Raw genomic sequence first — 40,506 nt, 5'->3', positions numbered from 1 at the left:
CGAATCCAAAGTTACATCCCTGATATCTCTATCATCTATCTTAATACTCCCTTTATTCACCTCATATAGTCTTGGGATCAGGTTAGTTATCGTAGTTTTCCCTACACCACTTGAGCCCACCAAGGCAACCATAGTTCCTGGATTTACTGAAAAATTTATATCCTCTAGAACTTTAACTTTACTATTATAGGAGAAATGCACCTTATCAAAATCAACCTTACCTTTAATGACTCCCAACACAGTGGCGTTGGGCTTATTTTCTATCTCCTGTTTTTGATCTAAATAATCAAAAATTCTTTGAAATAAGGCTAAAGATCGGGTGATATCTATGTGGATATTAGATAGTTGCGAGACGGGTAGATAAAGCCTCCCCAACAATGCTACAAAAGCAATGATGCTCCCAATTGAAATCTCACCCTTGATAAATAAATATCCACCATAAAAGTAAATGAGCATAGGTCCAATAGCAATAAAGGTAGTAATAGTCATCCTAAACCATCGGCCAACAAGGGATTCTTTTATTTGTAAGCCTATAACTTCGTTGTTAATTTGTTCAAATTTGGCTAACTCATCATTTTCCTTGGAAAAAATTTTTGTGAGTAGCGCGCCGCTAATACTAAAGGTTTCTTGAACGATCTGGTTAAGATCACTGATTTTCTCTTGACTCTTAGTTGCAATTTTCCATTTTAGCTTCCCTACTTTTCTTGTAGGGATGATAAAGGTTGGAAGTATAATCATGCCAACCATAGCAAGCTTCCAGTTCATTGATATTAAGACAATTGCCGTCGAAATTAACACTACAAAGCTGGTTAGAGCATTCACGACAGTTGTGTTGAATATTTCCTGAATTCCATCAATATCACTCGTAATTCTTGTAATGATCTCTCCGGGTTTAGCAGCTGTGTAAAAACTCAAAGACATATTCTGTAAATGTTTATACATTTGGTTTTTCATATTTAAGACTATATGCTTAGAGATCCAAATACTAAGATAGGACTGTGCTACTTGCAAAAGCCCTAAGATCACAGTAATTACAACTGAAATCAAGATTAATAAACTTAACATTACTAGATCTTTTTGTGGTAAAGCAGTGTCGATAATAGTTTTGATAAGTACCGGAGGGACAAGCCCTAGTATAGAAATAACTATGATGATCCCAATTACCAAAACCATTTTTGTCCAATATGGACTAAAATAGCTCATTATTCTTGCAAGCATCTTTCTGGTAACCTTTGGCATCTGTATATCGTCACTTGCAAATCTCAATCTGCCGATCCCTTGTTTCAAACTATCAACTCCTACGCTTGACAAGCTAACCCCTTTATCATTATAGCATAGTTGTATCCTTTAGGAGTTAAGGCCAACCGCAGCGTCTCATACCATAATGTTATTTTGAAATTATTTTCAGACTTTTCAGTTTTATTTTTTGGGACAACGTTTAATTTAAGGATAGAACCTAATAAATAACATAAACTACAACACAAACCGAATTAACAAAACTTAGCTGCGGAGGAGGACCTTCGATGTATAAGTCTGAGAAGAAAAACATGTCAATAGCCGTCCACCCCGGACTACGACGGATCTTATTAACAACCCCAACTCAGGAATCTTTGAGTACGATTATTGAATACCAACTCTTTGAGCAACCCGATCCACCCCTAGCAGAGGACATTCTTTGCCTATTGCCCTCTTGGGAACAACAAGCCTTAGCGGGAAACGAAGTACTGCCCACCCTCATTCAACACATTTACAAGCACTCGTTTAATATTAAAAATGAGAAAATGATTGAGGCTAACCTCTTACGCATACGTATTTTAGCCTCAACGCCCGGAATGATATCTTTTCCAGCACTTGAAATTCAAGAACACCTTGTTCGATTCTTGCAAACATCCGACAGTTTGGCAGACCTTCCTGAACTAGAGGTAGTGTCTTTTTCTGAGAAAGAAATTCAGCCCCTCTCCTCTGATTTAACTCGTTTCCGACTAACTCCGCACAGCCGCCGTTATATCCAAAACCTATTTCACCCTGAACGACGAGAAGCCATACTATCTGTTTTAGCGTATATTGTTAAGAATTACCCCCTGCTATCCACCTGCCGTCAAGCCTATGCCCTTATGCTATCTCTCGATAACCCTGACATCTGGGGGAACCATCCCTTTTGCGTTCGACTAATCGCCAATCGCTTTTGGGATAGTAAGCTAAGGAAGACCAAAGAAGCATAAGCCTTCTGGCAATGATTTTAGCGCAAAACTATGCCTTCTGCCTGAAACTAAAATTTTTTATTCATTAGTGATTTCCCCCAAGCGGCATGGGAGTCTGATTGGTTAAAAATTTGTTCACTTTAAATATATAAACCGTTCCATACTTGGAATATAGGGGGACCATTCATCGTCTGGGTGGTCCTCTTTTGCTTGCTCAAATTGATAAAGTTCGGCATCCATAGCATCTGCGTAGTGAATCACTAAAGCTTCCATTAACTTTGGCCTCTTAGGAGATTGCCATTCATATTTACCATGGTGACTCGTAAGAATATGCACTAACTTTGAACGGAGTTCGCGTGGAAAACTTGGAATCTTGGCGATCTCCTCGGTTAAGAGTTCGATCCCTAAGATAATGTGCCCCAGTAAACGGCCTTCCGTTGTAAACTTAATCCCGCGCTCATAGGAATACTCGCGAATCTTACCGATATCATGCAAAAGAGCACCCGTCACGACCAAATCGCGATTTATCTGTGAGTAATTGCTTGAAATTCCATCCGCAAGCTCCGCCACTCTAACACTGTGCTCCCAAAGTCCACGAAGATAGGCTTGATGAATTTTTATGGCTGCTGGGGCCTTCCGATAAGCAGATCCCCATTCTGGATGGCGGAAAATCTGCTCAAGCAGGGCTTTAAGCTCTGGTCGGACTATCTTCTTCATAAGAAAATATAAACGTCTTTCTAACTCATCTGCTGCAACGGGGGAACTTGGCAACAAATCTGATAAATCTACCTCTTCTTTCCGAACCATTTCGATTGTTTCAACCGTTAGATCAAGAGAGCCACGGTACTCAGATGCAACACCCTTAATGCGAAAAATATCCTCATCTTTTAGCCACACAAGAACTTGCGGGTTGTAGCTCCACATTTTTCCTTGCATCATTCCTGACCGATCTTGGCAAGACAAGGAGAGATAGGCACCGGGTTTTTGCCTAAAAGGGACTTCTTTCCATTCATTAATCAATAAGAGCCCTTCAAAGCGTTCTCCCGCTTTACAATCTTTTAACATATTAATCATCCTTTCTTTTCAAAACCTTATATAAATAGTTTAACAGTCTACCTAGACTTTTTTGTATTTTGGAAATGAAAGTTGACCTTTCGGGAATATTAACTATAGCATGGGGACTTGTTCCTATAAACTGAACATATGGAACACCCACTTCAAAGAAGTGGGTGTAGATAGTCCTAGAAAAAAGCGAGGGGTTAAAAAATGGAAGTAATCAAAGACCTTTTGATTGTAATTGGAAGAATTTTCACGATTATTCCTTTATTATTAGTTGTCACTATGTATATGGGGAAACGCGCCATAGGCGAACTTCCCGTTTTCGACTTTCTAGTTATCATTACCTTAGGAGCAATAACAGGAGCAGATCTTGCCGATCCAGAGATCTCTCACATACATACTGCTGTGGCGATCATTATAATTGGATTGTTCCACAAAGTTACAACTACCCTAATTATTAAGCATCGTAAATTTGGACACTTAATTACCTTTGACCCCACAATCGTTATTCAAGATGGCCAGTTTATCGTAAATAATCTTAAACGAATTCGTTATTCCATCGACAACGTTCTTCACATGCTTCGGGAAAAGGACATTTTTGATGTTAAAGACGTACGATTAGGTATTATTGAAGCAAATGGAAAGTTATCAGTCTTGAAACAAGACCTTAAACTCTCTGTAACCTTAGAGGATATGAACCTAACAAAGAAGAGTTCTTCATTATCTTACCCAGTAATCGTCGATGGAGAAATCTATGGAAATGTATTGCAAAAATTAGAGCTTTCGGATGACTGGCTCCAGCAACAGTTATTAAACCTTAATATCAAAGCTATCCGGGAGGTTTTCTTTGCCTCCGTCAATAATAAAAAGGAACTTCATGTTTCTCTTAAAAACTACGAGGAAGACAAACAAAACCTCGCCCCTTTATCAAATTAGTCCATGGGTCTCATTTGACGAGCTTTGAAGGGTATGCACCCATGGTCCTGTGGCGATTAATATCCTCCAATCCCTTGCAACCAAAAACAGACATGATAGAATAGGATATGGACGTTAAGGAGGTGAATCCACTGTCGGATCCTAACCTTACAACGAGTATGAGTATGACTATAAACATTACACAAAAGGCACTGAAATTCCTCCAGAAAGCCAAAAAAAAGAAGCTTTACATAAAACGCCTGGTAGTCACTCAATGCTGTATTCCGATCTCTACTCCACCGACCGTACGCAAAGGAAGTCCTCGTAAACTTGATGATTATTATCAGTTTAATGTAAACGGAATTACCGTGTATTATGATCGCAACTTGATTCGAAAGCCGGAATTAACCATTGATACTCAAGGGCTGGGTTTTTACGAACGATTAGTGGTTTCGGATTGGGTCATCAGATACTGAAGTCGGCCTTTTAGGCCGACTTTTAAATATTAGAATAACTTGTCTGAATACTTTCAAGGGTATTGCCTGCCGATTACTTCAAGACTTGTAAACTCATTTTGTAATAATAAATTAACTCATTAAACTCCTCTGGTAACCCGTTTTCTCGAATTAACTTTTGAGCTTTTTTTAACAAATGCTTATGTACTTCTCCCCGGCTAATTAGAAACTTAATCATTTTTTTCATGTTTAAATCATTTGTCATTTCTAAATGTTGCTCATATAGTCGGCCCACTCTTGTTTCCGTCTGTATATCCACCTGTAGCATGTTAAGAACATCAAGACTCTGGTCGATATGCTCGACTCCCCAGGGAACCCCTTGTGCATTAGCCAAGGTTAGCGGTGGTCCTCCCAGCTTTTTAATGGCTACTGAAATCAATTCCATATGCCCTAATTCTTCAGCAGCGATTATACCCAGTAGTTCTCGAACATGTCGGTTTGAGATGTTCGACCGCTGATTAAAGTATTGTATCGCTGATGATAATTCACTATCGATCCCTGCATAATGTTCTATTAACACGTTCGCAAACTCTGGATCTTGACGTTCAACATGGATCGGATAAAACAAACGCTTGTGGTAATTGAACACTTTCATCCCACCCTCTATTTAAAGAATCCTGCTCTCTATTATATGGTGGCAGAATCCGCTACGTTCAAAAGTTACTGAACTTATAGTTGAGCATTGAGATTTCAGAAATGTACAGGTTGTAACACTTCCCTCCCCTCATTCATAGACTACTTTGGAGGGAGGGAAGGATAAGTGTTATTATGTTGTCCTAATTGTCAGAGCATGGATCACTTAAGCAAGTGGATTCAATATACTGCTCAAACTCTACAAATGAACATAATCCCAGCGGCAAAGAATCCAGTCTATATCTGCCCAAAATGTTTGAATAGTTCTCCTAGTATAACTTTACCCCGGATTAACCATTAGCTCCAACTTAAATACCTTACAACCTTCATTTCAGACGGGGGGTAACGAAACTTTAGTTTCATTACCCCCCGTTTTTTGCCCAATCGTAAGACTTCCACTTCAAGGCGAAACACTATTACATAGCTGCCTTTATATTAGGAACATTGTAGTATCTCCCAATGATAGATAAAAAAAAACCCTCATATTCAAATGAGGGGTAAAAGAAAGAAGGGGAGAAAAATGAGAAGAATATTTATGTCAACCGCCAAAAGTACGGGGAATCCTTTGTTGGTTATATTATAGAACAAGAGTGTTACATTCCCATGAACTTTGTGTGAAGAATATGTTAAACCTTATAATGGTAGTTCCTATTCAGGTAGGCCTTTCAACCCAATATCTCGACGAAAATGCGCCTTGGGAAAGTCAATTTGATCCACAAGAACATAAGCCTTTTCCCGAGCCTCTTGAAGTGTTCGTCCTCCAGCGGTTATCCCCAACACCCGACCCCCAGTACTTACAAGTTGTCCCTCGCTAATTCCAGTTCCGGCATGAAAGATGACCGCATCCAGATCTCTCTCCACAGGTAACCGAATCGGAACCCCCTTTGTGTAAGCTGAGGGATAACCCTGAGCAGCCATGACAACACAAACTGCGACCTCTTCTTTCCAGTTCAACTGGATCTCAGATAGGCTTTCTTCCGTGCACGCCCATAGAATTGGCAACAGATCTGATTCCAATCGTTTCATCACGACTTGGGTTTCGGGGTCCCCAAACCGAACATTGTATTCCAATAATTTGGGGCCTTGCTTCGTTAACATCAAACCTAGAAAAAGCACTCCTATAAAGGGGGTCCCCCGTTCTTGCATAACCTGCAAAGTAGGATTGACCAGTTCGCGCATAACAGTATTCTCAAGTTCGGGCGTCCAAATTGGTGGAGGGCTATAAGTACCCATGCCTCCAGTGTTGAGCCCGAGGTCTCCCTCTAAGGCCCGCTTATGGTCTTGAACAGGAACCATCGGCAAGGCTGTTGCCCCATCTGAAAAGCACAACAAGCTAACTTCTTGTCCTTCTAAGAATTCTTCAACAAGCAACTTTTTACCAGCTAAACCAAAGTTGCTGCCTTCCATAATTTCATCTACAGCTTGGAGGGCAGTTTCCTTATCCATCGCTACAATAACACCTTTGCCCGCCGCTAGACCGTCTGCCTTCAAAACACAAGGAGCTCCAATGGTGTGAATGAATTTTTTGGCCTGCTCAGAGTCTTCAAAGACTTGCCACTTTGCTGTTGGGATCTTAGCACGTTCCATAATCAACTTAGCGAAGGATTTACTCCCCTCTAATTGAGCTGCTGCCTGAGTCGGCCCGAAGATCCTCAGACCCGCCTCCAGAAAGGCATCAACAATCCCTAAGCTCAAAGGGTCTTCCGGCCCAACTACGGTTAAATCAATCTTCTCCCTGCATGCAAACTCCACTAATCCAGCGATATCCTCGGCAGAAATAGGGACATTCCACATCGCGGTCCCAGCATTTCCCGGTGCCACAAATAATCGTTCTAGTTCTGGGCTTTGAGCCAGTTTCCAGGCCAAAGCATGCTCCCGCCCGCCGTTTCCTACTACTAATACTCGGTGTTTACTCATTGTTTCACCTCGTTTCGCAATTTCACATGAGATCAACGCGATCCGTAAACGGACTTTCATCAAGTCTCAATAGCTGAACAAATTCCTTAATGCTGGAAATGTCGGCGATGCGTGAAAACCATGATGATGTTTAAGCGATTGGCCGCTTCGATAACCGAGGCATCTTTAAGAGATCCTCCTGGTTGAACAATCCCTCGGATCCCGGCCTTGGCAGCCTCTTCAATCGAGTCAGGGAAGGGAAAGAAAGCATCCGAAGCTAAATATGCACCTTTAGCGTTGCCACCCGCTTGTTCTAGAGCTATCTTAACGGACCCTACTCGATTCATTTGCCCGGCTCCAACACCCAGTGTACGTCTATGGTTGGTAACTACAATGGCATTTGATTTAACATGCTTCACAATCCGCCAGGCAAAATCAAGGGCCTCTAGATCCTCTTCCGAAGGTTTTTGTTCGGTCACGACATCCCATTCGCTAACTAGCGTTGTCCCTTGATCCACTTCTTGAATGAGATATCCGCCTTCAATACTTCGGGAAACCCAGCCAGGTTTAGATTTACCTAATTCCCCTCTTCCTACCACAAAGAGCCGAAGATTTGCTTTAACACTTAGAATCTCTCGAGCTTCTGGACTGAATTCCGGAGCAACAATAACTTCATAGAATCGATCTTTAAGTACTTCTGCACATGACAGATCTACCACACGGTTAAAGGCAATAATTCCACCAAAAGCAGAAACTGGATCTGAGGCAAAGGCTAATTCATATGCTTCGAGGGGGGTCTGGCCCTTTGCGACTCCACAAGGATTGGTGTGCTTAATAATGGCCGCTGCACAGGATTCAAACTCACGCACAAGCTTCCAGGCGGCATTCATGTCAATCCAATTATTGTAAGAAAGTTCTTTCCCTTGGAGTTGCTTACCATTAGCCAGGGTTCCCACCCCGGCTTCTGAATTGATATAAAAGGCGGCCTTTTGCTGGGGATTCTCTCCATAGCGTAACTCTTGAACTTTTTGAGCAGTTATACGCAGTGTCTCAGGAAAACTGCTGGTAGGCTCAAGCTGCCGTTCTAAATACCCAGCAATTAAACGATCATATTCAGCAGTATGCGCGAAGGCTTCTGCTGCTAGCCGCTTTCGCATACCCGCGGGTACATTTCCCATTTCGCGAAGTACGCTAATAACTTCTTCATATGATTCTGGGTTGACCAATACCACAACCCGCCCGTGATTCTTAGCTGCGGCGCGAACCATCGTCGGTCCCCCAACGTCAATATTCTCTATAGCTTCTTCAAAGCTTACACCAGGCTTGGCAATTGTCTCCCGAAAAGGATAAAGATTAACCACAACTAAGTCAATATAGCGAATCCCATTTCTCTCCATTTGCTCCATATGTTCGACACTATCCCGCGCCAAAATTCCACCATGAATTAATGGATGAAGCGTCTTAACCCGCCCATCTAAAACTTCTGGGAAACCCGTGACCTCGCTCACATATTTCACTGGGACATTGGCTTCATCCAACGCTTTGTATGTACCACCCGTCGAAATCAATTCAAAGCCTAAATCCACAAGCTCACGTGCAAAAGCAACAATTCCTGTCTTATCCGAAACACTTATTATAGCTCTTCGCTTCATCCCAATCACTCCTATTGCAAAATCTTTACTTGACGCCCAGTCCGCTCTACCTTCCCCAAAGCCAACAAGCGTACAGCCTCCGTATAGAGGCGATGTTCTACCGCTAAGATTCTATGGGATATACTTTCTACCGTATCCTCTGGTAATACCGGTACTGCTTCCTGTAAAATAATCGGGCCGCTATCTAATCCTTCATCGACAAAATGAACAGTGCATCCACTGACTTTGACCCCGTACTCAAGCGCCTGGCGCTGAGCATGAAGACCGGGAAAAGCAGGGAGTAAAGAGGGATGGATATTAAGGATAGGGATATGCACTTGACGCATAAACTGGGGACCTAAAACCTTCATATATCCAGCAAGAAGTAATAACTCCACTTGGTTTTCTTTCAGCCAACTCAAGATATCTTCCTCCTGCCCTTGACGATTGGGGTAATGGTTGGTTTGAAAAACACGAGTTGGAATTCCTGATTCCTCTGCTCGCTTAAGTGCCCCAGCCCTTAATTGGTCTGACCCGACAGCTACAATCTCAATAGGAAGAGCCCCACTTTGATGAGCATCAATTAACGCTTGGAGATTACTCCCTCGACCTGATGCCAAAATTGCTGTCCTCATAAGCCACCCCTTCTCCCCTTACCACACTTCCGATAATAAAGCTTTTTTCGCCCAGCTCATCAAGTTTACTGCACACACAATCCTTATCCTCCTCGCGTACAATAAGCACGAAACCAATCCCCATATTGAAGGTTCGATACATTTCTGACCAATCAACATCTCCTAATCGTTGAAGCAATTCAAAGATTGGAGGGCGTTCCCAGGCAGACGGATCAATTCGCACGCCCAATCCGTCGGGTAATATCCGTGGAACGTTATCCGTTAACCCTCCCCCGGTAATATGAGCCATGCCAAGAATTTGCCCACCGGGAAGAAGAGACAATATTGACTTAACATAAATACGGGTTGGGCGAAGCAGTGCCTCCCCGAGGGGTTCACCTAACTCCGGGAATAGCTCATCTAAGGAATATGTAGCAAAGATCTTACGGGCTAGGGAATAGCCATTGCTATGAAGCCCCGAGGATGGCAACCCAATAAGTAGATCTCCAACCCGTATCTTTGAGCCGTCGATTAACTGGTCTTGATTCACCACTCCTACGGAAAAACCTGCAATATCATACTCATCTTCGCCATAAAATCCAGGCATTTCTGCTGTTTCTCCCCCGATTAGAGCACACCCCGCCATTTCACACCCTCTGGCAACTCCACCTACGACCTCTGCCAGCCGTTTTGGTTCTACCTTGCCAACTGCTAAGTAATCGAGAAAATACAAAGGTTCTGCCCCTTGAACTAATATATCATTAACACACATAGCCACAGCATCTTGTCCAATGCTATCATGACGATTCATTTGAAAGGCTAGGCGCAGCTTAGTACCGACACCATCAGTTCCAGAAACAAGAACTGGGTTTGGATACCTGGTCAAATCCAATTTAAATAGTCCGCCAAACCCCCCGAGTCCACCGAGTACCTCTGGTCGAAGAGTCCGAGCAACCGCTGGCTTGATGCGTTCTACCACTTCATTCCCTGCCTGAATGTCAACACCCGCGTCTCGGTATGAGTATCCCAACGTTGGTTCCTCCTTAGATTTCAAAATTGTTCTTACCTCGGTTTAAACTCGAAACTGAAATAGGATAGGCCCCGTTAAAGCAAGCCAAGCAAACATCCTCCGTACCCAGCGCCCGAAGCAATCCCTCTTCTGAAATATAGTGTAAGGAATCTGCCCCAACATACTTCCGAATTCCTTCAACATCCAACCGATTGGCGATAAGCTTTTCCCGTTCTGCGGTGTCAATTCCATAGAAACAGGGATAGGCCACGGGAGGAGAACTGATTAAGAAATGGACCTCCTTGGCGCCGGCCTTCTTGACCATTTCAACAAGTTTGGAACTAGTTGTTCCTCGGACGATGGAATCATCGATCATCACAACACGTTTGTCTTTCAGAACACTTGTATTCGCATTGAGCTTAAGCCTAACGGCGACTTCTCTCATAGCCTGGGTTGGTTGAATAAAGGTTCTTCCAACATAACGATTCTTGATAAGTCCTTCTCCAAAGGGTATTCCTAGTGCAGTAGCATACCCTAAGGCCGAAGCAGTTCCAGAGTCTGGAACTGCAATCACAAGATCAGCATCAATCGGACATTCTCGTGCCAGTTCGATACCCATCTGCCGACGACTTTCAGCGATATTCAACTGATCCATTGTACTATCTGGCCGCGCAAAATAGATGTATTCGAAAGCGCAAGCTGCTCGCTTCATTTGGTTGAGCCCTCGACGTGAATGTAGTCCCTCTTCATCGATCACAACAATTTCACCAGGTTCTACATCTCTTACAAACTCTGCTCCGATAGTATCCAAGGCACAACTTTCGGAGGCTAGACAATAACAACCACCCAGCCTCCCAATACATAAGGGGCGAACACCATGTGGATCCCGAATTCCGAAGAGCTTATCTTCTGCTAAGATTACCAGGGCATATGCACCACGGAGGTCCATCATAGTCTTGACCAGTGCGTCTTCAAATGAATCCCGGCGATACCGAGAAATAAGGTTAATAATTGCTTCCGTATCAACCGTCGTTTGAAAGACCGCCCCTTTCTTCCCCAACTCTTCTCGAAGGTCAGAAGCATTGGTCAAGTTTCCGTTATGAGCCAAGGCCATCATGCCTTTTTGATAGTGTACCACTAAAGGTTGGGCATTTGCTAGTAGGCTTGATCCTGTTGTAGAGTAACGAACATGCCCAATCGCCATTTTCCCCTTCAAGCCCTCCACAATACTATCGGAAAACACTTCTGACACTAATCCCATTCCTTTATGCAAGTCAATGCTTCGACCATCTGAGACCGCAATCCCAGCGCTTTCCTGCCCACGGTGCTGTAAAGCATAAAGTCCGTAGTAAGTTAGACGGGCGACCTCCTGATCGGGAGCATAAATCCCAAAGACTCCACATTCCTCTTTTGGTTTGTCATCTCCGTATTCGAACATTTGCGGTCCCTCTTTCTACCTTAGTTCCGAGCTTATTTCTCAACCTATGAAAGGACCGCTTTAACTCTACGATAAACCTCTTGATACGCTTCTTCAACCTTTCCTAGATCCCGTCGGAATCGATCCTTATCCAGCTTCTCTCGTGTTTCAATATCCCAGTAACGACAGGTGTCTGGAGAGATTTCATCGCCAAGATAAACCTTTCCATCACAAAGACCAAACTCTAGTTTAAAGTCAATCAGCTCAATCCCTGCCTTTACTAAGATGTCTTGAAGTAAAGCATTCACTTTTAAGCCCATAACCTGTATTTCTCGAGCAACATCCACACTTGCCCAGCCCATCGCATCAACATGAGATTCATTAACCAACGGGTCTCCTAGTTCATCGTCTTTATAATACAATTCCACAACTGGTTTGGAGAGCACAAAGCCTTCCTCGACTCCTAAGCGCTTGGAAAGACTCCCAGCCACAATATTACGAACAACGACTTCTAGGGGAATCATGTCTAGACGTCTTACTACCATATCCCGATCGCTTAACAGTCGAACGAAGTGGGTTGGAATACCCCCTTTTTCTAACTCCTCAAAGAAGAGTGCTGATAACTGGTTGTTAACGAGTCCTTTATCTACAATTTGTCCCTTCTTCTCACCATTAAAGGCTGTGGCATCATCTTTGTAGGCTACCCAGAAATACTCATCTTGATCAGTGTCATAAACCCTCTTAGCTTTGCCCTCATACCGTAATTCTAACTTTTCCATAAATATCCTGCCCCTTTCGTTTAATAAGTTTCAATTTCATTACTATCTCTTAAAACATTCCTTCTCCGTACTCGTAGGGGCAATTCATGAATTGCCTCTGCCTTTACATCCTCGGAGCTTACTATTCCCGATGCTCATATACTCTCGAAGGTAACATATCCTCTAAACTAGCTCTAAACGCTTGAAAATATCCGCTACATGCTTCGTATGGTAGGCATAATCAAACAATTCGCCAATTTCTTTTTCATCTAAATATTCCCGTATACTCGTATCCTGAGTAATTATATCCTGAAATTGTTCTTTTGTGTTCCAGGCTTCCATAGCGTTGCGTTGAACTAAAGCATATGCCATTTCCCGACTGATGCCCTTATCAACAAGGGCCAACATGACACGTTGAGAAAATATCAGGCCAAATCCCTTGTCGATGTTTACCCTCATTTGCTCAGGGAACACCTCCAGTCGATCGATGAGCTGAGTCATCTTATGCAGCATATAATCTAAAGCAATAGTACTATCTGGTAAGATCATCCGTTCTGCCGAAGAATGTGAGATATCCCGCTCGTGCCATAAAGCCACATTTTCCAGTGCTACTTGAGCGTTGCCTCGAATAACTCGTGCCATGCCGCAAATACGTTCCGGCGTAATGGGGTTTTTCTTGTGAGGCATAGCTGAAGACCCCTTCTGTCCTTTCCCAAAAGCCTCTTCAACTTCATGAACATCTGTTCGTTGTAAATTGCGTAACTCAGTTGCAATTTTATCAAGGGAACTGGCAATCCCGGCCAGCGTGGTCATGAAGAAGGCATGCCGGTCACGTTGAAGTATTTGTGTAGATATCAAAGCTGGCTTTAAATTAAGCACTTTACAAACATGCTCTTCGACTTGAGGATCTACATTGGCAAAGGTTCCCACTGCCCCAGAAATTTTTCCAACCCGTATCTCCTCCCGAGCAAACACTAAGCGCTTCTTTTGACGTCTCATTTCATCGTACCATAAGGCAAACTTCAGGCCTAAGGTAATCGGTTCAGCATGAATCCCATGGGTTCGCCCCATCATTAGAGTATCCTTATGCTCAATCGCTCTGCGACTTAAGACTGCCGCTAGTCCTTCCATTTTAGCCAACAAAATATCCGATGCCTCTACTAATTGTAAAGAAAGGGCTGTATCAAGAATATCCGAAGAAGTAAGACCTAAATGAATGTGTTTTCCCTCATCTCCCACATTCTCTGCAACATTGGTTAAAAACGCTAACACATCATGTTGGGTGATTTCCTCGATCTCTTGTACCCTTTTCCATGAGAAGGTCGCCTTCTTCCGAATAACCTCTACCGCCTCATTCGGAATCTTGCCGAGTTTGGCCCATCCTTCACAAGCAGCAATTTCTATTTTCAACCATAATGCGAGGCGATGCTCATCAGTCCAAATTTCTCCCATTTCAGGAAGTGTATAACGTTCGATCATGCTTGGGTCTCCTTATTAATAAATTAGAATCACAGCCACTTTAATCCTATTTTCCTTCCCTCACTCGCGCTTGCAATGCTTCATCCTTAGCTTCTAGATCGTTTAACATTTGGGCTCGATAGTTTTTAACTTGAATACTTAAAACTTGATCCTCAGTTGCTAAAATCTGAACCGCCAGTAACGCCGCGTTGCGGGCCGCACCAATGCCTACTGTAGCTACTGGAATTCCAGGCGGCATCTGCACGATGGAATAAAGAGCGTCAACCCCTTCTAAAGCCCCGCTGCGCATCGGCACACCAATTACTGGTAAGATTGTAGCACCTGCCACAACCCCAGGTAAATGGGCTGCTAACCCTGCTGCCGCAATAATGATCTTACCCCCTTGGGCCTCAAATTCCTTCACCCAGTCTACAGTTCGTTCCAAGGCTCTATGAGCAGATGAAATCTTCACTTCGTAATCAAGATCAAATTGACGGAGAATCTTTATTGCGTCCTCCATAACCTTTAAATCTGAATCGCTTCCCATAATAACTCCAACTTGACTCAAAACTAATCCCCTCACTTTTTGACTTTTTAAAAGAATGCTTGAAAGATCAATGATATAAAAAAACCAGGCCGGGCAGAATTCACATCCATCAAAACAGAGTGAAACCTACCCGCCTGGGCTTTTATCCCTTCGGTGTAATTTGATTTTGCAATCAAACCTGTACCACTTGGACAAAGAAAACTTGGCTACTAACAATTTCATTTGCCCTAGGTACACTTTCGCTCATAGTCAGACCATTTACGGCGGCCTGGTAGAAACTCGTGGACCATATCTCCACTATTATATGAACTCCTTATTTAATTATCCGAATCCCGATTAATTCTGCGCTCAGCTTTCTTCTCATTGATAAGCCTATTCTACAAGAAGGTGGTATCCAGGTCAATAGAAAATCGAACATTAATTAATATTTTATCAAAAATGTTCGATAAGGCAGCGTTTGATCAACAAATTGACCCTGCAATCTTACTTGCAGGGCCATTGTTATTTGACATACACCATTAAGGCTTAAACGTCTAATCGTATTTTGTTTGTCTCGAGACATAGAACCTAAGCCTTTGCTGGAGGACTCGAGGATGCGGATTGTTCTTCAATAACTTTATCTTTAACAAATATTGAATTCTTCGAAAGAATACTATACTCTCCATCATTATTAATAATTCGAGAAATATGTCTTATCGGAAGGTTACAATGATCACAGTATCCATGGGCAAAATATTTTTTTGCTTTAGATATTTCTTTAGTTTTATGCAGATCTTTGCCGCACTGTGGACATGAAATAATTACCTTATCTAACAGGTTTTTTAATTCTAAAATCTTCTCCTCATTTTCTCTTTGAACTTTTTCCCAATTGATGATCACTTTTTCGGAGAAATTATAGACTTTCTTAAAGATTTCCGCTGTATAAATAGCATCACTTAAAGCATCGTGAAAAGGAAACGTTTTTTCAATTTCCAGCGCTTCCACAGCACTTTCTAAACTCGGCTGTTTATTTAGTCCCTCAAAATGCATGTATATTTGCTGAATATTAATAAACCTATCTAAGGATAAGGATTTGAACCCAAAAAACAAACTATTATCTCTTAAACCCAAAATATCGTCGTGCCCCCAAGAACATAGGACAGAATCTCTTCCTACCCATGAGTTAAAGCTCTCAATTGTCTGAACAAAAGGCGTTCCTTGGTTGACTGTCCTTGTATCGATAGTCGTTTTCTTCTTTACATAAGGATTGATCCGTTTATAAATGACAGGCCTAATGATTGAATTGAACTGGTCAATAGTTTCTAAGCTTTCGTTTAGTTTAACTGCACCAATCTGGATGATTTCACTTTTAAGAGCAGGATTAGCGTAATCCCATTCATTGAATTTAAAAAACATGTTGAATTCCAAATCGAATACTATATAATTCATTGTCCCCTCCTCTACACCTGTTTATTATAATACCTTCCAACAATAAACGCACGCACATACTTCCAGTTAAAAACCTAAGTATTCTACTATTATTGGCAGATTTCTTTCTTGTCATTATTTCACTAAAACTATGATGTGATTTTCTGGAGCCCATCATAAATTCAGGGGCTCCTTAATCATAAAAACAGAGACACCTACAAGAATCTTTCTTGAGAGGTGTCTCATTAACTATATTCTTCCTGATTACCAAAAGCTTAGCTGTTTATAGGAGCTGATCTTCTGGTATTGATTCAGTAGACCGTCTAATTGCTGACTAACTTCGACAACTTCGCTATCGACAAGGTTACGTGTCATAGCAAATTTATTTAGTTTCTTACGAAGTACTTCGATTCTTTTCAAAAGTTTCTTTTCCACACGGATTCCTCCTGAAATGTCATTCTCAAGAAGATTTTATTGCTTTATTGATGAAATAGCAAGAATTAATTTTCCATTAAAAGGTAGTCATTTGTCGTAAAATGACTGTTTTTTCTGATATTAATCCTTGTCCAATTTTTTGGTATTGATTTTTGTTTGTTTACGTCAAAACTACGCTACCAAGGGGTTTATAGCCTACCTTTAGGATCCTAGCCTTTCGAGGTTAACTCGATTGCGTCCTTCATGTTTTGAACGATAAAGAGCGCGGTCAGCAGCAAGGATCATGTCCTCTGGTCTAGCAGTTTGATCAGGGAATCTAGTTATGATTCCTAAGCTCACTGTTACATAATCCGCACATTGAGAATTACTGTGCGGAATTCTTAGCCTTTCGATACTTGCCCGTAATTCTTCGGCGATAATGCCTGCCCCTATATCATCCGTGTTTGGAAGGACCACGGCAAACTCTTCCCCTCCATAACGGGCTATGAAATCTCCCGGACGCCTCAACGCCTTTTTTAGAGTAGATGCTACAGTTATTAGACAGTCATCTCCTTTAAGATGACCATATGTATCGTTAAACGCTTTAAAAAAGTCAATATCAAGCATAATCAATGAAATTGGGCTTCCTTCCCGTTTTGCCCTCCTGCACTCTTGAAGAAACCCCTGATCAAATTGCCTTCGATTAGCTATCCCAGTAAGCCCATCAAGAAACGAAAGATTCTGAAGCCTCTCGTTAGCCGCTTTTAATTGACGGGTTACTTCAAGTAGTTCTGATTCCCGAGCTTTTCGTCGAGCCGTTTCATGTTTTAATCGTAGTGCAGAATGAACCCTTGCCAATAACTCTACCTTATCAAGAGGTTTCTTAATATAATCCATAGCCCCTGCGGAAAAAGCTAATTGCAGATCATCTTTATCCGTTGTCGCAGTCACCATTATGACTGGTACATCCACGAATTCCTCACGCATCTTAAGATTTCGGCATGCCTCAATGCCATTAATCTCTGGCATAAGGATATCCATCAAAATTAGATCAAGGTCGACCTTTCCTCGATCTGATTGGCCATCCAGAAGCTGATAAAGTTCCCTTGCAGATTGGACAGTAATAATATCTACATAACCTGCAGACAAAAGGAAGGCCTTTATAACTTCTAAGCTAAATGTCGTATCGTCCACAATAACTATTGCCATTCAAAGTACCTCCATTACATTTTCAGGATTCTCCTTCGATTTCTTAAAATCCTGCATGATTTAAATACTATGAATAAAGAATCTTATTGAGGAACAAAGGAATCAGGTCTGTAGTTATTTAAACTGCAGACCTGATTCTTTTAATTCAATATCTTATTCTCGATTTTTTCCTACTCCCACTCAATCGTCCCAGGGGGCTTGGAGGTAATGTCATAAACGACACGATTGACGCCCTTGACTTCATTGACAACCCTTGAGGATATGTTGTGCAGAAGCTCATAGGGGAGCCTAGCCCAATCCGCTGTCATGGCATCTTCGCTGGTGACTGCCCTCAGAATGATGGGATATTCGTAGGTACGTCCATCTCCCATAACCCCAACGCTTTTGATGGAAGGGAGCACCGCAAAGCTTTGCCATAATTCATGATACATTCCTGAACGTCGGATTTCTTCTAGAATAATAGCATCAGCTTCTCTCAAAATATCTAACTTCTCACGGGTTATCTCGCCGAGAATCCGAATAGCCAGTCCCGGTCCAGGGAATGGTTGACGCCAGACAATTTCCTCACTCATTCCCAGTTCAGTTCCGAGTTCACGTACTTCGTCTTTAAAGAGCATACGCAACGGCTCGACAAGCTCAAACTGCATGTCCTCCGGTAAGCCACCGACATTATGGTGACTCTTAATTGTTTCTGCAGTTTCCGTCCCGCTTTCCACAATATCCGGATAAAGGGTTCCTTGGACTAAGAAATCTACTTCGCCTAACTTAGATGCCTCGACTTCAAAAACACGAATGAATTCATTGCCAATAGCTTTACGCTTAGTTTCCGGATCTGAAACTCCTTCAAGCTTTTTCATAAAACGCTCTCGAGCATCTACAAATACCAAATTCAGTTGGAATTGTTCTGTAAAAATCTTCTTAACCTGTTCAGCTTCATTTTTCCGCATAAAACCATGGTCAACAAAAACACAGGTGAGTTGGTCTCCGACTGCTTTGTGTACTAAGGCCGCAGCAACCGAAGAATCCACGCCGCCACTCAAGGCACAAAGGACACGCCCATTTCCAACTTTCGCCCGTATCTCAGCTACCTGCAGCTCAATAAAGGACTCCATGGTCCAGTCTCCAACACATTTACAAATGTCATACAGAAACTTTTCTAACATCGCTTGTCCATCGGGTGTATGCTTAACTTCCGGATGGAATTGGACACCATAGAAGTGACGTTTTTCATCCATCATCGCTGCAACCGGAGTATGACTGGTGTGGGCAGCAATTACAAAGCCCTCAGGCAACGTCTGAACAGAATCCCCATGGCTCATCCAGCACGGACGGTCTCCCTCCATGCCTTTCCAGAGATCGGTTGCCTTATTAATTGTGAGCATTGCTTTTCCATACTCACTAAATTCCGGATGTTCTACGCTTCCACCTAACTGAACGGTCATCAATTGCATTCCATAACAAATCCCCAAGATTGGGATCCCTAAATTATATATTTCAGGGTCCACTTTAGGAGCGTTCGCTTGATTAACACTTGCCGGCCCACCTGAGAGGATTATTCCCTTAGGCTGACGAGCCTTAATTTCCTCAACGGATGTTTTATAGGAAATCATTTCAGAATATACATGGGCCTCACGAACACGTCGAGCAATAAGCTGATTGTACTGTCCACCAAAATCCAGAACCAAAACTAATTCCTGTGTCACTTATTTCATCACCATTCATTAAAAATTAGATAAATTTATACGCTTCGGGTTTCAAAACGCCAATGTAAGGTAAGTTTCTGTATTCTTCATTAAAGTCTAATCCGTACCCAACGACAAATTCGTCTGGAATCGAAAATCCGTTGTAATCCGGAAAGACTTCTGCCTGTCGTCGTGCAGCTTTATCGAGGAGTGTGACCACCTTTATACTAAGAGGATTGCGTGCTTTTAAGTTTGCTTTTAAGTACTGTAAAGTTAATCCTGTATCCACAATATCCTCAGTAATCAAGATATGGACATCTTCGACACTACGCTCTAAATCCTTAAGTATCCTGACCACACCAGAGGATTGAGTTGACGCACCGTAGCTGGATAACGCCATAAAGTCATAAGCTAGCGGTAATTTGATTTCTCGAATAAGATCTGACATGAAGGGTACTGCTCCTTTTAAAATGCCTAGGACCAAAAGATTCTTTCCAGCATAATCTCTAGTAATCTCTGCCCCTAATTCTGAAACGCGTTTTGCCAATTCCTCTCGTGATATTAAAACTTTTGCAATATATTCTTCCATTAAGGACACCTCCACTATACTATACTAACTCGTTTCTGAAAAACTCATGCCAAAACTATACCAGAGGCTTGTCCATTGTGCAAATGCTTTTATAGTTCAAACGTTATTATTCAAAAAAAAAGAGTAAGCATACCCATTATTAGGTACACTTACTCCTCATACTACCATGGTAGGGGCAATTCGCAAATTGCCCCTACGGGTTAAACGTCTTTAGATGTCCGGTGCCTGAATACTTATCTTCTTACCGATATCTTTAAACTCGAGTGTCATGGTCATGGGATCGGACTTAGCTTTATTCTTCGCTTCGATAGCCGCTTTAACGAGCATTTTATCTGACTTACGAATATAAAGGGTATACTGGAAATCCGTCCAAAATACCTCCATCATTTGATTCTGTACACTAGGTTTTAATTGACACACCCATGTTTTTTCTCCATTTACCTTCTCTTGACCGCTAAGCATCACCTCTCCAAGTTCTTTCATCTGAAGTGAAGATAAGGGGTTGAGCTCCGCCAGAAAGACTTCCTGGGCTGCTGGAGCATTAGCAAAACGAATCCACTTCTTGCTAAACGGATCTTTGCTGTAGGTAGAATCTCCGATTTTGATCATTTCCACTTCGCTCCCTACCAACTGACCCAAGATTCGTGTGTTCCCACCGTCCTTTTCTCCTAGAATCTGAGTGAGTACGCGATCTTTTCCCTCGACCCATTGATGTTGGGTTAAACTGTAGCGAAAAGAGGTCGCTGCATTTAGTCGTTCTAAGCCGTGTGTGACTAAATCAGTGGGTTCTGGCTGCCAAAAAAAGCGTCCTAGAAATACCCCCATCAACACGATACTGATTCCGATGAGTAACCATAGTCCTCTTTTCTTCATCTCATGCCCCCCTGGCGGAGTTCTTACCCTACTAGTATGTAAAATCAGCTTGCCCTATTCCGCCCATACGGGAGGATTACTAAGATTTTTAAAAAACAATCATCCTTTCTTCCTTGCTCCTTGATTTACGGCAAATTCAGCGACTTTTATAATTGAAAGGCATTAACTCAGGAGTTAATGGCATTGTTGTGTTACAATCGAAGACAAGTATGTAAATACGTTTAATAGATAGACATAAGGTTCAGCTAGAACAAGATTAAAACACTCTATTTACTGGAACCATAGATCATGTACACTCTTTACGGTGTAGACGGTACCTTCATTTTTATGGATCACAAGAACTGATTGATCGTGCCCGTTTTTCTTTGATTAACATTAGTTCAATTTGAGGAGGAAGGTAAGATTGACTGAAACAAATACATCATCAAATTCAAAAATTGACTTATCGGGAACACATATAGTTGTAACCGGTTCCTCAAGTGGCATTGGGCTTGCAATGGCGGAAGGTCTTCTACGTGTAGGGGCTACGGTTGCTTTAGCTTCAAAACCAGGAGTAAAATTGGATAATCAGGTTAAACGACTAAAATTATCTGGTTTAGATGCCTACGGTTTACCTCTGGATGTTCGCTCGGAAACATCGATTGCGGATTCAGTTAAATGGGTACAAAGAACATGGGGGAAGCTTGATGTTTTAGTCAATAACGCGGGAATTGGTATGCAAACGATAAATAAGCGATTCATGATAGAACCACAACCATTTTTCCAGGTGACCCCTGACGGATTTCGAAATTTAATTGACACAAACCTCACCGGATATTTTCTTGTGGCCCGAGGATTTACCCCACTTATGATCGAGCAGGGATATGGAAAAATCATCAACATTACGACGAATGATGAAACCATGAGGTGTAAGGGCTTTATTCCCTATGGACCTTCTCGAGCTGGAGCTGAGTCACTGTCATACATAATGGCAGAGGATCTTCGTCCATATGGAATTACAGTCAATATGCTTCTTCCCGGCGGAGTAACGGATACCGGGATGATTCCGGAAGAACTTAAGGGCCAAATAACATTCCCACTCCTACGCCCAAGAGTTATGATAGAACCAATTATTTTCTTAGCCTCTGGCAAGTCCGATGGCATTACAGCTGAAAGAATAACTGCCATTGAATTTTCTAAGTGGCTCGTCAAGCTTAAGGCTGACTTATAGATTAAGGGAGTGAATCGTTGAAGTACCCATCTGTTAAAGTTGCAAAATTTTTAAGACGGCCTAATAGGTTTATCGCTCATGTGATAATAGACAATAATGAAGAAATTGTTCATGTCAAAAATACAGGGCGGTGCAAAGAAATCCTACAGGAAGGAACTGTCGTGATTTTAGAAGAAGCAAAAAATACGAAGCGGAAGACAAAGTACTCAATTATTGCCGCATACAAAGAAGATGTTCTGATCAATATCGATTCACAAGTTCCCAATACGGTTGTATATCAGGGTATAAAGGAGGGGAGAATCAAGGAAATTGATGGTATTACAAAGCTATCTAAAGAAATTGTTTACGGTAATTCTAGATTTGATTTGTGCTTCGAAACCAATGAACGGAGAGGCTTTATAGAAGTAAAAGGTGTAACTCTTGAAACTGAAGGCATAGCCATGTTCCCCGATGCTCCTACTCAGAGGGGCTCCAAGCATATTTATGAAATGATCAAAGCTGTGGAAGAGGGTTATGCCGGGTTCATTTTCTTTCTCATCCAGATGAAGGGCGTAAAATATTTTACACCCTTTGAGATCAGGGATCCGGAATTTGCAAAGGCATTAAAACTTGCAAGTAAAAAAGGAGTAACGATTCTAGCCTATGATTCTATTGTCTCCGAAGACGAGATAACCATAGGGACTCCGGTAGAAGTTCGTCTTTCATAAAAAACTTTCGTAATATGCACGTTACCTAGTGCATAAAAAAAGAGTCCCCTCACAAGTTCAGTGAACTCATGAGAGGACTCCGCAAGAATTTTTTATGAGAGGCTTTCAGGCTCTTACATCATGCCGCCCATTCCACCCATGCCACCCATTCCGCCTGGCATAGCGCCTGCTCCACCATCTTTTGCTGGTAGGTCAGAGACTAAGCATTCCGTGGTCAAGAGCATAGCAGCAATTGAACCTGCGTTTTGCAGAGCTGAACGAGTAACTTTAGCTGGGTCAACAATACCAGCAGCAATCATGTCTTCATAGACTTCGGTTACTGCATTGAAGCCAATTCCTCTGGCGCCGGATTCACGAACTTTACCAACAACGACGGAACCTTCATGTCCGGCATTATTAGCGATTTGACGAAGTGGCTCTTCGAGGGCTCTGCGAACAATACTTACACCAGTAGCCTCATCCCCAACTAAATTCAGTGCATCTAAGGCTTGAATAGCGTCAATGAGAGTTGTACCTCCACCAGATACGATACCTTCTTCAACCGCAGCACGAGTAGCAGCTAAAGCATCTTCAATGCGGAGTTTCTTCTCCTTCATTTCAGTTTCGGTAGCAGCACCAACTTGGATAACTGCAACTCCACCTGCTAATTTTGCTAAACGCTCTTGGAGTTTTTCACGATCAAAGTCAGAGGTGGTTTCTTCGATTTGACGTTTAATTGCTTCAACACGCTTCTTAATGTCTTCGGTGTTTCCAGATCCTTCTACAAGTGTGGTTTCTTCTTTGGTTACACGAACTTGACGCGAACGTCCCAGCATTTCAATAGTCGTGTTTTCTAACTTGAGTCCCAAATCTTCAGTAATAACTGTTCCACCTGTTAGTACAGCAATATCTTCGAGCATTGCTTTACGACGATCTCCAAAGCCAGGAGCTTTAACTGCAACGCAGACAAAGGTTCCGCGTAATTTGTTGAGAACAAGAGTAGCCATAGCTTCCCCGTCAATATCTTCAGCAATAATCAGTAATTGACGACCAGCTTGTACAACTTTCTCTAGTACAGGTAGAACATCTTGAATTGCACTAATCTTCTTATCAGTAATTAGGATGTAAGGGTCATTTAGTACGGCTTCCATTTTCTCGGTATCTGTGATCATATAAGCGGAGATATAACCGCGGTCAAATTGCATTCCTTCAACCACTTGAAGTTCAGTCGTCATACCTTTAGCTTCTTCAACCGTGATAACGCCATCTTTTCCAACTTTTTCCATGGCCTGAGCAATCAAATCACCAATGTTTTTGTCGCTAGCAGAGATAGAAGCAACTTGAGCAATAGCTTCACTTGTTTCAACGAGCTTAGCATTAGCTTTGATATCTGCAACAACGACTTCCACTGCTTGCTCAATTCCACGTTTAATGCCCATTGGGTTAGCGCCCGCAGCAACATTCTTTAGTCCTTCACGAATAATAGCTTGTGCTAAAACAGTAGCAGTCGTTGTACCGTCACCAGCTACATCGTTAGTTTTTGTGGCAACCTCTTTAACAAGTTGTGCTCCCATATTTTCAAAAGGATCTTCCAATTCAATATCACGAGCAATTGTTACACCATCGTTGGTGATTAGAGGGGATCCAAATTTCTTGTCTAGTACGACATTACGTCCTTTGGGTCCTAAAGTTACGCGAACAGCTTCAGCGAGAGCATTAACACCGCGTTCTAAAGCATGACGTGCATCTTGATTAAAAATAATTTGCTTTGCCAACGTATATTCACTCCTTAAAAATTCGTCTAAGTCTTATTGCACTAGCCAATGATGGCTAAAATATCGGTTTCTTTCAGAATTAAGTACTCTTCACCATCATATTTAACTTCGGTTCCTGCATATTTGGAATAAATTACACGGTCCCCTACTTTTACCTCTAGCGCGATGCGTTCACCTTTTTCCACTTTTCCAGGACCTGCAGCGACAACTTCGCCTTCTTGTGGTTTTTCTTTAGCGGTATCCGGCATAATAATACCGCTCTTTGTTTTTTCTTCCATCGGGAGTGCTTTAATAATTACCCGATCTGCGAGAGGTTTAATGTTCATGAAGAAAAGTCCCTCCTATGTTTTTCTTTTTATTTGATATTGTTAGCACTCGACTCTATTGAGTGCTAACAATATATCTATAATAATATGCAAGGGGTTGCGGGAAAGCAACCCCCCAAATAGCTTAAATACAGGGGTTTAAGCCGTATTTACTGTAAAAATCAATCAATTTCTCAATATTTCGTCCATTAGATATTAAATATTCTGAACCCCCTCTCCCCAAGCGCATCTCCATATCGTCTAAACACTATAATTGCCAGATTAACTGCCTTCTATGCATGGTTTCATTCTGAAATCAATTTTATTTGTCGTTGTGAAACTTCCTCATAAAGACTCCCTAAAGCCTTTTGAACTTGAAGATTTTTTAAATTAAGAAGGTATATTTTAGTCTTACCAATTTTTAAATTCGGGTCGGCATGCTCCTTCTCAGTTAGGATATCTTCTTTCAGAGCAAACCTAATAAATTCCTTAGCTTGTAAAGTAGAACATCCCAGAAATTCGGTCAATGTTGCCCTAGCCTTTGTTGATGCAACATAGGGTAAACGAATTTGGAGTGTCCCTAAAATCCGAATTGCTTGTTCTAAGTCCCCTTCAGGATGATACTCTACTTCTTTTTTTTCGTGGAGAATCCATTGTAAAAGATTATCTTCCTCTTCACTATAAGGGTGTAGTGAATGATTAATACTTCCAGATACCCCAATCACCTTGACGTCTTTTCCCCAGGCTCTTACTTTTCTTAGTAACGAAAGAAAATCTCCATCCCCTGTAAGCAATAAAAACACATCGAAGGTTGAGGCTCTGGTTAGCAAGATTTCCTGAGCTTCGAGCATCAATTCTAGATCTGCAGCATTTCGGCGAAGTTCTGTACTAGCATAATTATTTTTTCCAAATACATGTCGGGTAAAGACGTTCGTTTTCTCGAAGGTAGTTTGAGTTCTCCAGAACTCTTCACGGTCAAAGTTAGCGTAAAGATAGATAGCTAATAATTCTACATTAGATCGTTCTGTATAGAGATGCAAAAACCTTACCAACTGCTCGGGCTTTAATTCGTACCCACGCTCTAATAAACTGGTCCAAATATTCTCGTAGTCCACAAACGCTATGGCTTTCAATACTGTTCACCTCACAAGCCACTAATATACCATATTCTACGTAAGATTATGGACAGACGTGACAAGCCATGAACTTAAACCCCTTTTAGAACAGTAATTTTAATATAATTATTTCAGGCTAAGGAGAAAGGAGAATCAGCAACCGCCACCGAATTGTAATAACTCTAATTCCCTTGACCCTGTGGTAGCAAAAATTTAACTCTACACGCTTATTGTTAGAAAGAGAGATCGGCAATTGCCAATCTCTCTTTCATCATTCCGGTGATTACGGATGCTGAAGTGTTGAACCACATTCACTTGCTTCCCCTTTAAGAATCTGAATTCCATGGGGGATTGCCGGAGCAATTGCTGCAAAGCATTCCCGAACTGCTTTAACACTACCTGGCATATTTATGATTAGGGTTCGCTTTCTTAGGACTGCCACCGCTCTGCTTAACATGGCCTTGGGAGTTACTTTAAGGCTTTCCATCCTCATCACTTCAGCAATACCCGGAACCATACGATCTGCTACAGCTAGGGTTGCCTCGGGTGTTACATCTCGCAATGAAAAGCCAGTCCCACCCGTCGTCAAGATTAGATCTAGGTTCAGTTCATCAGCCCAAAGTCGCATAGTTTTCTCTAGGGATTCTTGGTCGTCAGGGAGTACCACATACTCCACAACCTGACCGTCAATTTCTTCAACCAGCTTGGCAAGGGTTGGACCGGATAGATCCTCCCTTTCACCGCGTGAACCCTTATCACTTGCCGTAATAACTCCTACGCGAAGCATCAATCAATCACCTCTATATCATCTCCAACTCGAACGACTCCGCCTTCCAGTAAACGAATAAAAATTCCCTCTTTCGGCATGACACAATCTCCCGCCTGATGGTAAATCGCACATTTTGTATGGCATTCTTTACCAATTTGAGTCACTTCCCCGATACTAGTAGCCCCAATTTTTAGCTTTGTTCCAATCGGGAGAGTAAATAATTCTAATCCTTCTGTCGTCAAGTTCTCCGCAAAATCCCCTGGCACTACCTTCAATCCTTTGTCTTGCATCGTCTTAATACTCTCCATCGCTAGCAAACTAACCATGCGATGCCAGTCTCCGCCATGGGCATCTCCTTCCAGACCAAAGCCCACCTTGAGAACCCCTTCACCAACATTCTTTTTACGCATTCCTTTTCGTTCACTTGTGCAAACAGCTACTATTTTCCCCATATTAATATACCTCTTTCATGCCATTCTATTTTTTAATTGAAGCTCCGCTTCAGAAATGTCTAGTCGAACTTATCCAGGGACTTACTGCCACTTGCCCTCCTACTTACAATGCCTAGTGGCAGTTAGTCATCGGACAAAATGCCCGCTTTTTCCGCCCAGCTTTTCAACCAGATAAATATCCCCAATCGTCATGGTCTTATCAATTGCTTTACACATATCGTAAATGGTCAAGGCTGCGACACTAACTGCCGTCAATGCTTCCATTTCCACGCCAGTTTTGCCGTGGACCTTAACATTAGCCTCAATATCTATCTCCCCCGGTTCCACCAATTTGAAACTCAACTTAGCACTTGTAATTGCTAAAGGATGACACATAGGGATCAACTGTGATGTCTGCTTTGCCGCCATAATTCCAGCAACCTGGGCTACTGACAAAACATCTCCTTTGGCAATCTGCCCGGAACGAATCCTTTCTAACGTCTCTGGTTTCATCAAAACTTTACCCTGGGCAATAGCAACCCGTGCCGTTTCTTCCTTATCGCTAACATCGACCATTCGTGCGCGTCCTTCTTCGTCAAAATGCGTTAAATCCATTTGCTTTACCCTCCGATCTGAGACATTATACGTGTATCTTGCCAAGCCTCATTGTTCATATGATGCTCAGCAGGTTTATGCCAAACTGCCTGGGCAAATACTTTCAGAATATCGTGATCAGTACTGCCTGAACGTAGAACCTCACGTAAATCAACTTCATGTTTACTGTGCAGACATGGTCGCAGTTTACCATCAGCCGTTAAACGCACCCGATTGCAAGTATTACAAAAATGGCGACTTAGCGCGCTGATAAAACCGATACTTCCTTTATAGCCGCTAGGGCGATAGTATTCTGCTGGACCTCCGCCGAGAATATCCTGGGTAGGTACGTCTTCATCGAGTTCTAATAACTCTTTCATTTCTTTAATTGAAACAAAATCCGACCGGTGCTCTGAACTGACCCCAATCGGCATAAGCTCAATGAATCGAACATGGAGCGGATATTGCTTAGCGAGCTTTAGAAAGCTGGGCAACTCGTCCGTATTAAACCCACGAACAACAACTACATTAATTTTAACTGGATTTAGTCCAGCCTCTAGTGACCGAAAAATTCCCTGAATCACTTTCGAGACATCCCCTCCGCGGGTATTCTCAGAAAAACGTGTTCGATCCATAGTATCTAAGCTTATATTAACACGCTGAACTCCAGCGGCCTTTAGATCAAAGGCCATTTCCGGAAGTAACAAACCGTTGGTAGTGAGCATGAGATCCTCTACTCCCGGAATTTGAGCACCCTCTCGCAGAAAGTCCAGAATATCGGTGCGCACTAAGGGTTCTCCTCCAGTAATACGAAACCGCCGAAATCCCAATTCTGTACTTATCCTCATTAACCTTAGTATTTCTTCAAAGGAAAGAATAAAATTATGGGGCATCCATTGTATCCCTTCATCAGGCATACAATATCTGCAACGTAGATTGCAGCGATCTGTCACCGAAATTCTAAGATAGTCAATTCGCCTAAGAAATTGATCTTGCATTACGTCTCCCCTTTCTTAGATTTAATTTTTGAACACAAAAAAACCCGCGGTCTGTAAACAACCGGGGAACTATATTCCACCTGTCGACAGACTCCTTTCCAGCAGGAGATATTACAGTTTCCTATAATACCCGAGTGCTTAAGCACTTGTCTGGTCACCATAGCCTCTGCTTTAGGTAATCCAGCTTCGGAGCAGTACATTTAGTTTTAAAATCTGTTAACTCTACATTAGGTAATTCGCGATAAGTTATCGAAATCCCTTTTAATTAATATATTACATTTTTTACTTTTTATTAAAAAAATGATTTAGCTTTTTTCAAAAATATTGTACACTATAATAAAGGTAAGGTCCAAGGAGGTAATAATGCCAAACGAAACCGTTACTCATTCAATTCTAAAAGCTAATGGGGCATTACTAGAATGGGTGAAAGACACTGTAGTCCGAGAAGTGCCATTAACCATTCACTACAACCGGGAAGAAATTGCCACGCTCTTGTGTTCTCCTTCTCAAACTGAGGAACTTACACTTGGGTTTTTATTCAGCGAAGGATTCATCCGAATACCGGAAGACGTTTACGAGATTCGCCACGATCCTTCAGACCACATGGTTTGGGTCGAAGGCAAGCCCTGCGTCTTGCAAAAAGAACTTATGAGCAAGCGCTTTGTATCCGCTTGTTGTGGTAAAAGCAGAGCATCCTTTTGTTTTGCCAATGATGCACTAATGGTTAAACCGCTTACATCAACCTATAACATTCCTATCCAAGAAGCCTATGATTATGCTAAGTTTTTGCAATCCTATCTACCACTTTTTCAAGAAACCGGTGGAATACACAGTGGTGGAGTTGGCCATGAAGGCAATGTACTCCTAACAAGCTATGATATTGGCAGGCACAATGTCTTTGATAAGCTCAGCGGTGAAGCCTTTCGCACTAAGTTAAATCTCGAAAACCATGTGATTTTTTTCAGCGGTCGAGTTTCCTCGGAAATCCTGCTTAAGGTTGCCAAAATGAAGGTCCCCATCCTCATTGCCCGCGGAGCACCAACGGATATGGCCTTATCTCAAGCGACGGCTTTGAATATTACTGTTATAGGGTTTGCAAGGGAACAACGCTTAAATATTTATACCTGTCCTGAACGGATCCTTTGCTAAGCTAAGAATGTACTGCGTTGACGTTGAAGTTTGTTTATCCTTTATGGATATCAGCCCAGTCTCTCGGTGTATTAACATTACAGAAGGCGTTCATCAAATCTGAAAAGATCTCTAGTTCTGACTCCTCCACATACTTCACTGAACAGTTTGGATAGAAATCGATAACCTTGAGGCGACCTGCTTCAAGGTTCTTTTTTATTGTGGGAAGGCAACGTCGATGATAAAAAGCATGTAACGGATGGAGTCCAGATCGAAGCTTTGGGACGACGACATCGTGTTCCGGAATCCACTTTGACAAATAATTAATAAGATCCATTTTTAGAAAAGGCATATCACAGGCAACGAAGAAAACTTCGTCATAGGTCGCAGCTTTTAACCCCTGATATAGCCCTTCCAGGGGACCTTGATCTGGAATCTCGTCCTGAATAATCGGCAGTTCAAAGCATGCAAACCGTTCAGGGTTGTTACTGCTAATGATCACCTCTGAAAACACGGTATCCAGAACCTTTAAACTCCGTTCAGCCAGAGTTTGACCATCGATCTCTAAAAAAGCTTTATCTTTTTTCATTCGCGAGCTCTTTCCACCCGCTAACAAAATACCAGTCGCCTTCAATTTCGGAAGGCCGTTTCTAAAGTTTTGCAGTAACTTAGTAATTTTTGAAGACCTCCTCGTATTCAGTGGACGAGAAGCGGGTCAGAATCCGATTCCCCACAATTGTTACTGGAACTCCAATAGCATCGGTGGTTTTTCTCAACTCTTTAAAGTTAGTAGGTGAAAGAATACTTTTCTCGGTAAACAAAATTCCTTTACCCGAAAGGAATCGCTTTGCGCGAAAGCAATAGGGTCAAAGAGGTACAGTATACATAATCACTTCTTGATTCACAAACCTTCACTCCTCAACTCATCTGAGGCTAGCCCTCTTACTTCAATGTACCATATTCAATCATTTATGTCACGATGCGTTGCGAGTGGTCACCCTCTAAAAATGACGAGAGCCGGAGGGGCGTGAAAGGACGCGTGACAAGGGGACGATCCTTTTTGACACAAAGTGTGTCAAAAAGGATCGTCCCCTTGTCATACTTGTCATAGGTTAAAGGGACCCCTAAGGGCCCCTTTGCAGGTTAGTTAATTTTTGAGATTTTCACGCCGCACACTTTATACTCATAGGTTTTGGTAACTTTGTCATAGGCACCATTGGTCAAGACATTCGTTGGTGAATCAAAATAGTGAAGTGTCATGAAGACCATGCCTTCTGGGACTCTCTCGGTAACCTTAACTTTAGTTTTCAGCTCACCACGGCGTGATGCCACTTGGACTACTTCTCCATCTTCAATTCCCAGCTTCTTAGCGTCTGAAGGATTAACCTCAGCAAGTTCTTCAGGAGAATGGTCGCCTAATGAAGGTGAGTGTTGTGTGAAAACATTATAGTGAGAGAGTTTACGCCCGGTATTGAGCAAGAAAGGATATTCCTCATCAGGCATTTCAGCAGGCAGCTGATTTTCAATAGCCATAAAGAGTCCTTTGCCCCGGTTAAACTTCCCTTCATGCAGGAACTTGGTGCCTGGGTGCTCTGCATGCGGTACAGGCCATTGCAGCCCTTGTGTTCCTAATCGCTCATGGGTTATACCCCCAAATTGTGGCGCGAGCTTTGAAATTTCCTGCATGACTTCTGCAGAAGATTCATAGTTGAAGGGGTAACCCATACGAGTAGCCAGCTCACAAATGATCTCCCCATCTGTCTTAGCATTTCCAATAGGCTTAATGGCCTGATTTACCATTTGCACTCTTCGCTCAGTATTTGTGAAGGTGCCTGTCTTCTCTGCAAAACTAGCACCAGGTAAGACGACATCTGCAAGCTTTGCTGTTTCAGACAAGAAAATTTCTTGAACAACAAGGAAGTCTAATGCCTCAAGACCTTTTCGTACATGGTTCGCATCAGCATCCGTAATGACCGGATCTTCTCCCATGACATACAGAGCACGCAGATCCTTACTAACTGCAGCCCCAAACATATCTGGAATCATAAAGCCGGGATTAGGATCTAGGGGAACTCCCCAAGCTGCTTCAAACTTGGCCCGTACTTCTGGGCTAGCAACCTGTTGGTAACCGGGATAAACATTAGGAAGTGCTCCCATATCGCAGGCACCCTGTACGTTATTCTGCCCGCGCATTGGGTTAACCCCTGAACTCTCCTTACCAATATTTCCTGTCAGCATAGCGAGGTTTGCCAAACTCATGACATTATCTGTACCGCAGGTATGTTCAGTTATCCCTAAGGTATAGAAGATTGAAGCTCGTTCAGCGGTAGCATAGATTTTGGCAGCCTCTTGGAGCTGTTCTACAGGAACTCCCGTTATTTTACTTACTACTTCTGGAGTATATTGCTGTACTGCTTCACGAACTTTTTCAAAGCCTTCCGTTCGTTCAGCAATAAATTCTTTATTTTCCCACTCGTTAGCAAGAATAATGTTCATGATTCCGTTGATCAAAGCAATATCCGTTCCAGGTCTAAGTCTTAGCCAAACATCTGCATGCTCGGCAAGATCAATGCACCGAGGGTCAGCAACAATAAGTTTAGCACCTTTTGCGAGGGCTTGTTTCATTTTTGTTCCGATTACCGGATGCGCTTCTGTGGGATTAGCACCAATTACAAACATAGCCTTAACGTTAGGAATTTCATTAATTGAGTTAGTCATCGCTCCAGATCCAAATGAGGTGGCCAGACCGGCCACAGTGGGAGCGTGTCAAGTCCTGGCGCAGTGATCGACATTGTTTGTGCCGATTACCGCGCGCATGAATTTTTGCATAAGATAGTTTTCTTCATTAGTGCAGTGAGCTGAACTTAAAGCTGCAATAGAGTTGGGACCATAGGTCTTTTTAATCTCTCCCAACTTAGTGGCAACCAAATCCAGAGCCTCATCCCACTCTGCCGGAACTAGTTCTCCATTTTTCCTAATTAAAGGTGTGGTTATGCGATTGTCGCTATAGATCATGTCCATCCCAAAACGACCTTTAACACATAAAGCTTTACCATTAACAGGTACCTCAGGATTAGAAGTTACCCCAATGACTTTTCCGTCTTTGACATTTAGGTCAAAGTTGCAACCTACTCCGCAGAAAGGACAAGTGGTTTGGACTTTGGATACTTCCCAAGGACGTCCTTTACCGGCCATTTGCTTTTCAGTCAGCGCACCAACTGGGCAGACTGAGACACAGGATCCACAGAAATCACAATCCGATTCATTATAGGGTAAATTGAAGGCGGGGCCCACCTGGGTATCAAATCCTCGAAATGAAAAGTCTAGAATGCTTTTTCCTTGGATTTCAGTACATGCTTTGATACATTTGCCACAAAGAATACATTTATTGGGATCACGTAATATGAAAGGATTTCCGTCATCAATCGGGAGACAACGTTTCTCCCCTTGATAAACGGTCCCAGTTACTCCATAGTCATAAGCATATTCCGCTAAGGAACAATCTCCCATTTTCTGACAGGTCATGCAATCTAAAGGATGATTTGCAACCAAAAGCTCTAAGATTGTTTTACGTGCATTACGAACTTTAGGGTTTTGTGTTTCTACTTTCATACCTTGAGCTACTTGAGTCACGCACGAAGGTGGAAGATTACGCATTCCTTCGATTTGAACAACACACAAACGGCAGGCTCCAGCAGAGGTAAGCTCTGGGGCATGACACAAGGTAGGAATTGGAATATTATTCATCCGACAGGCATCAAGTACGGTCGTTCCCTTGGGAACGCTGACTTCACGTCCATCAATTGTTAAGGTAAGCCACTCCAAAATGTTCACTCCTCTCAGTTTATCCATCCGAATGGGTAGTTTCGATCCTCACTCACTAGGCTCGACTAACTGCACCAAACTTACATTTGTCCATACAGGTTCCACATTTGATGCAATTCTCAACATCAATGACATACGGAGTATTAGTTTTCTTATCTCCTGAAATGCAATTCGTCGGGCAATTCTTAGCACAGAGACTACACATTTTACATTTCTCTGTATCAATTGAATAGCTTAGTAGGGCCGTGCAATTATGGGCAGGACACTTATGGTCATGAATATGTGCTAGATACTCATGCCTAAAGTATTTAAGAGTTGCAAGAATGGGGCTAGGTGCAAACTGACCCAATCCACAGAGTGAGGTTTCCTTGATGGTTATTGCGAGATTTTCTAAGGTATCGAGATCTTCCTCTTTACCTTCACCTTTTGTGATTCTATCTAGAATCTCATACATCCTCGTGGTTCCCTCACGACAAGGGGTACATTTACCACAAGATTCCTTCTTCGAAAAGTTTAAGAAATAACGGGCAATATCCACCATACAAGTGGTCTCATCCATGATAACAAGTCCACCTGAGCCAACCATTGCTCCAGCTTGTGTCAAGGTATCATAATCAACGGCTAGATCGAGCATATCTTCAGGCAAGCATCCACCAGAGGGGCCTCCAATTTGCACTGCTTTAAACTTCTTACCGCCTTGAATGCCATCTCCAATGTCAAAGATAATCTCTCTGAGAGTTGTACCCATCGGGACTTCTACTAAGCCCGTATTATTAACTTTACCGGTCAAAGCAAAGATTTTTGTCCCTTTACTCTTTTCCGTCCCAAATTGGGTATACCAGTCTGCTCCGTTGCGCAAAATATGGGGAATGTTAGCCCAAGTTTCAACGTTATTGATATTGGTTGGTTTTCCCCAAAGTCCGCTAACGGCAGGAAAGGGTGGGCGAACTCTGGGCATTCCGCGTTTCCCTTCGATTGAAGCCATTAAAGCGGTTTCCTCTCCGCAGACAAAGGCTCCAGCCCCTTCAAAAATCTTCAGATGAAAATTAAAGCCTGAGCCCAAAATGTTATCCCCTAGATAACCTGCTTCTTCTGCTTGCTTGATTGCTATACCCAAGTTCTTAATAGCTAATGGATACTCTGCACGACAGTAAACGTATCCTTCGTCTGCCCCGATGGCATAAGCTCCAATGAGCATTCCCTCAATAACAGAATGGGGATCTCCCTCAAGTACACTTCGATCCATGAATGCTCCAGGATCTCCTTCGTCAGCGTTGCAAATAATATACTTTTTATCACTTGGGGTAGACCGACAGAAACCCCACTTAACTCCTGTAGGGAAGCCAGCACCTCCACGACCACGAAGACCGGACTTCTTGACCTCTTCCATGACCTCTTCCGGGGACATACCCTTAAGGGCCTTTTCAATGCCTTTATATCCATCACGTGCGGTGTAATCTTCAATCTTCTTAGGGTCAATAACCCCGCAATTGTGAAGAACAATTCGATGTTGTTTAGAGAAAAACCTTATGTCAGCCATTGAACTAACTGGTTTTTGAGTTGCTTGATCGACAAGAAGAAGTCGTTCAACTCGTTCCCCTTTGACAAGCTCTTGACTTACAATTTCCGCAACATCTTCCCCAGTAACCCGGGTATATAAGATCTGCTGCGGCTCAATGACGAGTGTTGGTCCTTTTTCGCAAAATCCTTGACATCCTGTACCAACCACGGTTACAGTTTCCTCAAGTCCTTGCCGCTTGATTTCATCATTCAGAATATCAATGATAGGAAGCGCTCCCGAAGAGGCACATCCCGTCCCTGCACAAACTAGAATCCGTTGGTTCTCAGCCATCCCTTTATCCTCCTACTCGTATTTGGCCAATATCCCGGCAATTTTGTCCGGTGACAATCGTCCATGAACCTCATTATTAATAGAAATCACCGGTGCCAGACCACAAGCTCCAATACATGCCACAACTTCTAATGTAAAACGCCCATCTTCAGTCGTAGACCCATCTTTAATCTTTAGTTCTTTCTCAATGGTTTCAACGACTTTGGCGCCTCCACGAACATGGCAAGCTGTTCCTAAGCAAATATTGATCAAATTTCGCCCTACTGGGGTTAGACGAAACTGAGCATAAAATGTTACTACACCATAAATTCTTGCCACCGGAATACGAATTGCTTTACTAATGTGTTTAATCACATGGGCTGGCAAATACCCATATACCTCTTGTGCTCCTTGCAGAATCGGGATAAGCGGCCCATTGTCATACCTATGCTTGTTAATAATCTCATCCAACTTAATTTGCTTAGGATCCACTAACTCCTCACACGCGGTGCTCAAAAAAATCCCCCCTATTGAATTACTGTTGTTGTTTCTAAAAATCGTAGACTGTTTTCTCCGTAATTAATTTAGTCATTTTAGCATCATGCTTGTCCACGGGAACTTGTTCAATAATTTGACATTCGAAAGCAAGCGCAACTCTGGGCGTTGAAGGTTTCAGCCGCATAAAAAAGCGATCATAAAAGCCTCCCCCATACCCCAAACGATTCCCTTGCAGATCAAAACCCGCTCCAGGCACAACGACTAAATCAATCTCTAAAGGATTTACCTCTTCTTTTGTAAGTTTGGGCTCACGAATTCCCCAAGCTCCCGGCTCAAGATCGACTGCCAGATCGCGGACCTCAAGTGGAAGAAGTATGCCCTTAGGTGCACAACGAGGTAATATGAGCTTTTTATTACACGCTATTGTCGCCTCTGCCAAGTCAGTCGTTTCCACTTCATCTCTAAAGTTAAGAAATAACATCACTGTACGGGCCTTTTGGAAGTCTGGTAAATCCCTAAGTTTTTGCTGAATAATTAAACTTTTGGTCCTTCTCTCTTCCTCTCCCAATGAGGCTCGTTGAGTCAAACACTCTTTGCGCACTTCGGCCTTTAAGTTCATTTTTTCCTCATTCATGTGGTGCTTCCCTTTCGGTAAAATATCGTGCATTTAAAAATATTCGATTAATATAGGCAAAATCCTTCTGTTATAAATGAAATATTTTGTGAATTTTATCAATATGCAAACATATCATCTCTCTTTTCTATTATTTACAGAAAACAATCAGTATTTCAACCCACAAAGTTATCCACTTATGGAATCTAAGACTTTAGCCTTGTTCATAGGTTATCCACATTATCCACAGGTCTTGTGGATAAAATCTATCCCAAACCAAAAATTTTGTACAAACCTTCAAAACCGCTATTTTGAGTTATCTACAGACTTATCCACATTGTCCACAGGCCCATCTTATCCCCAGAACATATGATTCTTTATCCTTTCTAAAAAACCCTTGAATAACAAAGAAGCAAGAAAAACATACTTCTCGCTTCGTTTGTTTAGATTTTGAACTTCACTTACGTCAGATTCAAACCAGGAACCGCATTTAAGGTCCAAGGAGCAAAGTCCCCTTCTAGATAATGATAATACCCAGCCGTCGCAATCATGGCTCCATTGTCAGTGCAGTATATAGGGGATGGATAAACTAAGCGAACACCTCGGACTGACAACGATTGGTCTAGTGTTTCACGTAATAGCTTATTAGCAGCAACCCCACCCGCTAAGAGCAAGGTTTTAACGTCGGTCCGTTCAAGAGCCATCAGTGCTTTCCGAACTAAAACATCTACTACGGCTTGCTGGAAGGATGCAGCTATATCAGGAACACTTAAGGTTTCACCACGCATACGGGCAGAGTTCAAGGTGTTTAAAACCGCTGATTTCATACCACTAAAACTGAAATCCAAACTATCTGGCTCTAACATAGCTCGAGGAAAGGCATAGGCCTGGGCATCCCCCTCCTGCGCTACTCTTTGAATTTGAGGGCCTCCTGGATAAGCTAATCCTAACGTTCTTGCTACTTTATCTAATGCTTCTCCGGCCGCATCATCTCGTGTACGCCCCAAGACCTTGTACTGTCCGTGGGCTTCAAACAAAATAAGATGAGAGTGTCCCCCTGAAACTAATAAGGCGAGAAGGGGAAATTCTAAATCCCGATGCTCTAAAAAGTTGGCATAAATATGTGCTTCCAGATGATTAATGCCAATCAGCGGAACTCCAGCCCCATAAGCCATTGCTTTTGCTCCCGAAACTCCGACCAATAAGGATCCGACTAATCCCGGACCATAGGTCACTGCAATCGCTGATAAATCCCCGAAGGTCAGCCCTGCTTCATCTAGGGCTTGTTGTACTACTGGTTGAAAATGGAGGCTGTGTTCTCGTGAGGCAATCTCAGGCACTACCCCTCCATATTTCTGATGCGTCGTAATCTGTGATGAAATAACATGACTTCGTAAATCCGTCCCATTCAACAATACAGCGGCTGATGTCTCATCACAGCTTGTTTCAATTCCTAAAATAACAACCTCGCTCTTTAGATTCTCTGTCATGATTTATTCACTTCCGTTCCCAATTCCGCCCACATGATCAGGGCGTCCTCTCCAGTATCCGCATAATATCCTTTGCGAATACCAGCTGTAAAAAAACCTAATCGATTGTATAAAGACTGAGCAGGCCTATTGGATGCTCGAACTTCGAGGGTCATCCGTTCCATACCCTCATCCTTCATTTTCGACATCACCGAACGCATAAGAAACTCCCCCCAATGTTGTCCCCGATAGTTGGGAGCAATAGCTACATTCGTAATATGACCTTCATCCAAGATAAACCATAACCCCATGTAACCAATGACCTTACCTTCTACCTCTAAGCAAACATAACGCGCATATTCATTATCTTTAAGCTCCGCTTGAAAAGCTTGCAAAGACCAAGGGGTAGAAAAAGAGGCAATCTCGATCTTCAAGATTGCCTCGAGATCGTCCATACACATGGGACGTACAATCCCGTCATTCATGTCCCTCGCTCCTTCGCGCTTTCTCTTTCTTCGCCCAATTGACCTCTGCCTCAGAAAAGCGAATGTAATAGGGTTCAACCAATTCCCCTTTTCCCGTTTGTAACCATCTCTGCCAAACCGCTTCTACGGCATAAGCCCCTCGAGGTAAGCAAGCATACTCTGGTAGAATCACTGCTCGATCACCAAATACCTGTTCTATATGCCCTTTAGCCTTACCAACTGCATCTCCAACGAAACATATAGGACGATCTAATCCCCATAAAAATTCTAACCATTGACCTGTAGGCATGGCTTGCGGCGAGGTTAAACACTCTGGCTTCTCTACTCCTTGAATCCAACGATAACGCCCCGTATACCACTCATTCTTCCGCGCATCTAAAATAGGAACAATATCCTCTGTTCTTCCCTTACCTGCCCAAGCTAAGGCATCTAAGGACACTACGGAAATGATGGGGATCTTCAAAACCTGGGCCAATCCCTGGGCTGTGGCAATTCCAATTCTGATTCCAGTAAACGAGCCTGGTCCACGTACCACACCAATCATATCCAGGTCCTGAAGTTTCCAAGCCGCAGCATTAAGCAGCTGATCAAGCATCGGAATGATACGCTCTGAATGTGTCTTAGTGGTATGTAGAAAACCCTCGCCAACCAGCTTCTCGTCCTCAGCTAGTGCTACGGCTGTAACTTTAGTTGTTGTATCTATGGTTAAGTACTTCATTGGATCCTCCGAGTCTTATAATTTTTATGTTTTAAGCGTGTCACGGGGACGGTCCTTTTTGACACGCTTAGGATAGAAACTTTAGACGCTGCTCCCAATTTGGATCCTTAGCCTTAAAGACAATCTCACGAGGCATGTCCCCACTTCCTTTAATCTCAACAGTTAACCGGTCGTCTGGCAAATAATCCTCTGCAATTTCTGGCCATTCAATTAAACAAACCGCGTCATCTACAAAGGCATCTTCTATCCCGATAATTTCCGCTTCTTCCGGGTGTCGTAATCGATAAAGATCCATGTGAATTAATCGGAGCTTAGTATTCTGAATAAATCCCTTATACTCATGTATTAAAGTGAAGGTTGGGCTAGTCATAGAGCCAACGACGCCTAGCCCCTCACCAATCCCTTGAGCAAAGGCTGTTTTTCCGGCACCTAAATCCCCAATCAGTGCAACGACATCTCCACCGATTAAATGCTCACTAAGCTGTTTTCCCAGTTCTCGGGTTTGTTGAACCGTTAAACTTGTAACTCTATAGTTCATTTAATATTCCTCCCGATACAACAATACAATTTATTGTATCTAAAGACATTCGTCTATTCTGGCTTTACAATTTTTCCATTAATAATAACATAGAGGGGTGTGGCAGTGATTGTAAACGGATGTTCCGACCAAATAACAATATCTGCATCTTTTCCAACTTCAAGAGACCCTATGCGATGGGACACACCTAAAATTTCTGCCGAATTGATGGTAATGGCCCGTAGAGCATCTTCTCTGTCCATCCCTGCTTTGCAAGCTAAAGCAGCACAGAGAGGAAGTTGCTCGATTGGCGTAACAGAATGGTCGGTCATAATCGCCACTTTTACGCCGGCTTGGGCTAAAACGCCGGGAGTTTTAAAGGACTTATCCTTAAGCTCAACCTTTGCACGGTTGGTCAATAACGGCCCAACTACAGCTGGGTAACCCAGTTCTCCCAGTTCTTCCGCAATCTTATGTCCTTCCGTACAGTGTTCAATCACTAAATCCACATCAAATTCTCTCGCAATACGAATTGCAGTCATAATATCATCCGCACGATGAGCATGAGCTCTCAAAGGAATTTCACGATTGATAACTCTTACAAGGACTTCTAACCCTAAATCTCGCTCTGGGAGTTTATCAGGATCTGTTTTCCCCTGTTCTAATTTATCCTTATAGGTCTGGGCATCAACTAAGGTTTGACGAAGAAGTG

40 protein-coding genes, 1 pseudogene and 2 riboswitches (1 of these 43 cut by a window edge) are annotated in these 40,506 nt (G+C 42.5%); of the genes and pseudogenes, 6 read left to right on the top strand and 35 right to left on the bottom strand.

The genetic code is table 11. The features are described from left to right. Nucleotides 1-1,287: ABC transporter ATP-binding protein (locus HGJ98_RS13970; protein WP_291352021.1), on the bottom strand; the 1,287-nt coding region annotated here is incomplete at its 3' end. Nucleotides 1,288-1,523: 236 nt separating this feature from the next. Between HGJ98_RS13970 and HGJ98_RS13965 the strand changes: the two genes are divergently transcribed. Then, entirely contained in the window at nt 1,524-2,222 is a 699-nt protein-coding gene (locus HGJ98_RS13965; protein ID WP_291352020.1) for a hypothetical protein, read from the top strand. Nucleotides 2,223-2,336: 114 nt separating this feature from the next. Here HGJ98_RS13965 and HGJ98_RS13960 read toward each other — a convergent pair whose 3' ends face one another. After that, nucleotides 2,337-3,266, bottom strand: coding sequence for an HD domain-containing protein (locus HGJ98_RS13960; RefSeq protein ID WP_291352019.1), 930 nt, complete (start codon nt 3,264-3,266; stop codon nt 2,337-2,339). A gap of 201 nt (nt 3,267-3,467) precedes the next feature. Between HGJ98_RS13960 and HGJ98_RS13955 the strand changes: the two genes are divergently transcribed. Together HGJ98_RS13955 and HGJ98_RS13950 are read left to right on the top strand one after the other, a co-directional pair. Further along, nucleotides 3,468-4,196: a DUF421 domain-containing protein gene (locus HGJ98_RS13955; RefSeq protein WP_291352018.1), complete on the top strand. Its 729-nt coding sequence runs from the start codon at nt 3,468-3,470 to the stop codon at nt 4,194-4,196. Between the two features lie 158 nt (nt 4,197-4,354). Then, nucleotides 4,355-4,651: a CC/Se motif family (seleno)protein gene (locus HGJ98_RS13950; RefSeq protein WP_291352017.1), complete on the top strand. Its 297-nt coding sequence runs from the start codon at nt 4,355-4,357 to the stop codon at nt 4,649-4,651. Nucleotides 4,652-4,724: 73 nt separating this feature from the next. Here the strand turns inward: HGJ98_RS13950 and HGJ98_RS13945 are convergent, their stop codons facing one another. From HGJ98_RS13945 to HGJ98_RS13875, 15 genes are all read right to left on the bottom strand, one after another. After that, nucleotides 4,725-5,279: a manganese catalase family protein gene (locus tag HGJ98_RS13945; protein WP_291352016.1), complete on the bottom strand. Its 555-nt coding sequence runs from the start codon at nt 5,277-5,279 to the stop codon at nt 4,725-4,727. 692 nt (nt 5,280-5,971) lie between these two features. Continuing rightward, the gene (gene purD / locus HGJ98_RS13940) at nt 5,972-7,240 is read right to left on the bottom strand and encodes a phosphoribosylamine--glycine ligase (protein WP_291352015.1); all 1,269 of its coding nucleotides are present in this window, start codon (nt 7,238-7,240) and stop codon (nt 5,972-5,974) included. Between the two features lie 86 nt (nt 7,241-7,326). Further along, complete coding sequence (purH, locus tag HGJ98_RS13935; RefSeq protein WP_291352014.1) at nt 7,327-8,871, bottom strand: bifunctional phosphoribosylaminoimidazolecarboxamide formyltransferase/IMP cyclohydrolase; 1,545 nt, start codon at nt 8,869-8,871, stop codon at nt 7,327-7,329. Between the two features lie 11 nt (nt 8,872-8,882). Then, the gene (purN, locus tag HGJ98_RS13930) at nt 8,883-9,485 is read right to left on the bottom strand and encodes a phosphoribosylglycinamide formyltransferase (RefSeq protein WP_291352013.1); all 603 of its coding nucleotides are present in this window, start codon (nt 9,483-9,485) and stop codon (nt 8,883-8,885) included. Further along, nucleotides 9,448-10,494 (bottom strand): phosphoribosylformylglycinamidine cyclo-ligase, encoded by a 1,047-nt coding sequence (gene purM, locus HGJ98_RS13925; protein ID WP_291352012.1) that lies wholly within the window; start codon nt 10,492-10,494, stop codon nt 9,448-9,450. The genes purN and purM overlap by 38 nt, the downstream gene beginning before the upstream one ends. A gap of 13 nt (nt 10,495-10,507) precedes the next feature. Continuing rightward, on the bottom strand, nt 10,508-11,911 hold the full coding sequence (gene purF, locus HGJ98_RS13920; RefSeq protein WP_291352011.1) for an amidophosphoribosyltransferase: 1,404 nt from the start codon (nt 11,909-11,911) through the stop codon (nt 10,508-10,510). 44 nt (nt 11,912-11,955) lie between these two features. Next, nucleotides 11,956-12,669: a phosphoribosylaminoimidazolesuccinocarboxamide synthase gene (purC, locus tag HGJ98_RS13915; RefSeq protein WP_291352010.1), complete on the bottom strand. Its 714-nt coding sequence runs from the start codon at nt 12,667-12,669 to the stop codon at nt 11,956-11,958. A gap of 162 nt (nt 12,670-12,831) precedes the next feature. After that, on the bottom strand, nt 12,832-14,127 hold the full coding sequence (gene purB, locus HGJ98_RS13910) for an adenylosuccinate lyase (RefSeq protein WP_291352009.1): 1,296 nt from the start codon (nt 14,125-14,127) through the stop codon (nt 12,832-12,834). A 46-nt stretch (nt 14,128-14,173) separates the two neighbouring features. After that, complete coding sequence (gene purE / locus HGJ98_RS13905) at nt 14,174-14,674, bottom strand: 5-(carboxyamino)imidazole ribonucleotide mutase (protein WP_291352008.1); 501 nt, start codon at nt 14,672-14,674, stop codon at nt 14,174-14,176. A gap of 205 nt (nt 14,675-14,879) precedes the next feature. Further along, nucleotides 14,880-14,981, bottom strand: a riboswitch (purine riboswitch). Nucleotides 14,982-15,220: 239 nt separating this feature from the next. Next, the gene (locus HGJ98_RS13900) at nt 15,221-16,081 is read right to left on the bottom strand and encodes a 3'-5' exonuclease (RefSeq protein ID WP_291352007.1); all 861 of its coding nucleotides are present in this window, start codon (nt 16,079-16,081) and stop codon (nt 15,221-15,223) included. Nucleotides 16,082-16,324: 243 nt separating this feature from the next. Next, on the bottom strand, nt 16,325-16,495 hold the full coding sequence (locus tag HGJ98_RS13895) for an aspartyl-phosphate phosphatase Spo0E family protein (RefSeq protein ID WP_291352006.1): 171 nt from the start codon (nt 16,493-16,495) through the stop codon (nt 16,325-16,327). 201 nt (nt 16,496-16,696) lie between these two features. Then, nucleotides 16,697-17,683: a diguanylate cyclase gene (locus HGJ98_RS13890; protein ID WP_291352005.1), complete on the bottom strand. Its 987-nt coding sequence runs from the start codon at nt 17,681-17,683 to the stop codon at nt 16,697-16,699. A gap of 170 nt (nt 17,684-17,853) precedes the next feature. Continuing rightward, a complete protein-coding gene (gene guaA, locus HGJ98_RS13885) occupies nt 17,854-19,386 on the bottom strand; it encodes a glutamine-hydrolyzing GMP synthase (RefSeq protein WP_291352004.1) in 1,533 nt (510 codons plus the stop codon). Nucleotides 19,387-19,411: 25 nt separating this feature from the next. Next, a complete protein-coding gene (gene hpt / locus HGJ98_RS13880; RefSeq protein WP_291352003.1) occupies nt 19,412-19,954 on the bottom strand; it encodes a hypoxanthine phosphoribosyltransferase in 543 nt (180 codons plus the stop codon). Between the two features lie 210 nt (nt 19,955-20,164). Further along, complete coding sequence (locus HGJ98_RS13875) at nt 20,165-20,827, bottom strand: hypothetical protein (RefSeq protein ID WP_291352002.1); 663 nt, start codon at nt 20,825-20,827, stop codon at nt 20,165-20,167. Between the two features lie 403 nt (nt 20,828-21,230). On the opposite strand from HGJ98_RS13875, the gene HGJ98_RS13870 reads away from it, so the two are divergent. Next, complete coding sequence (locus HGJ98_RS13870) at nt 21,231-22,037, top strand: SDR family NAD(P)-dependent oxidoreductase (RefSeq protein WP_291352001.1); 807 nt, start codon at nt 21,231-21,233, stop codon at nt 22,035-22,037. Between the two features lie 17 nt (nt 22,038-22,054). Next, complete coding sequence (gene sfsA, locus HGJ98_RS13865) at nt 22,055-22,744, top strand: DNA/RNA nuclease SfsA (protein WP_291352000.1); 690 nt, start codon at nt 22,055-22,057, stop codon at nt 22,742-22,744. A gap of 113 nt (nt 22,745-22,857) precedes the next feature. Here sfsA and groL read toward each other — a convergent pair whose 3' ends face one another. The 7 genes from groL to moaA all read right to left on the bottom strand — a co-directional run bounded on the left by groL (nt 22,858) and on the right by moaA (nt 28,710). Further along, nucleotides 22,858-24,498 (bottom strand): chaperonin GroEL, encoded by a 1,641-nt coding sequence (gene groL, locus HGJ98_RS13860; protein WP_291351999.1) that lies wholly within the window; start codon nt 24,496-24,498, stop codon nt 22,858-22,860. 41 nt (nt 24,499-24,539) lie between these two features. Then, nucleotides 24,540-24,824, bottom strand: a complete 285-nt coding sequence (gene groES, locus HGJ98_RS13855; protein WP_291351998.1) for a co-chaperone GroES — start codon at nt 24,822-24,824, stop codon at nt 24,540-24,542. Between the two features lie 284 nt (nt 24,825-25,108). Further along, entirely contained in the window at nt 25,109-25,936 is an 828-nt protein-coding gene (locus tag HGJ98_RS13850; protein ID WP_291351997.1) for an NYN domain-containing protein, read from the bottom strand. A gap of 265 nt (nt 25,937-26,201) precedes the next feature. Continuing rightward, entirely contained in the window at nt 26,202-26,705 is a 504-nt protein-coding gene (locus HGJ98_RS13845) for a MogA/MoaB family molybdenum cofactor biosynthesis protein (protein WP_291351996.1), read from the bottom strand. Further along, entirely contained in the window at nt 26,705-27,139 is a 435-nt protein-coding gene (locus HGJ98_RS13840) for an MOSC domain-containing protein (RefSeq protein ID WP_291351995.1), read from the bottom strand. The genes HGJ98_RS13845 and HGJ98_RS13840 overlap by 1 nt, the downstream gene beginning before the upstream one ends. Nucleotides 27,140-27,265: 126 nt before the next feature. Further along, nucleotides 27,266-27,733, bottom strand: a complete 468-nt coding sequence (gene moaC / locus HGJ98_RS13835) for a cyclic pyranopterin monophosphate synthase MoaC (protein WP_291351994.1) — start codon at nt 27,731-27,733, stop codon at nt 27,266-27,268. 5 nt (nt 27,734-27,738) lie between these two features. Then, nucleotides 27,739-28,710, bottom strand: a complete 972-nt coding sequence (gene moaA, locus HGJ98_RS13830; RefSeq protein WP_291351993.1) for a GTP 3',8-cyclase MoaA — start codon at nt 28,708-28,710, stop codon at nt 27,739-27,741. A gap of 75 nt (nt 28,711-28,785) precedes the next feature. Next, nucleotides 28,786-28,914, bottom strand: a riboswitch (molybdenum cofactor riboswitch). A gap of 159 nt (nt 28,915-29,073) precedes the next feature. Between moaA and fdhD the strand changes: the two genes are divergently transcribed. Further along, nucleotides 29,074-29,859: a formate dehydrogenase accessory sulfurtransferase FdhD gene (gene fdhD, locus HGJ98_RS13825; RefSeq protein WP_291351992.1), complete on the top strand. Its 786-nt coding sequence runs from the start codon at nt 29,074-29,076 to the stop codon at nt 29,857-29,859. Nucleotides 29,860-29,893: 34 nt separating this feature from the next. On the opposite strand, the gene HGJ98_RS13820 is transcribed toward fdhD, so the two are convergent. The 11 genes and pseudogenes from HGJ98_RS13820 to HGJ98_RS13775 form a co-directional block, all read right to left on the bottom strand. After that, nucleotides 29,894-30,454 (bottom strand): molybdenum cofactor guanylyltransferase, encoded by a 561-nt coding sequence (locus HGJ98_RS13820; protein ID WP_291352024.1) that lies wholly within the window; start codon nt 30,452-30,454, stop codon nt 29,894-29,896. A gap of 52 nt (nt 30,455-30,506) precedes the next feature. Further along, nucleotides 30,507-30,692: pseudogene (locus tag HGJ98_RS22425) on the bottom strand (glutaredoxin family protein); the annotation flags it as partial. A 289-nt stretch (nt 30,693-30,981) separates the two neighbouring features. Beyond that, the gene (fdhF, locus tag HGJ98_RS13815; protein WP_291351991.1) at nt 30,982-33,663 is read right to left on the bottom strand and encodes a formate dehydrogenase subunit alpha; all 2,682 of its coding nucleotides are present in this window, start codon (nt 33,661-33,663) and stop codon (nt 30,982-30,984) included. Nucleotides 33,664-33,718: 55 nt separating this feature from the next. Beyond that, entirely contained in the window at nt 33,719-35,515 is a 1,797-nt protein-coding gene (gene nuoF / locus HGJ98_RS13810; protein ID WP_291351990.1) for an NADH-quinone oxidoreductase subunit NuoF, read from the bottom strand. A gap of 12 nt (nt 35,516-35,527) precedes the next feature. Next, the gene (gene nuoE / locus HGJ98_RS13805; protein WP_291351989.1) at nt 35,528-36,010 is read right to left on the bottom strand and encodes an NADH-quinone oxidoreductase subunit NuoE; all 483 of its coding nucleotides are present in this window, start codon (nt 36,008-36,010) and stop codon (nt 35,528-35,530) included. 34 nt (nt 36,011-36,044) lie between these two features. After that, entirely contained in the window at nt 36,045-36,626 is a 582-nt protein-coding gene (locus tag HGJ98_RS13800; protein ID WP_291351988.1) for a 5-formyltetrahydrofolate cyclo-ligase, read from the bottom strand. Nucleotides 36,627-37,066: 440 nt separating this feature from the next. Further along, the gene (tsaD, locus tag HGJ98_RS13795) at nt 37,067-38,095 is read right to left on the bottom strand and encodes a tRNA (adenosine(37)-N6)-threonylcarbamoyltransferase complex transferase subunit TsaD (RefSeq protein WP_291351987.1); all 1,029 of its coding nucleotides are present in this window, start codon (nt 38,093-38,095) and stop codon (nt 37,067-37,069) included. Further along, entirely contained in the window at nt 38,092-38,559 is a 468-nt protein-coding gene (gene rimI / locus HGJ98_RS13790) for a ribosomal protein S18-alanine N-acetyltransferase (protein ID WP_291351986.1), read from the bottom strand. Before rimI ends, tsaD begins: the two co-directional genes overlap by 4 nt. Further along, nucleotides 38,552-39,277 carry a tRNA (adenosine(37)-N6)-threonylcarbamoyltransferase complex dimerization subunit type 1 TsaB gene (tsaB, locus tag HGJ98_RS13785; RefSeq protein ID WP_291351985.1) on the bottom strand — a complete coding sequence of 242 codons (726 nt, stop codon included), beginning with the start codon at nt 39,275-39,277 and terminating at the stop codon, nt 38,552-38,554. Before tsaB ends, rimI begins: the two co-directional genes overlap by 8 nt. Nucleotides 39,278-39,344: 67 nt before the next feature. Beyond that, nucleotides 39,345-39,815: a tRNA (adenosine(37)-N6)-threonylcarbamoyltransferase complex ATPase subunit type 1 TsaE gene (gene tsaE / locus HGJ98_RS13780; RefSeq protein ID WP_291351984.1), complete on the bottom strand. Its 471-nt coding sequence runs from the start codon at nt 39,813-39,815 to the stop codon at nt 39,345-39,347. Between the two features lie 53 nt (nt 39,816-39,868). Beyond that, nucleotides 39,869-40,506, bottom strand: partial view of an amidohydrolase gene (locus HGJ98_RS13775; protein ID WP_291352023.1) — the 3' portion only. Its footprint extends 490 nt past the window's final position; 638 of the gene's 1,128 nt are visible here — the last part of the coding sequence; the start codon falls outside the window, past its right edge; it ends in the stop codon at nt 39,869-39,871.

It is taken from the genome of Desulfosporosinus sp. (assembly GCF_014237355.1).
Classification (GTDB): Bacteria; Bacillota; Desulfitobacteriia; order Desulfitobacteriales; family Desulfitobacteriaceae; genus Desulfosporosinus.
This window is presented reverse-complemented; position numbering and strand designations above follow the sequence as displayed.

Bases quoted from the DNA above. Each gene is read 5' to 3' on its own strand.
- HGJ98_RS13965 (WP_291352020.1), top strand. From the start codon at position 1,524: ATGTATAAGTCTGAGAAGAAAAACATGTCAATAGCCGTCCACCCCGGA.
- HGJ98_RS13960 (WP_291352019.1), bottom strand. From the start codon at position 3,266: ATGTTAAAAGATTGTAAAGCGGGAGAACGCTTTGAAGGGCTCTTATTG.
- HGJ98_RS13955 (WP_291352018.1), top strand. From the start codon at position 3,468: ATGGAAGTAATCAAAGACCTTTTGATTGTAATTGGAAGAATTTTCACG.
- HGJ98_RS13950 (WP_291352017.1), top strand. From the start codon at position 4,355: ATGAGTATGACTATAAACATTACACAAAAGGCACTGAAATTCCTCCAG.
- purD (WP_291352015.1), bottom strand. From the start codon at position 7,240: ATGAGTAAACACCGAGTATTAGTAGTAGGAAACGGCGGGCGGGAGCAT.
- purH (WP_291352014.1), bottom strand. From the start codon at position 8,871: ATGAAGCGAAGAGCTATAATAAGTGTTTCGGATAAGACAGGAATTGTT.
- purN (WP_291352013.1), bottom strand. From the start codon at position 9,485: ATGAGGACAGCAATTTTGGCATCAGGTCGAGGGAGTAATCTCCAAGCG.
- purF (WP_291352011.1), bottom strand. From the start codon at position 11,911: ATGTTCGAATACGGAGATGACAAACCAAAAGAGGAATGTGGAGTCTTT.
- purC (WP_291352010.1), bottom strand. From the start codon at position 12,669: ATGGAAAAGTTAGAATTACGGTATGAGGGCAAAGCTAAGAGGGTTTAT.
- purB (WP_291352009.1), bottom strand. From the start codon at position 14,127: ATGATCGAACGTTATACACTTCCTGAAATGGGAGAAATTTGGACTGAT.
- HGJ98_RS13900 (WP_291352007.1), bottom strand. From the start codon at position 16,081: ATGAATTATATAGTATTCGATTTGGAATTCAACATGTTTTTTAAATTC.
- HGJ98_RS13890 (WP_291352005.1), bottom strand. From the start codon at position 17,683: ATGGCAATAGTTATTGTGGACGATACGACATTTAGCTTAGAAGTTATA.
- hpt (WP_291352003.1), bottom strand. From the start codon at position 19,954: ATGGAAGAATATATTGCAAAAGTTTTAATATCACGAGAGGAATTGGCA.
- HGJ98_RS13875 (WP_291352002.1), bottom strand. From the start codon at position 20,827: ATGAAGAAAAGAGGACTATGGTTACTCATCGGAATCAGTATCGTGTTG.
- groES (WP_291351998.1), bottom strand. From the start codon at position 24,824: ATGAACATTAAACCTCTCGCAGATCGGGTAATTATTAAAGCACTCCCG.
- HGJ98_RS13845 (WP_291351996.1), bottom strand. From the start codon at position 26,705: ATGCTTCGCGTAGGAGTTATTACGGCAAGTGATAAGGGTTCACGCGGT.
- HGJ98_RS13840 (WP_291351995.1), bottom strand. From the start codon at position 27,139: ATGGGGAAAATAGTAGCTGTTTGCACAAGTGAACGAAAAGGAATGCGT.
- moaC (WP_291351994.1), bottom strand. From the start codon at position 27,733: ATGGATTTAACGCATTTTGACGAAGAAGGACGCGCACGAATGGTCGAT.
- moaA (WP_291351993.1), bottom strand. From the start codon at position 28,710: ATGCAAGATCAATTTCTTAGGCGAATTGACTATCTTAGAATTTCGGTG.
- fdhD (WP_291351992.1), top strand. From the start codon at position 29,074: ATGCCAAACGAAACCGTTACTCATTCAATTCTAAAAGCTAATGGGGCA.
- nuoF (WP_291351990.1), bottom strand. From the start codon at position 35,515: ATGGCTGAGAACCAACGGATTCTAGTTTGTGCAGGGACGGGATGTGCC.
- HGJ98_RS13800 (WP_291351988.1), bottom strand. From the start codon at position 36,626: ATGAATGAGGAAAAAATGAACTTAAAGGCCGAAGTGCGCAAAGAGTGT.
- tsaD (WP_291351987.1), bottom strand. From the start codon at position 38,095: ATGACAGAGAATCTAAAGAGCGAGGTTGTTATTTTAGGAATTGAAACA.
- rimI (WP_291351986.1), bottom strand. From the start codon at position 38,559: ATGAATGACGGGATTGTACGTCCCATGTGTATGGACGATCTCGAGGCA.
- tsaB (WP_291351985.1), bottom strand. From the start codon at position 39,277: ATGAAGTACTTAACCATAGATACAACAACTAAAGTTACAGCCGTAGCA.
- tsaE (WP_291351984.1), bottom strand. From the start codon at position 39,815: ATGAACTATAGAGTTACAAGTTTAACGGTTCAACAAACCCGAGAACTG.